General features: G+C 66.0%; 55 protein-coding genes and 1 riboswitch (2 of these 56 only partly in view). Of the genes, 31 read left to right on the top strand and 24 right to left on the bottom strand.

The features are described 5' to 3' along the window. The 3 genes in view from AUL36_RS02495 to epmA are tightly spaced (at most 55 nt apart) and all read right to left on the bottom strand, a layout consistent with a single transcriptional unit that may run on beyond the window. Nucleotides 1-50, bottom strand: the start of a protein-coding gene (locus tag AUL36_RS02495) for an HNH endonuclease (protein WP_058601892.1). The gene continues 220 nt to the left of window position 1, outside the view; only the first 50 of its 270 coding nucleotides appear in the window; the start codon lies at nt 48-50; the stop codon falls past the left edge of the window. A 55-nt stretch (nt 51-105) separates the two neighbouring features. Beyond that, entirely contained in the window at nt 106-1,155 is a 1,050-nt protein-coding gene (locus tag AUL36_RS02490; RefSeq protein WP_062217603.1) for a lysine-2,3-aminomutase-like protein, read from the bottom strand. Beyond that, a complete protein-coding gene (gene epmA / locus AUL36_RS02485; RefSeq protein WP_062217600.1) occupies nt 1,152-2,204 on the bottom strand; it encodes an EF-P lysine aminoacylase EpmA in 1,053 nt (350 codons plus the stop codon). The genes AUL36_RS02490 and epmA overlap by 4 nt, the downstream gene beginning before the upstream one ends. A gap of 103 nt (nt 2,205-2,307) precedes the next feature. On the opposite strand from epmA, the gene efp (AUL36_RS02480) reads away from it, so the two are divergent. Both efp (AUL36_RS02480) and AUL36_RS02475 read left to right on the top strand, forming a co-directional pair. Further along, nucleotides 2,308-2,877 (top strand): elongation factor P, encoded by a 570-nt coding sequence (efp, locus tag AUL36_RS02480; RefSeq protein WP_058601846.1) that lies wholly within the window; start codon nt 2,308-2,310, stop codon nt 2,875-2,877. Between the two features lie 220 nt (nt 2,878-3,097). Continuing rightward, nucleotides 3,098-4,375: an O-antigen ligase family protein gene (locus AUL36_RS02475; RefSeq protein WP_062217597.1), complete on the top strand. Its 1,278-nt coding sequence runs from the start codon at nt 3,098-3,100 to the stop codon at nt 4,373-4,375. A 76-nt stretch (nt 4,376-4,451) separates the two neighbouring features. Here the strand turns inward: AUL36_RS02475 and AUL36_RS24500 are convergent, their stop codons facing one another. Continuing rightward, complete coding sequence (locus AUL36_RS24500; RefSeq protein WP_062217594.1) at nt 4,452-4,751, bottom strand: general stress protein; 300 nt, start codon at nt 4,749-4,751, stop codon at nt 4,452-4,454. A gap of 418 nt (nt 4,752-5,169) precedes the next feature. Here AUL36_RS24500 and AUL36_RS02465 point away from each other — a divergent pair, with 418 nt between their 5' ends. Next, nucleotides 5,170-7,137 (top strand): methyl-accepting chemotaxis protein, encoded by a 1,968-nt coding sequence (locus tag AUL36_RS02465; RefSeq protein WP_062217591.1) that lies wholly within the window; start codon nt 5,170-5,172, stop codon nt 7,135-7,137. Nucleotides 7,138-7,245: 108 nt separating this feature from the next. On the opposite strand, the gene hemH is transcribed toward AUL36_RS02465, so the two are convergent. The 4 genes from hemH to AUL36_RS02445 all read right to left on the bottom strand — a co-directional run bounded on the left by hemH (nt 7,246) and on the right by AUL36_RS02445 (nt 10,894). Further along, nucleotides 7,246-8,307 carry a ferrochelatase gene (gene hemH, locus AUL36_RS02460; RefSeq protein ID WP_058601850.1) on the bottom strand — a complete coding sequence of 354 codons (1,062 nt, stop codon included), beginning with the start codon at nt 8,305-8,307 and terminating at the stop codon, nt 7,246-7,248. 115 nt (nt 8,308-8,422) lie between these two features. Beyond that, nucleotides 8,423-8,797 carry a hypothetical protein gene (locus AUL36_RS02455; RefSeq protein ID WP_058601851.1) on the bottom strand — a complete coding sequence of 125 codons (375 nt, stop codon included), beginning with the start codon at nt 8,795-8,797 and terminating at the stop codon, nt 8,423-8,425. Between the two features lie 61 nt (nt 8,798-8,858). After that, nucleotides 8,859-9,317, bottom strand: a complete 459-nt coding sequence (locus tag AUL36_RS02450; RefSeq protein WP_062217587.1) for a nuclear transport factor 2 family protein — start codon at nt 9,315-9,317, stop codon at nt 8,859-8,861. Nucleotides 9,318-9,448: 131 nt separating this feature from the next. After that, nucleotides 9,449-10,894 carry a homospermidine synthase gene (locus AUL36_RS02445; RefSeq protein WP_058601853.1) on the bottom strand — a complete coding sequence of 482 codons (1,446 nt, stop codon included), beginning with the start codon at nt 10,892-10,894 and terminating at the stop codon, nt 9,449-9,451. Nucleotides 10,895-11,065: 171 nt separating this feature from the next. Between AUL36_RS02445 and AUL36_RS02440 the strand changes: the two genes are divergently transcribed. Beyond that, nucleotides 11,066-12,037 carry a small ribosomal subunit Rsm22 family protein gene (locus AUL36_RS02440; protein ID WP_062217586.1) on the top strand — a complete coding sequence of 324 codons (972 nt, stop codon included), beginning with the start codon at nt 11,066-11,068 and terminating at the stop codon, nt 12,035-12,037. A 4-nt stretch (nt 12,038-12,041) separates the two neighbouring features. Here AUL36_RS02440 and AUL36_RS02435 read toward each other — a convergent pair whose 3' ends face one another. Next, on the bottom strand, nt 12,042-13,883 hold the full coding sequence (locus AUL36_RS02435) for a M3 family oligoendopeptidase (RefSeq protein WP_062217583.1): 1,842 nt from the start codon (nt 13,881-13,883) through the stop codon (nt 12,042-12,044). Between the two features lie 114 nt (nt 13,884-13,997). On the opposite strand from AUL36_RS02435, the gene AUL36_RS02430 reads away from it, so the two are divergent. The 3 genes from AUL36_RS02430 (at nt 13,998) to AUL36_RS02415 (ending at nt 18,679) form a co-directional block, all read left to right on the top strand. Further along, nucleotides 13,998-15,431, top strand: a complete 1,434-nt coding sequence (locus AUL36_RS02430) for a sigma-54-dependent transcriptional regulator (RefSeq protein WP_244497007.1) — start codon at nt 13,998-14,000, stop codon at nt 15,429-15,431. A gap of 175 nt (nt 15,432-15,606) precedes the next feature. Then, on the top strand, nt 15,607-17,493 hold the full coding sequence (locus tag AUL36_RS02425; RefSeq protein ID WP_062217580.1) for a DUF882 domain-containing protein: 1,887 nt from the start codon (nt 15,607-15,609) through the stop codon (nt 17,491-17,493). Nucleotides 17,494-18,250: 757 nt separating this feature from the next. After that, nucleotides 18,251-18,679: a MucR family transcriptional regulator gene (locus tag AUL36_RS02415; RefSeq protein WP_153003853.1), complete on the top strand. Its 429-nt coding sequence runs from the start codon at nt 18,251-18,253 to the stop codon at nt 18,677-18,679. Between the two features lie 126 nt (nt 18,680-18,805). Here the strand turns inward: AUL36_RS02415 and AUL36_RS02410 are convergent, their stop codons facing one another. After that, on the bottom strand, nt 18,806-19,063 hold the full coding sequence (locus AUL36_RS02410; RefSeq protein ID WP_058601858.1) for a DUF2312 domain-containing protein: 258 nt from the start codon (nt 19,061-19,063) through the stop codon (nt 18,806-18,808). Nucleotides 19,064-19,187: 124 nt separating this feature from the next. Then, a complete protein-coding gene (locus AUL36_RS02405) occupies nt 19,188-19,505 on the bottom strand; it encodes a DUF1244 domain-containing protein (protein ID WP_058601859.1) in 318 nt (105 codons plus the stop codon). A gap of 199 nt (nt 19,506-19,704) precedes the next feature. Here AUL36_RS02405 and AUL36_RS02400 point away from each other — a divergent pair, with 199 nt between their 5' ends. Both AUL36_RS02400 and pyk read left to right on the top strand, forming a co-directional pair. After that, a complete protein-coding gene (locus AUL36_RS02400; protein WP_058601860.1) occupies nt 19,705-20,175 on the top strand; it encodes a DUF1036 domain-containing protein in 471 nt (156 codons plus the stop codon). Next, the gene (pyk, locus tag AUL36_RS02395; protein ID WP_058601861.1) at nt 20,172-21,608 is read left to right on the top strand and encodes a pyruvate kinase; all 1,437 of its coding nucleotides are present in this window, start codon (nt 20,172-20,174) and stop codon (nt 21,606-21,608) included. The genes AUL36_RS02400 and pyk overlap by 4 nt, the downstream gene beginning before the upstream one ends. An 83-nt stretch (nt 21,609-21,691) precedes the next feature. On the opposite strand, the gene AUL36_RS02390 is transcribed toward pyk, so the two are convergent. From AUL36_RS02390 to AUL36_RS02370, 5 genes are all read right to left on the bottom strand, one after another. Beyond that, a complete protein-coding gene (locus AUL36_RS02390) occupies nt 21,692-22,300 on the bottom strand; it encodes a hypothetical protein (protein WP_058635077.1) in 609 nt (202 codons plus the stop codon). A gap of 249 nt (nt 22,301-22,549) precedes the next feature. Next, the gene (gene ykgO / locus AUL36_RS02385) at nt 22,550-22,675 is read right to left on the bottom strand and encodes a type B 50S ribosomal protein L36 (protein WP_058601863.1); all 126 of its coding nucleotides are present in this window, start codon (nt 22,673-22,675) and stop codon (nt 22,550-22,552) included. 149 nt (nt 22,676-22,824) lie between these two features. After that, entirely contained in the window at nt 22,825-23,913 is a 1,089-nt protein-coding gene (locus AUL36_RS02380; RefSeq protein WP_156418237.1) for a 5-(carboxyamino)imidazole ribonucleotide synthase, read from the bottom strand. Next, nucleotides 23,910-24,404, bottom strand: coding sequence for a 5-(carboxyamino)imidazole ribonucleotide mutase (gene purE, locus AUL36_RS02375; RefSeq protein ID WP_062217733.1), 495 nt, complete (start codon nt 24,402-24,404; stop codon nt 23,910-23,912). Before purE ends, AUL36_RS02380 begins: the two co-directional genes overlap by 4 nt. A 29-nt stretch (nt 24,405-24,433) precedes the next feature. Further along, on the bottom strand, nt 24,434-24,637 hold the full coding sequence (locus AUL36_RS02370) for a YdcH family protein (protein ID WP_058601864.1): 204 nt from the start codon (nt 24,635-24,637) through the stop codon (nt 24,434-24,436). A gap of 241 nt (nt 24,638-24,878) precedes the next feature. Between AUL36_RS02370 and AUL36_RS23100 the strand changes: the two genes are divergently transcribed. The 7 genes from AUL36_RS23100 to AUL36_RS02340 all read left to right on the top strand — a co-directional run bounded on the left by AUL36_RS23100 (nt 24,879) and on the right by AUL36_RS02340 (nt 30,882). After that, nucleotides 24,879-25,052, top strand: coding sequence for a YdcH family protein (locus AUL36_RS23100; RefSeq protein WP_082640277.1), 174 nt, complete (start codon nt 24,879-24,881; stop codon nt 25,050-25,052). Nucleotides 25,053-25,223: 171 nt separating this feature from the next. Beyond that, nucleotides 25,224-25,883 (top strand): thiamine phosphate synthase, encoded by a 660-nt coding sequence (locus AUL36_RS02365; RefSeq protein ID WP_062217574.1) that lies wholly within the window; start codon nt 25,224-25,226, stop codon nt 25,881-25,883. A 2-nt stretch (nt 25,884-25,885) separates the two neighbouring features. Continuing rightward, nucleotides 25,886-27,049 (top strand): tetratricopeptide repeat protein, encoded by a 1,164-nt coding sequence (locus AUL36_RS02360; RefSeq protein WP_062217571.1) that lies wholly within the window; start codon nt 25,886-25,888, stop codon nt 27,047-27,049. Nucleotides 27,050-27,144: 95 nt separating this feature from the next. Then, a complete protein-coding gene (efp, locus tag AUL36_RS02355; protein ID WP_062217568.1) occupies nt 27,145-27,708 on the top strand; it encodes an elongation factor P in 564 nt (187 codons plus the stop codon). A 121-nt stretch (nt 27,709-27,829) separates the two neighbouring features. After that, complete coding sequence (locus tag AUL36_RS02350) at nt 27,830-28,663, top strand: inositol monophosphatase family protein (protein ID WP_062217567.1); 834 nt, start codon at nt 27,830-27,832, stop codon at nt 28,661-28,663. Between the two features lie 151 nt (nt 28,664-28,814). Then, nucleotides 28,815-29,852 carry a hypothetical protein gene (locus AUL36_RS02345; protein WP_058635082.1) on the top strand — a complete coding sequence of 346 codons (1,038 nt, stop codon included), beginning with the start codon at nt 28,815-28,817 and terminating at the stop codon, nt 29,850-29,852. 4 nt (nt 29,853-29,856) lie between these two features. Then, on the top strand, nt 29,857-30,882 hold the full coding sequence (locus AUL36_RS02340; RefSeq protein WP_058601870.1) for a peptidoglycan -binding protein: 1,026 nt from the start codon (nt 29,857-29,859) through the stop codon (nt 30,880-30,882). Between the two features lie 164 nt (nt 30,883-31,046). On the opposite strand, the gene AUL36_RS02335 is transcribed toward AUL36_RS02340, so the two are convergent. Then, nucleotides 31,047-32,858 (bottom strand): ABC transporter transmembrane domain-containing protein, encoded by a 1,812-nt coding sequence (locus tag AUL36_RS02335; RefSeq protein ID WP_062217564.1) that lies wholly within the window; start codon nt 32,856-32,858, stop codon nt 31,047-31,049. A 166-nt stretch (nt 32,859-33,024) separates the two neighbouring features. Between AUL36_RS02335 and rpmE the strand changes: the two genes are divergently transcribed. Then, nucleotides 33,025-33,246: a 50S ribosomal protein L31 gene (gene rpmE / locus AUL36_RS02330; protein WP_058601872.1), complete on the top strand. Its 222-nt coding sequence runs from the start codon at nt 33,025-33,027 to the stop codon at nt 33,244-33,246. A gap of 152 nt (nt 33,247-33,398) precedes the next feature. Here rpmE and rcdA read toward each other — a convergent pair whose 3' ends face one another. Continuing rightward, a complete protein-coding gene (gene rcdA / locus AUL36_RS02325) occupies nt 33,399-33,923 on the bottom strand; it encodes a protease adaptor protein RcdA (RefSeq protein ID WP_058635083.1) in 525 nt (174 codons plus the stop codon). A 388-nt stretch (nt 33,924-34,311) separates the two neighbouring features. Here rcdA and AUL36_RS02320 point away from each other — a divergent pair, with 388 nt between their 5' ends. Beyond that, nucleotides 34,312-35,313: an NAD(P)H-quinone oxidoreductase gene (locus tag AUL36_RS02320; RefSeq protein ID WP_062217561.1), complete on the top strand. Its 1,002-nt coding sequence runs from the start codon at nt 34,312-34,314 to the stop codon at nt 35,311-35,313. A gap of 115 nt (nt 35,314-35,428) precedes the next feature. Continuing rightward, a complete protein-coding gene (locus AUL36_RS02315; RefSeq protein WP_058601875.1) occupies nt 35,429-36,127 on the top strand; it encodes a DUF1013 domain-containing protein in 699 nt (232 codons plus the stop codon). Between the two features lie 57 nt (nt 36,128-36,184). On the opposite strand, the gene AUL36_RS02310 is transcribed toward AUL36_RS02315, so the two are convergent. Then, nucleotides 36,185-37,000, bottom strand: a complete 816-nt coding sequence (locus AUL36_RS02310; RefSeq protein ID WP_062217559.1) for an SDR family oxidoreductase — start codon at nt 36,998-37,000, stop codon at nt 36,185-36,187. Then, nucleotides 36,987-38,867: a glycoside hydrolase family 15 protein gene (locus tag AUL36_RS02305; protein ID WP_244497006.1), complete on the bottom strand. Its 1,881-nt coding sequence runs from the start codon at nt 38,865-38,867 to the stop codon at nt 36,987-36,989. Before AUL36_RS02305 ends, AUL36_RS02310 begins: the two co-directional genes overlap by 14 nt. A 247-nt stretch (nt 38,868-39,114) precedes the next feature. Here AUL36_RS02305 and AUL36_RS02300 point away from each other — a divergent pair, with 247 nt between their 5' ends. The 8 genes from AUL36_RS02300 to phoB all read left to right on the top strand — a co-directional run bounded on the left by AUL36_RS02300 (nt 39,115) and on the right by phoB (nt 47,970). Beyond that, a complete protein-coding gene (locus tag AUL36_RS02300; RefSeq protein ID WP_062217556.1) occupies nt 39,115-40,095 on the top strand; it encodes a hypothetical protein in 981 nt (326 codons plus the stop codon). Nucleotides 40,096-40,235: 140 nt separating this feature from the next. Continuing rightward, nucleotides 40,236-41,516, top strand: coding sequence for an ATP-binding protein (locus tag AUL36_RS02295; RefSeq protein WP_192843769.1), 1,281 nt, complete (start codon nt 40,236-40,238; stop codon nt 41,514-41,516). Nucleotides 41,517-41,661: 145 nt separating this feature from the next. Beyond that, on the top strand, nt 41,662-42,708 hold the full coding sequence (locus tag AUL36_RS02290) for a PstS family phosphate ABC transporter substrate-binding protein (RefSeq protein WP_058601898.1): 1,047 nt from the start codon (nt 41,662-41,664) through the stop codon (nt 42,706-42,708). 117 nt (nt 42,709-42,825) lie between these two features. Next, nucleotides 42,826-44,301, top strand: a complete 1,476-nt coding sequence (gene pstC / locus AUL36_RS02285) for a phosphate ABC transporter permease subunit PstC (RefSeq protein ID WP_062217552.1) — start codon at nt 42,826-42,828, stop codon at nt 44,299-44,301. Continuing rightward, nucleotides 44,301-45,626, top strand: a complete 1,326-nt coding sequence (pstA, locus tag AUL36_RS02280) for a phosphate ABC transporter permease PstA (RefSeq protein WP_062217550.1) — start codon at nt 44,301-44,303, stop codon at nt 45,624-45,626. The genes pstC and pstA overlap by 1 nt, the downstream gene beginning before the upstream one ends. Before the next feature lie 17 nt (nt 45,627-45,643). After that, entirely contained in the window at nt 45,644-46,453 is an 810-nt protein-coding gene (gene pstB / locus AUL36_RS02275; protein ID WP_058635088.1) for a phosphate ABC transporter ATP-binding protein PstB, read from the top strand. Between the two features lie 60 nt (nt 46,454-46,513). Then, nucleotides 46,514-47,233 carry a phosphate signaling complex protein PhoU gene (gene phoU, locus AUL36_RS02270; protein WP_058601882.1) on the top strand — a complete coding sequence of 240 codons (720 nt, stop codon included), beginning with the start codon at nt 46,514-46,516 and terminating at the stop codon, nt 47,231-47,233. Between the two features lie 5 nt (nt 47,234-47,238). Then, nucleotides 47,239-47,970 (top strand): phosphate regulon transcriptional regulator PhoB, encoded by a 732-nt coding sequence (gene phoB / locus AUL36_RS02265; RefSeq protein ID WP_058601883.1) that lies wholly within the window; start codon nt 47,239-47,241, stop codon nt 47,968-47,970. Between the two features lie 124 nt (nt 47,971-48,094). Here phoB and AUL36_RS02260 read toward each other — a convergent pair whose 3' ends face one another. Next, complete coding sequence (locus AUL36_RS02260) at nt 48,095-48,352, bottom strand: DUF3297 family protein (protein WP_062217548.1); 258 nt, start codon at nt 48,350-48,352, stop codon at nt 48,095-48,097. Between the two features lie 246 nt (nt 48,353-48,598). Next, nucleotides 48,599-49,309 (bottom strand): GcrA family cell cycle regulator, encoded by a 711-nt coding sequence (locus AUL36_RS02255; RefSeq protein WP_062217545.1) that lies wholly within the window; start codon nt 49,307-49,309, stop codon nt 48,599-48,601. Between the two features lie 384 nt (nt 49,310-49,693). Between AUL36_RS02255 and AUL36_RS02250 the strand changes: the two genes are divergently transcribed. From AUL36_RS02250 to AUL36_RS02240, 3 genes are read left to right on the top strand one after another with little or no spacing between them, the layout of a single operon-like run. Continuing rightward, a complete protein-coding gene (locus AUL36_RS02250; protein WP_062217542.1) occupies nt 49,694-50,902 on the top strand; it encodes an aspartate aminotransferase family protein in 1,209 nt (402 codons plus the stop codon). Continuing rightward, nucleotides 50,899-51,861, top strand: coding sequence for an ornithine carbamoyltransferase (gene argF, locus AUL36_RS02245; protein ID WP_062217539.1), 963 nt, complete (start codon nt 50,899-50,901; stop codon nt 51,859-51,861). The genes AUL36_RS02250 and argF overlap by 4 nt, the downstream gene beginning before the upstream one ends. Beyond that, a complete protein-coding gene (locus tag AUL36_RS02240; RefSeq protein WP_062217536.1) occupies nt 51,854-52,873 on the top strand; it encodes an Hsp33 family molecular chaperone in 1,020 nt (339 codons plus the stop codon). Before argF ends, AUL36_RS02240 begins: the two co-directional genes overlap by 8 nt. A gap of 56 nt (nt 52,874-52,929) precedes the next feature. On the opposite strand, the gene apaG is transcribed toward AUL36_RS02240, so the two are convergent. Both apaG and AUL36_RS02230 read right to left on the bottom strand, forming a co-directional pair. After that, nucleotides 52,930-53,322, bottom strand: coding sequence for a Co2+/Mg2+ efflux protein ApaG (gene apaG, locus AUL36_RS02235; RefSeq protein WP_058601889.1), 393 nt, complete (start codon nt 53,320-53,322; stop codon nt 52,930-52,932). 107 nt (nt 53,323-53,429) lie between these two features. Next, a complete protein-coding gene (locus AUL36_RS02230) occupies nt 53,430-54,623 on the bottom strand; it encodes an O-succinylhomoserine sulfhydrylase (RefSeq protein WP_062217727.1) in 1,194 nt (397 codons plus the stop codon). 56 nt (nt 54,624-54,679) lie between these two features. After that, a riboswitch (SAM riboswitch) is annotated at nt 54,680-54,757 on the bottom strand. A gap of 113 nt (nt 54,758-54,870) precedes the next feature. Between AUL36_RS02230 and AUL36_RS02225 the strand changes: the two genes are divergently transcribed. Then, nucleotides 54,871-55,545 carry the 5' portion of a 2'-deoxycytidine 5'-triphosphate deaminase gene (locus tag AUL36_RS02225; RefSeq protein ID WP_062217724.1) on the top strand. 408 nt of this gene lie beyond the right edge of the window, so 675 of the gene's 1,083 nt are visible here — the first part of the coding sequence; its start codon is at nt 54,871-54,873; the stop codon falls past the right edge of the window.

Here is a 55,545-nt window from a genome sequence, read left to right as displayed (position 1 = left end):
CGGCCGAGCGGGCGGCGGCAGAGCCAGCATTCGGATGGAAGAGCGCTCATCGCTAGGAGATGAGGCCTCGCCGCCCCGCCTCGCAAGAGCCTGCGGCCAAAGGGATCAGTCGTCGCCCTCGGCTGAGGGAGGATAGGCATGGCGCGCGCCCGAGGGATCTGCCACCTGCCAGCCGTCGCCGTCCCCTTCCAGATAGGACGGTCCCACCGGAACCTTGCCGTAGCCGCCGGGAATGTCGAGCACATAGGTCGGCTGGCACAGGCCCGAGACGCGGCCGCGCAAGGCGCGCATCAACGCTTGGCCTTCATGAAGGCTGGTGCGCAGATGGCCGGTGCCCGGCGCGAAATCGCCCTGATGGAGATAATAGGGCTTGATCCGGTTCTCCACGAAGCGGCGCATCAACTGCCCGAGCGTTTCCGCATCGTCGTTGACGCCGCGCAGGAGCACGCTCTGGCTCACCATCGGAATGCCCGCATCGACCAGCCGCGCGATGGCAGCCTCGGCCTCGGGCGTGAATTCACGGGAGTGGTTGGCATGAAGCGCGATGAAGACCGCGCCGGAAAAGCGCTTCAGCGCTGCGACCAACTCGGCTGAAACGCGGGACGGCTCCACCACGGGCACGCGCGTGTGAAAGCGCAGAACCTTGACGTGCGGGATCGCGCCGAGCCGGTCGCCCAGATGGGCCAGCCGGCGCGGCGACAGGGCGAAGGGATCGCCGCCTGTCACCACGACTTCCCAGATTTCGGGATGGGCCGCGATATAGGCGAAGGCGGCGTCGAGTTCGGCGTCGGACAAGGTGCCGAGGCCTTCCGGGCCAACCATCTCGCGCCGGAAGCAGAAGCGGCAATAAACGGGGCAGACATGTAGCGGCTTCAGAAGCACGCGGTCGGGATAGCGATGAACGATGCCGGTGAGGGGCGAATGCGCGTCGTCGCCGATCGGATCGGCCTCGTCTTCCGGTGCGTGGATCAGTTCCCTGATATCAGGCACGAATTGCAGGCCGATCGGATCGTCCGGCGTCTCGATCAGCGCCGCCATCTCGGCCGTGATCGACACGGCATAGCGGGAGGCGACCGCCGACAGGGCCTCCAGCCTCTCCGCCGGGGCAAGGCCCGCCTCCACCAGCGCCGCCGCGCTGCGAACCGGCCGGCTCACGGCGCGAACTCCGCAACCGGCGTCCAGATCACATCGTCCACCCGGCTTGCACCCAGCGCCAGCATGACGAGACGATCGAAGCCGAGCGCAATGCCGCTCGCCTCCGGCATGACGGCGAGGGCTTCGAGGAAATCCTCGTCCAGCGGATAGCGCTCGCCATAGACACGCTCCTTCTCGTCCATCTCGGCCAGAAGCCGGCGGCGCTGCTCGGCCGCGTCCGTCAGCTCGCCGAAAGCGTTGGCAAGCTCGACGCCACAGGCATAAAGTTCGAAACGCTCCGACACGCGCGGGTCGCGCGCCGAGCGGCGGGCGAGCGCGGCTTCGGCGGCCGGGTATTCGTCGAGGATCGTCGCGCGGCCGTTGCCGATCATCGGCTCCACGCGCTCCACCAGCGCGCGGCTGAAAAGATCGGCCCAGGTATCGTCGAGTGTGGCGCGCAGCCCCGCGCCGCGCATGGCCTCGGCCAGCGCATCCCGATCCGTGCCGCCCGCCTCGTCCACGCTGTCCAGAATGTCGAAGCCGACGAAGCGGCGGAACGCCTCGGATACGCTCACCCGCTCGGGCTCGGCGAACGGGTCCGCCTCGCGGCCTCGAAAGCGGAAGCGCCCGATATCGGCCACCTCTGCGGCAAGGCGCAGGAGCGCCGCGCTGTCCTCCATCAACCTGTCATAGGTCTCGCCGGCGCGATACCATTCGAGCATGGTGAATTCGGGCGAGTGCAGTGCGCCCCGCTCGCGGTTGCGATAGACCGGGGCGAAGGTGAAGAGCCTCTTCTCGCCGGCGGCCAGCAGTTTCTTGCAGGCAAATTCCGGTGAGGTGTGGAGATAAAGCGGCTGGCGCTCGCCGTCGATGCGCAGCATTTCGGTGGCGAAGGCAGCAAGATGCGCCTCGTTTCCGGGCGAGACCTGAAGCGCCGCCGTCTCGACTTCCACGTAGTCCTGCGCCTCGAAAGCCGCGCGGAAGGCGGCCTTGATCCGCCCCCGAGCCAGAAGGCGCAGGCGGCGGTCGGCATGGACATGAGGGGTCCACCAGGGGGATCGGTCTGTCATATCGGCTGAAACTCGGAAAGTCCGTGGCGGCTGGCGGATGGGCCGAAGATGGGTTAGGCCGCTCCCCAGCCATATCCAAGGCCATTCATAAGGAACAAGACCCGTGAAGGTGATCGCCAGCTCGCTCCGCAAGGGGAACGTCGTCGAACGCGAAGACGGCAAGCTCTATGTCATTCTCTTTGCCGAGAACATCCATCCTGGCAAGGGCACGCCCGTCACCCAGCTCGACATGCGCCGCATTTCGGACGGCACCAAAGTGTCGGAGCGCTACCGCACGACCGAACAGGTGGAGCGCGCCTTCGTGGAAGAGCGCGACCACACCTTCCTCTACACGGACGGCGAAGGCTTCCACTTCATGAACCCGGAAAGCTTCGAGCAGCTGGCCGTGCCGGAATCGGTGATCGGCGATGCCGCACCCTATCTTCAGGAAGGCATGACGGTTCAGCTCTCGGTCTATGACAACAGCGCCATCGCGATCGAGCTGCCGCAGCGCGCGATCTACGAAGTGGTCGAGACCGAGCCCACCACCAAGGGTCAGACGGCCTCCTCGTCCTACAAGCCTGCCGTCCTGTCGAACGGCGTGCGCACGCTCGTTCCCCCGCATATCGCGACCGGCACCCGCATCGTCGTCATGACGGCGGACGGCTCCTATGTCGAGCGCGCCAAGGACTGATATCGAAGGCGGCGGGTCGCGATGGCCTGGCGCCCTGCTTTCCCCTCGCATCCAGCGCCGCCCGGTGAGGCGGCGTTAACCCTCCTGCGCGACAGTCGTCCCAGTGCCGAAGACGGGTCTTCGGCGGGCGTCGTCGCGCGAGGGAATTCGTGGATATGTCTTCGTTCGCAGCTTGGGGCGGGGGATCGCGGCCCGCCAGGCCCAAGGGGCTGAGCGCGCGATGAGCGATTTCGCCCTGGCCTCGCCTTCGCAAACGGCGTCCGCCGAAGCGGTCTATGCCCTGCGCACGGTGCTGGCGACACTGATCCTTACGGTCGGCTTCGTCAGCCTCACGCCCTATGCCTCGATCTATACGGGCGATGCGGGCGGCAATATCCTGAATCAGCTCGGCTACGGGCTGCTGGCGCTCATCTCGCTCGTCGGCCATCTTGTCTTCACCGAGCGGCGCGTGGCGCGCGCGCTCCTGCGCCCGAGCTGGGTGCTTCTTCTGGGATGGTTCGCGCTCTCCTCCCTCCAGACGGCGGACCCGGCCGACACGTTTCGCGGCGTCGTGTTTGCCGGCATCTCCATGCTCGCCGTCACCGGGGCGCTCTGCCTGCCGCCGGACGGGCGCTCCCTGCGCATCGCGCTTGGGTTCGCGGTCATGACGGCGCTGGTCATGTCCTATGCCGGCGTCTTCATCTGGCCGAGCCTCGGCCGGCATGTCGGCGATGTCCATGCCGGGCTCTGGCGTGGCATCTACAGCCACAAGAACGTCGCGGGCGCGGCCATGGCGGTGTTCTTCTTCGCGGGTGTCTATCTCTTCCGCATGAAGAGCCACATGATCGGGCTCCTGATCATGCTTCTGTCGGCCGTCTTCATCCTGCGAACGGGGTCGAAGACCTCGCTCGGCCTTACCATCATCGTCTTCGTCGTGGTCATGTCCGCCCATGTTTCGAAGGTGCGGGCCGCGCCGGTGATCGTGGCGCTGCTGGCGCTTCTGGGCGCGGCTTATTTCACCATCGGCACCGTCCTGTTTTCCTTTTCCCGCGAGATCGTGCAGGCCATCGCGCCCGGCACGAGCTTCACCGGGCGTCTCGAGCTTTGGCGCATGGCGCTCGGCGCGATGGAAGGGCATGGCTGGACGGGCTATGGGCACGGCGCCTTCTGGACGCTCGCCAATCTGATCCATCAGGAGATCCCGATGGAATTCTCTTGGGATCCGCGCGGCGCCGTGAACGCGCATGAAGGCTATCTCGACATTGCCCTGTCGGTCGGCTGGCCGGGGCTGATCCTGGCGCTCTGGGTGCTCGTCGGCGCGCCGCTGAAATCCTATCTCCATGTGGGGCTAGGGCGCGAAAGCACACGACTGGCCGATTTCTTCCTGATGTCGCTTCTGTTTCTGCTTTTGAACGCCATGCTGGAAAGCTTCTTCTTCGAACGCGCCAACTCGCTCTGGGTCATGACCTTCTTCGTCGTGGCCGGGCTCAATCTCCTCGGGCGCTTCCGCACGGACTGAGCCCCGCGACCTCAAGCAAAAGGCGCCGAGCCCGCGCGGGCCCGACGCCTTTTTTGTTTTTGCCGTCGCAGATCGTTCAGCGATGCCCGCCGGAGGCCTCGCCGCCCTTGCGCCCGGCCTCAGCCGCGCGTTCGGGGTCGTTCTTGAAATTGCCACCCGAGGCTTCACCGCCCTTGCGCCCGGCCTCGGCCGCGCGTTCGGGGTCGTTCTTGAAATTGCCGCCCGAGGCTTCACCGCCCTTGTGCCCGGCCTCGGCCGCGCGTTCGGGATCGTTCTTGAAATTGCCGCCGGAGTTCTGTCCTCCCTTGTGGCCGGCTTCGGACGCCTTCTCACGGTCGTTGGAGAAATTTCCTGGGTTCTGATTCTGCGTTGCCATGATGGCACTCCCTGTTCGTGTGGCTGAAAAACGGGAGATACTCGTCGCGCGTTCCGAATGAACTGTTTTCGTATGACGTATTGAGTCGGGTATATTGTCTTCTTAAGTTGCTTCGATGGCTATATAGAATTCTGCAAGTTTTAATCGTTCAAAGCCCTGTGTCGCATCTTCCGTAAGGTCATTGGCGCGCGACAGACTTACGGGCGAAATTTCATCGTGAAGTTTTCATAACGCTGGCGTGCCGCGCAAGCCACGGTTTCCGCTGATGTCTTTCCCAAGAGGTGTTTTTCGCAAGCGCTGCTCGAGAGAAAACTGCGCGCAATTTTCAGGATGGGATTGAGCCTCTGATAAGAACGGCCGCCCCAATTGTCCGCCGAAAGCCCTCCAGAAGGCCGTTCGGGCGAACGGACATACTCGCATGAAACTGACCATCCGTACCAAACTCGCAGCCACGTTCGGTGCCGTCCTGCTTCTGACCGGCGGGGTCGGCTTTTGCAGCCTCCTCGCGCTGGAGGCCGGTCGCCAAACCATGGACGAGTTCACGCATCGGCCCTTCCAGATGGTGCAGGCGACCATCGGACTTTCGGGTGATCTGGAGCGCATCCATCGCATCGTGCGCGCGGCCTATTCCACCGTGAAGCCGGCCGATCTCAGCGCCGATTATGCCCAGGCCTGGCGGGCGCTGGACGAGCACATGACGCGCTACGAGGCCGCGCGCTCGCAAGGGGCAACAGGGCAGGGAACCGACCTTGCCGAACTCGTACGCGCCCTGCGGCCGGTCTCCGACCAGGCCTTCGCCCATGCCTCGAAAGCCGATCTCTGGGCCGTGGCCGGCGCGCGCAGCGCACTCGCTCCCATCGAAAAGGATCTGACGGGCAAGTTGCGCATGGTGCGTAGCCAATTGGCCGGCAAGGGCGATACGGGTTTCGCCGCGCGCCAGACGCTTTCGGATATCGAGACCAATATGATCGAGGCCCGCCTGTCGCTGGTGGACCTTCTCGCCACCGCCGATCCGACAGCACGGCAGGCCGCGTTCGAGCGGTTCGAGGCGCTGAAGAAACTGGTGGGTCGCAAATTCGGCGATCTCAATGCCATGGCGCCGATCGGAACGGAGCGCATGATCGGACAGCTGCTGGACACCTGGAACCACGCCTATGACGAAATGGTGCCGCTGGTGCAGGAAGGGATGAAGGCGCGTGCGACCGAGGCGACGCACTATCTCGAAACCGTGCAGCGGCCTGCCGCCGAGCGGGTTCAGGCGCGGCTGGACGAGTTGACCGGTGAGGCGCAGGAGGCCGCGCGGGGCTTTGCCGCACAGGCCGAACAAAGCTACGAACACACGCGCAACACGCTTCTGGCGCTGATCGGCGCGGCCCTCCTTTTGGGCGTCGGCATGATGCTGTGGCTCACCCATTCGATCGCGGTTCGCCTGCGCCGCACGCTGCGCTGCGTATCCGCCATCGGCGGGGGAGACCTCACGCAGCGGCTGGAGGCCGCCGGCTCGGACGAGATCGCCGATCTGCAACGTGCCATGGCGGAGATGACGGAGAACCTGTCGCGAATCGTCTCGAACGTGCGCGCCTCGTCGGATCTGGTGGCCGCTGGGTCGGTGCGCTCGGCGCGAACATCCGGCACGCTCTCAGCGGGCTCCAGCGAGCAGGCCTCGGCGAGCGAACAGGCGTCCAGCGCCATCGAGGAGATGAGCGCCAACATCCGCCAGACGGCGGAGAATGCGGCGCACACCGAAACCATCGCCCGTCTCGTGCGCGAGTACGCGGCGTCGACCCAAGAGGCCGTATTGCAATCCGTCGAAGCCATGAAGACGATCGCGCAGTCGGTCGGCGCGATCGGCGAGATCGCGCGCCAGACCGATCTTCTGGCCCTCAACGCCGCGATCGAGGCCGCGCGCGCCGGCTCGTCCGGCAGGGGCTTCGCCGTGGTGGCGGCCGAGGTTCGCAAGCTGGCGGAGCGCTCGCAGATGGCGGCCCGGCAGGCCGCCAGCGTGTCCGCCGATACGCTCGGCATCGCCGAAGGGGCCGGGGCGCGTCTGGCCCGGTTGATGCCCGAGATCAGCCGAACCAGCGAGCTTGTGTCGGAAATCTCGGCGGCCTGCCGCGAGCAGGCGATCGGCACGCAGCAGATCGCCGAGGCCATCCAGCTTCTGGATCAGGTGACCCAGGCCAATGCCGCCGCCGCCGGCGACATGTCCCACACCGCCGCCAACCTGTCGGACGAGGCGGGCCGGCTGGCCCACACGATGGAGTTCTTCCGCATCGGCTCCGAGAGCGAACAAGGGAAGCCGGCGTCGCCCGACGCTTCGCCCGCCCCACTCGAAGGGACCGGCGAGGAGGACGCTTTCGACCCTCGGCTGCGCCACGCGGCCTGACAGGCCCCGCAGCAGAGGTTTTCGGCGCGGCACCCGCTCATCCGCTCAGCGCGTGTTCGGTCTTCCGCTTGCAGCGAGCCCAAGCGTCTGCGCTTGGGCACCCGGCCTTCAGCCGACCCAGCCGCGCAACTCGCGCCGCACCATATGCTCGATCACGTCCATTCCCGGCCCGGAATCGTTGAGGCAGGGGATATGGGCGAAATGCGTGCCGCCGTTCTCGTGGAAGATTTCGCCGGCTTCCCCAGCGATTTCTTCCAGCGTTTCCAGGCAGTCGGACACGAAGCCGGGGTTGAGCACGGCGATCTTCTTGATCCCCTGCTTGGCCAGCGCTTCCACCGTCTTGTCGGTATAGGGCTGGAGCCATTCTTCCGGCCCGAAGCGGGACTGGAAGGTCGTCATGAGCCGCCCCTTGGCCCAGCCGAGGCGCTCTTCCAGGAGGCGCGAGGTCTTCTGGCAATGGCAGTGATACGGATCGCCCTTGCGAAAATAGCTCTGCGGAATGCCATGATAGGAGGTGATGACGCGCTCGGGCTCGAAGTCGAGTGTGGCGAGATGCGTCTCGATCGAGCGCGCCAGGGCGTCGATGTAGATCGGCTCGTCGTGATAGGCGGGCACCGTGCGCGAAGCCGGCATCCAGCGCTTCGACATGAGGTGCTCGAAGAACTTGTCGTTCACCGTCGCCGTGGTGGAAGCCGAATATTGCGGGTAGAGCGGAAAGCAGAGAATACGCTCGCAGCCCTGTGCCATCAGCGCGTCCACCCGCTCGGCGATGGAGGGATTGCCGTAGCGCATCGCCCAGTCCACCACGATGGTGGCCTCGCCCGACAGGCGCTCGGCGAGCTTCTCGCCCTGCGCGCGGGTGAAGGTGCGCAGCGGGCTTTCGTTGCGCTCCTTGTTCCAGATCTGCTCATAGGCATGGCCGGATTTCTTCGGCCGGGTGTTGAGGACGATGCCGTAGAGGATCGGATACCAGGCGGCGCGCGGCCATTCGATCACGCGCTTGTCCGACAGGAACTCCTTGAGATAACGCCGCATCGGCTTGAAATCGGTGCCATCGGGCGTGCCCAGATTGACGAGAAGCACGCCGACCTTCTTCGCCTTGACCGGAGGATGGCCGACAGGAAGCGGGCCGATGGCAGTGCTGGCGAGCGTGGGGGCGTGAGCGTTCATGACAGGTCCGGGACGAGAGCGATGCGAGGGCCGACGAAAGCAAAGCGGCGGCGCCCTCTCGCGAGGGCGCCGCCGGGCATATGGGAGCCGAATCGGCAGCCGGCAATGGAGGCAGTCAGGCGCGCCGGGTCAGTTCGAAGCGCGCGCCGGCCGAATTGACGCAAGCCATGCGATCGGCGGCCATGAGGTTGCAGTTCACCGACTCGCGCGTGTTGCGCGTGGTGGAGGTGAAGATGATGCTCACCTGCGTCGGGTTGGTCTTGGTGTAGGACCCATCGGCCAGAACCCGCGCGCCATCGGCGGTCTTGGACGTGAAGCGGCCGGCCGAGAAGTTGGAGACATAGGCGACCGGGCCGCCGACCGAATTCCACTGACCCTCGATCGTCGCCGGCTTGGGCGCGACGGCGATCTGTCTCTGTGGTTCGAGCTGGCAGCCCGAAAGCGCGGTGGCGGCGCCAAGAAGGCTGGCAAGGGCGAGGGCGGGGCGCATGGTGGGAAGCTCCGTCGAGAAGAATGTCAGAGAAAAGAAGGCGGCATTTGCTCACCCAACGTCAAGTGACCGAGGCGTCGTTGCGCCGCGCCGAAATGACGGAGTGAATGGAAGCTATGGTTTCGATGGAGCGGATGCGCCCGTCGCTGGTGAAGCCGAACCAGTACATGGTCGTTCCCGTGACAAGAGAGCCGCTGTCGTCCTGCCGCGTCCAGTCGCAGCGGCTGGCGGCTTCGTCGTCTTCCACCACCGTCCCACGCGCCTTGTAGGAAATGTAGCTGGCGCGGCGCAGCAGTTCGTTCAGGAAGGACTTGGCCTCATCTTCCCCGGTCAGCTTGTATTCGCCCTCCATCCGGTCGAACCAGGGAGCGTCGATCACGCCGGCATTGTTTTTGTTGGAGAAGATGGCGCCGGGCGCAAAATGTTGGGCAACGGACCCTGCGGCGCCGGACATGACGGCGTCCATGATTTCCTTGACGACCATACGCTTGCGCTGGGCATCGTCCGAAGTCTCGCCCACTTACCAACTCCCAAGCGCTATCAAGCAGTTAACAGGCTCTAGGTTAGCGCACGCGAAACGTTTGACCAGCAACCAACGAAAAAGCCGCGGGATTTCCGCGGCTTTTTCACTGTTTTTTTCGTTTGCCGGGATCAGCGAACGAGAATGTTGCGGAACTGCCAGGGATCCTTCTCGTCCAGGTCCTCCGGGAAGAGGCCGGGGCGATCGGTCAGCGGCGTCCAGTCGGTGTAGTAACCCTTTACCGGGCCGAGATACGGGCGCTGCACTTCGAGGCAGCGGCGATAGTCCATCTCGTCGGCTTCCACGATGCCGGCTTCCGGATTCTCCAGCGCCCAGACCATGCCCGCGAGCACGGCCGAGGTCACCTGAAGGCCCGTCGCGTTCTGGTAGGGAGCGATACGGCGCGTCTCTTCCAGCGAAAGCTGCGAGCCGTACCAGTAGGCATTCTTCTCGTGGCCGTAGAGCAGGACGCCCAGTTCGTCGATGCCTTCCACCAGCTCGTTCTCGTCCAGAACGTGGTGCTCGGGCTGGATCTTGCCGGCCGCGCCGAACAGTTCGTGCAGCGAGAGCACGGCGTCGTTGGCCGGATGGTACGCATAGTGGCAGGTCGGACGGAAGGTGACTTCGTCCTCCTTGTTGCGATGCGTGTAGTAGTCGGCGATCGAGATGGACTCGTTATGCGTCACCAGGAAGCCGTACTGCGCGCCGGGCGTCGGGCACCATGTGCGAACGCGCGTGTTGGCGCCCGGCTGGTCCAGATAGATCGCGGCCTTGCAGCCCTTCTCGTGGTCCTTGGCGTTCTTGGGACGCCACTTCTCATGCGTGCCCCAACCGAGTTCGGCCGGCTGCATCCCTTCCGACAGGAAGCCCTCGACCGACCACGTGTTCCAGAACACGTTGCGGGGCTTGGGCTTGGCGGCGACCTGCGTGTCGCGCTCGGCGATGTGAATGCCCTTGACGCCGACCTTCTTCATCAGCTTGGCCCAGCCCTCGCGGTCGTTCGGACCGGGCTCGGAGAAGTCGAGATTGGTGTCGCGCGCGATGTCCACCAGCGCCTGCTTCACGAACCAGGACACCATGCCGGGATTCGCGCCGCAGGTCGAAACGGCCGTGGTGCCGCCGGGGTTCTTGCGCTTCTCCTTGCGCAGGGTCTCGCGCAGCGCGTAGTTCGTGCGGTCGGAATTGGAGAGCTTGTCGTCGAAATAGAAGCCGAGCCAGGGCTCGATCACCGTGTCGATATAGAGAACGCCGAGTTCGCGGCACAGGCGCATGAGATCGACCGAGCCGGTATCGACCGAAAGATTGACGCAGAAGCCCTGGCCGCCGCCTTCCGTCAGGAGGGGGGTGAGCAGGTCGCGGTAGTTCGACTTGGTGACGGCTTCCTGGCGGAAGCGGATGCCGCGCTCGTCGAGCAGGTGCCGATGCGTGTCGCGCGGGTCGATGACCGTGAAGCGCGACTTGTCATAGTTGAAGTGACGTTCGATGAGCGGAAGCGTGCCACGCCCGATGGAGCCGAAGCCGATCATCACGATCGGGCCAGTAATCTCGGCATGGATCGGGTGGTTCTCGTTCGTCATTCGACGGTCCTTTCGATCTGGACTGATTTCTAGTCGCCGGGCTAGAGCAGATTGCTGTCAAATAAAAGGGGCTGACGGCCGGCTGGCAGCGATGCAGGCCGGCAAGGGCTTCGTTTTCTGCGCAGCGGCCTCTTTTACCGCCCCTCCGCCGTCTCCCGAAAGGACATCTGGATGGAACTGCCGCGCCCCTTGCGCGCCGCGATCGACGCCGAGTTGGACGGCGTGCCGGGTGAGGCGCTGCGCAAGGCCTCCGATAGCCTGTCGGGTCGCTACCGCGCCGAGACCCGCGACGGGCGGCTGCATCTCTCCGATGATCTTTTCGCCAAGGCCTATGTCGCAGCACGGATGCCGGCGACCTTCGCCGCGCTCGCGAGCGCGCTGGGCGAAGCCGCCGAAGCGCTGCCCGAGTTCTCGCCGCGCACGCTTCTCGATGTGGGGGCGGGACCGGGAACCGCGCTTTGGGCCGCCACCGAGCGCTTCGACACGCTGGAGGGCGCGACGCTTCTGGAAGCCAGCAAGCCGATCCGCGCGATGGGCGAACGGCTAAGCAAAGGGGCCTTCGCCTTTCGGCCGGACTGGCGCGAGGGCCAGGTCGAGCGGGACATGGACGCCGCGCCGTCCGCCGATCTCGTGACGCTCTCCTATGTCCTGGACGAGTTGCCGCCCGCGCGCCTGCGCCCCCTCGTGGAAGCGCTCTGGGCGCGCACGCAAGGCCTGCTTCTGATCGTGGAGCCCGGCACGCCGGCCGGCTACGGGCGCATTCTGGACGCGCGCCGCGCCTTGATCGAAAGTGGCGCCGCGCTCGCCGCGCCCTGTCCGCATGAAGCGGCCTGCCCTTTGGAGGCACCGGACTGGTGCCATTTCGCGCGCCGCGTGGCGCGCTCGCGCGTCCACTTGCGCACCAAATCGGCCGAAGTGCCTTGGGAGGACGAGAAGTTCAGCTATGTCGCGGCGACGCGGCTCGCCCCCGCCATGCGCGCGGCTCGCATCCTGGCGCCGCCGGAAGCCGGCAGCGGCAAGGTGCATCTGAAGCTCTGCGAAGGCGACGGACAGATGCGCCGCCGCCTCCTGACCAAGCGGGACGGCGAAGCCTTCCGCCGCGCCCGCCGGGCCGATTGGGGCGAGGCCATCGACCTCGCCTGAGCGCTCAGTTCGTGGCTCGGTCCATCGCCTCCAGCTCGTCGATAAAGCCGGAGATCATCGACAGGCCGCGCTGCCAGAAAGCCGGGTCCGAGGCGTCGAGGCCGAAGGGCTTCAACAATTCGGAATGATGCTTCGTGCCGCCCGCGCGCAGCATGGCGAAATATTTCTCCTGAAAACCCTGATCGGCCTGCTCGTAGACCGAATAAAGCGAGTTCACGAGGCAGTCGCCGAAGGCATAGGCATAGACATAGAAGGGCGAGTGGATGAAGTGCGGGACATAGGTCCAGAAACTTTCATAGCCCGGCCCCAGCCGCACGGCGGGCCCGAGCGAGCGCGCCTGCACCTCGACCCAGATCTGGCCGATCCGCTCGGCCGTCAGCTCGCCCTTGCGCCGCTCGGTGTGGATTTCGCGCTCGAACAGATAGAAGGCGATCTGGCGGATCACCGTGTTGATCATGTCCTCCACCTTGGAGGCGAGCAGCGTGCGCCGCTCGGCCTTGTCACTGGCCTTCTCCAGAAGCGAGCGGAAGGTCAGCATCTCGCCGAAGACCGAGGCCGTCTCGGCGAGCGTCAGCGGCGTCGAGGCCATGAGCGCGCCTTGCGGCCCGGCCAGAACCTGATGCACGCCGTGGCCCAGCTCGTGCGCGAGGGTCATCACGTCGCGCGGCTTGCCGAGATAGTTCATCAGGACGTAGGGATGCGCGGAGGGCACCGTCGGGTGCGAGAAGGCGCCCGGCGCCTTGCCCGGCCGCACGCCCGCGTCGATCCAGCGATGCTCGAAGAAGCGGCCGGCGATCTCGGCCATTTCCGGGTCGAAGCCGCGATAGGCCGAGAGCACGGTTTCCCGCGCTTCCGTCCAGGGGATGGTGCGGCGCGAGGCGCCCGGCAGCGGCGCGTTGCGGTCGTAGAATTCCAAGGCATCCAGCCCCAGCCACTTGGCCTTCAGGCTGTAATAGCGATGCGAGATCGAGCCGTAGCTGTCGGACACGGCCTTTGCCAGCGCATCGACCACGTCGCGCTCGACGCGGTTGGCGAGGTGGCGGGAATCGGCGACATCCTCGAAGCCGCGCCAGCGGTCGGAGATTTCCTTGTCCTTGGCGAGCGTGTTGGTGATCAGCGCGAAGGTGCGCACGTTCTCGCCGAAGACCTTTGCCAGCGCTTCCGCGCCCTTGCGTCTGATATCGCGGTCGGCATCCTGCAGGAGGTTCAGCGTTTCTTCGAGCGCCAGCGTCTCCCCGTCCACCTCGAAGCGCAGCGAGGTCATGGTCTCGTCGAACAGGCGGTTCCACGCGCCATGGCCGGTGACGGATTTCTCGTGGAAGAGTTCCTCCACGCGGTCTTCCAGCTGGTAGGGCTTGTCCTGCCTGAGATCCACGATCCAGGGCCGGTAGCGACCGAGCGCCGGATTGGCATCCATGGCGTGGTCCATCGCCGCGTCGTCCACGCGGTTCAGCTCCAGCCCGAAGAACAGAAGCGCGGAGGAAATATCGGTCACCTCGCCCTGGATGTCGCCGTAGAACTTGGCGTTCGCGGGGTCGGACGTGTCGCCGGAATAAACGAGCCCGGCATAGGAGACGAGGCGACCGAGAATTTCCTCGATCTCTTCGAACTCCACGATGGCGGCCGCCAACTCGCCGCCGCCGGGCTTCTGCGCCTCTTCGGCCAAGCGGCCGCGCCAGCGCTCGTTGAAGGCCTTGGCGCGCGAGCGCGAGCGCTCGATATCGGTCGCGATCTGCGGGCTGTCGATCGAGGCGTAGAGATCGGCCAGATTCCAGCGGGGCAGGGCGCCCAGATCCTCCTCTCCGGCCCGTGCGGAGGATGTGGGGGAAACGGACGAACGGATCATGGACACCTCGCAAATCGGGAAAGGAGCGGCCCGACGCGCCGCCCCGCTCGTGTGGCAGAAAACTCTTCATCCCTGCCGTGTCAAATAGGGGCGATGAGCGCGAAAAGCGAACCCATGACAAGCGAACCCATGGCCGAGCCGCCCTTCCACGTCCTGATCGTGGATGACGACGGCGTGCAATGCCGCCTGAGCGAGGCGCATGTGGCGCGGGCCGGCGGGCGGGCCGAGATCGCGGGGACGCTCGCCGCCGCGCGCACCATGCTGGCGGCGGCCCCGGAGCGCTTCGCGGCGCTCTTGCTCGACCTCGGCCTTCCCGATGGAAGCGGGCTGGAGCTACTGCGCGAGCTGCGCGCAAGGGGCCATTCCGTTCCCGTCATCGTGCAGACGGGGGAGGGGCGGCTCGACCGCGCCGTGGAGGCCATGCGCGCCGGCGCGACGGACTTCCTCGTCAAACCCGTCTCGCTCACTCGTGTTCGCGCCGCCCTGGAGGCCGCCATCCGGCAGGGGGACGACGAGGACAGCAAAGGGATACGTCCGGGCCTGTCGGCCAGCCAGGACGAAGACGACCCCAGCCCCGCCATGCGCCCGGTTCTGAATGCGGCCACGCGCGTGGCCCGTTCCATGGTGCCGGTGCTGCTGCTCGGCGAAACGGGTACCGGCAAGGAATGGCTGGCACGGCGCATCGTGGCCTCCGGCGCGCGAGCCGCCCGGCCTTTCGTTCCCATCAATTGCGGGGCGCTGCCGCGCGATCTCACCGAGAGCATCCTGTTCGGCTTCGAGCGTGGGGCCTTCACGGGAGCCGAGCGCCGCAGCCTCGGCAAGTTCGGCGAAGCCGATGGCGGCACGCTGTTTCTGGACGAGGTGGGCGAACTGGCCCCCGAGGCGCAGGTCAAGCTTCTGCGCGCGCTTCAGGAGGGCGAGATCGATCCGATCGGCGCGGCGCGGCCCGTGCGCGTGGACATCCGCATCATTGCCGCCACGCATCGCGACCTTCGGGCCGATGTCGAGGCCGGACGGTTTCGCGAAGACCTGTTCTATCGGCTTCATGTCGTGCCGATCGAGTTGCCGCCGCTGCGCGAGCGCCGCGAGGACATTCCGAGCCTCGCCCGCGCCTTTGCCGCGCGAAACGTGCCGGGCCGCGCGCTCCTGTCGGGTGCGCTGGCGCGCCTGCAAGCGCATCGTTGGCCCGGCAATATTCGTGAACTGGAAAACGCGATCCGGCGCGCCTGCGTCATGGCCGATGGTGAGGGCCTGCGCGCGGAGGATTTCCAGCTTGCCGACGCGTGGCAGCCGATACCGAGGACGCAAGTAATTGAGCCGAGACGCGAGCCTGCCGCCGCAGCGATGGGGGTGCCGCCAGCCTCGGCCGCGTTCCCCACCCTCGCGCAAGTCGAGCGTGAGCATATCCTGCGTGCGCTGCAAGAATGCGGCGGGCAGCCGACCAAGGCGGCCAAGCTTCTGGGGATCGGTCGTACGACCCTTTATCGCAAGCTCAAGGAATACGGGCTTTCCGCGCCTGATTCGGCCGCAGAGACGCCCAAGGTTTAATCCTTAGTCCGAATTTTCACTGGTCGTTAACCATTTTCGCGTGTAGTGCCAAAGAAATTGGAGCTGTGTCATTTTCGTGCCGCACTCTCCTGTGATTGGATCCCTCTGTTGGGGGACTGGTCGCACGAGCCGTTGGCACGGGCGTCGACACGACACACCGGGGGAATGGTTCCGCATGTTCGGATGGACCGAATGCGTATCGCGCGCGGCCTTGAGGCGCGCTGCGGTCTTCCTGGCAGGCTTCGTGGTGATGAGTTCCGTGGGGGCCGCCGCGGCTCGCGCCGAAACCCGAACCCTCAAGCTCTACCACGTCCATCTCAACGAGAAGACGGAAATCACCTACAAGAAGGACGGCAAGTTCCTTCCCGAGGGCCTCAAGAAGGCCAATTGGGCCCTGCGCGACTGGCGCGAGAACAAGCCCACGAACATGGACCCGAACCTTCTCGACGTGCTCTGGGAAGCCTATCGTCAGTCGGGTTCGCGCAGCTACATCCACATTATCGGCGGCTATCGCTCGTCCGGCACCAATGCGATGCTGCGCTCGCGCTCGTCGGGCGTCGCCGGCAACAGTCTCCACATGGCCGGCAAGGCCGTGGACTGGTATCTGCCCGACGTTCCGCTGAAGAAGCTGCGCGACATCGGCCTCCGGATGCAGATCGGCGGCGTCGGCTATTATCCGCGCTCGGGCTCGCCCTTCGTGCATTACGACACGGGCAAGGGCCGCTATTGGCCGCGCATGAGCCGCAGCGAACTCGCGGCCGTGTTCCCCAAGGGCAACACGATCCACCTGCCGGCCGACGGCAAGCCTCTGCCGGGCTACGAGACCGCGCTGGCCTCCTATAACAAGCGCAAGGGCTCCAACGACATCCAGATCGCCTCGTCGCGCTCCAGCGGTGGCCGCTCGCTTCTGGCCATGCTGTTTGGCGGCGGCAACGAGGAGGCCGAGGACGAGGCCGAGGCGTCCGCCGCCCCGGTCGGCAAGCCGAGCCGCGCTCCGGCGCCTGCTCGCGCCGCGCCCAAGCCCGAGCCGGAGGTTCAGGTCGCGAGCGCCTTGCCCACGCGCCCCGCGCCGCCGCCGGCCTTGCCCGCTGGCGTGCCCATGGCCGAGCGTGACGTGTTCGACAGTTCCGCTCCCCGCCGATCCGCGCCGCCCGCCGCCATTCCCGCCGCGCCGCCGCCGCGCCGTGAGGAGGAGGAAGAAACGGAAGTCGCAGCCCTTGCGCCGTCCCGCGTCCCGCTGCCCTCCAGCGCGCCCGATCGTCCGTCCGTTCAGGCGCTGGATCAGACTCTCGTCGCCGCCCTCGAAGAGGCGGAGCCGCCACCCGCAGCGCCGGCCCAACTGGCCTATGCCGTGCCCATGCCCCGCGAGCGCCCACCGTTCGAGGCCGTTCTGCGCGGCGATCAGGCCGCGCTGCCGACCCAGAAGCCCGAGTTGGCCGAGGAGGAGGGCCTGACGCCCGAGGCCATCATCGCCGCCGCCATGCCCGAGGTGCCGCCCGCCGCCGCCGCACAGGCCGCCGCGACCACCCCAACGCCCGCTGTTGCTTTGGCCGGTGCCGCGCCACATGTCGCAACGCCCTCCGCCCGCCCGCAATCGGCCATTGCCGCCGCAATGACGCGGCCGTCCGAAACGCCGGACGCGAAGCCGGGAGCAGCCGTGCAGGTCGCCTCGCTCGGCAACGAGCCGACGCCGGCCCGCTCCGCCGTCGCTGCTGCGCCCGTCCCGGCCAAGGGGGTGTCCAAGACCGCTGCTACCAAGGCTCCGGCAAAACTCGCCAAGGGCGGCCGAGTGGTCGGCGACGCGCCAGCGGCCAGCAAGGCGGCGCGCAAGGTCAGCCCGGATGCGATCGAACAGCGAATCGCCATCGCTTCGCTGATCACCAGCCCGGAGCGCCGCGCCATCGAAAGCAAGCTCGCGCGTCCGGTGGCCGATAATCTGATCGGGCAGATGCCGAGCGCGGTGTTCGCCCGTGGCTTCTCCCGCAAGGGCTCGTCGCCCGCGGCTGCGCAACATTTCGAGGGAACGGCGGTGAATTTCCTGCCGGTTCACAAGCTGGACTGAAACATTCGGCGGATCGGCAAAGCCGCACACGCTTCGATTGAGGAAAGGGCGCCTTCGAGCGCCCTTTTTCGTGAAGCTGATCCAATAGTTCGTGTCCACGATCGCCCCGCTGATGATCGAGGGTTCGATCACGTTGAAAGTGTAAAGGTGCCCCAACGTCATCGGCGAATATTTTGGATGCACTTCATGCTGCGTTGCGGCATAATGCCTCGCGATTGAACCTGCCTGCGTCGAAGCGATTTGTGCTTTGATCCTCAACACATGGCTCCCATCGCAGACGTCTGGGATTGAACTTCCGTATCGGAAATAGAAAGCTGATAAAGCCAAACGTTCGAAGGCCGAGCGGGCCTAAAGATTGGGTGAAAGACGCGTTTGGCGAGCCCTGTCGCTTGGTGAGTGCGCTTCGCAGACGAGCAAATTCTGCCAAGCCTACACCGATAGGTTCACTCTTACCCGCTTGGGCTGAGTTTCCTCCTGTTCAACCACGTGGGTTGCAAGCTAGTCTTCTCAAGAGCGTTCGGGAAGTTCTTGCAGCAGCTCCTGCGACGTGTTGACAAGGAGGTGTTTTTCCCAGAATACGACTGGAGTGTTTCGAAGGTTGAGTGCCGCACCGAGATGTTTTCTGCCATGCGGGGCTCGTCAAACTGGAACAACTGGGTAATTCTTTATCGGGTCTTTCAGTTCGGCACCGCGAACGATCAGCAGTAAACGCACGCCGTGCCCGGCGTGATTGTTTGTCTCAAGCCAGGTTGGAACGATGAGCGAGATCGACGAGGTCGACAACTCGGATATGCTGATGGAATTGACGGCCGAAGTGGTCGCCGCCTATGTCAGCAAGAATTCTTTGCCGGTCGGCGACCTGCCCGGTCTGATCCACGATGTCCACAATGCCCTGAGCCAGGCCGGCGCCGCAGCCCCGCCGGTGCAGGTGGAAAAGCCCAAGCCCGCGATTTCCGTGAAGCGCTCGGTGACGGACGATTACATCGTGTGTCTGGAAGACGGCAAGAAGTTCAAGTCGTTGAAGCGTCACCTGATGACGCATTACAATATGTCCCCCGAAGAATACCGCGAGAAGTGGGATCTTCCGGCGGATTATCCGATGGTGGCACCGAACTACGCCGCCGCGCGCTCGCGCCTCGCCAAGCAGATGGGCCTAGGTTACACGCGCCGCCGCGCGCGAGGCTGAGCCCCGCCAACCTCCGGCGCGAGGCATAGAACGCCATCGACCTCCGTATAAAAAAAGGGGCGCCCGATACGGGCCGCCCCTTTTTCTACGCCGTCCGCCTGCCGGGGAGGGGGGCGGCGCATCGGATCAAAGGCTGGCGGCCATGCCCAGCGCCTGAAGATAGAGGTCCAGAATGGCCTCCTGCTCCTGCCGCTCCTGCGCGTCCTGCTTGCGAAGCGAAATGACCTTGCGCAAGACCTTGGTGTCGAAGCCATTGCCCTTGGCTTCGGCGTAGACATCCTTGATGTCGTCCGAAATCGTCTTCTTTTCTTCTTCCAGGCGTTCGATCCGCTCCACGAAGGAGCGGAGCTGGTCCTGTGCGACCTCGTCGGTGGCGTTCGACATGGGAGCCTCTTCTCAAGCAGGGCCAAGGCGCCGGTCAGGCCGGACGCGTTTATGAACTCTTCGATGACGCGGAATGGTTACTCAAGCGTTACCGAGAGGCCGCGACAGGGTTTTGCGCTTCATCTCAGCGCGGTTCACTCTCGTCTTTCGGGCGGTTCTGCTCGAAGGCGGCAAGCTTGTCGTCGCCCGCTTCCTTCTGGTGCAGGGCGCGCCATTCGTCATAGGGCATACCGTAGACGATCTCGCGCGACGCTTCCTTGCTCATCGTCTCGCCGCTGGCCTCGGCCGCGTCGCGATACCAGTTGGACAGGCAGTTGCGGCAGAAACCGGCCAGATTCATCAGGTCGATATTCTGCACGTCGCCGCGCGCGCGCAAATGATCGCGCAGGCGCCGGAAGACGGCGGCTTCGATCTCGATTTCCTGTTCGCGGCTGAGGCTCATGGGACACCTTGGAAACGGGCGGCGAGGCGACCGGGCCTCGCGCGGGAAGGATAGCACTGGATATTGCGCGCCCGCTCCCGCGTCGCAAGGCCGGCGAAGCTTGCGCGAGACCGGTCCTGCGCGGGCGGCCCTTGCTTTGCCGGCTTGTTCGCTTATGCCAGAACGGAACCGCTCGAACCCTTCCCCTCAAGGATCGCCCATGCCGTTCCGTTCGATCAGGGGGCCGCGTGCTCCGGCCGTGGCCTTTTGTCTGGCCCTCGGCGCCTCCACTCTTGGCGCACCGGCGCTGTCTCGCCCCGCCCATGCCGATTTTCGCGTTTGCAACGGAACCCAGACCCTGGTCGGCGTCGCCGTGGGCCAGCGCACGCCCGAGGGCTGGGTCAGCGAGGGCTGGTGGCGCATTCCGGCGACCACCTGTCGCTCCGTCGTGGAGGGCGAGCTGCACTCGCGCTACTATTATCTCTATGCCGAAGACGCCGAGGGGCTGGGCCGCTGGGCCGGCAAGGTCGATATGTGCATCGCCGAAAACGAATTCCGTATCGTCGGTGTGAAGGATTGCTTCGCTCGCGGGTTCCAGAAGATGGGGTTCCGGGAGTATGACACCGGCGGACAAGGAAGCTGGATGGTTCAGCTCACCGAATCGCCTCGTGGGGAGACTCCCAAGCCATGAAACGCAACCGTCGAGTCAAGATTCTCGCCACCCTCGGGCCGGCCTCGTCCGACGAGGCCATGATCCGCAAGCTGTTCGATGCGGGCGCGGACGTGTTCCGCATCAACATGAGCCATACCGAACATGACGCGATGCGCGAGCTGGTGCGCCGCATTCGCAATGTCGAGGCCAGTGTCGGCCGCCCGATCGGCATTCTGGCCGACTTGCAGGGGCCGAAGCTGCGCGTCGGCAAGTTCAAGGACGGCAAGGTCGATCTCGCCCCCGGCGACATCATCACGCTGGACGACAACCCGGAGCCGGGCGACGCGACGCGCGTCTATCTGCCCCATCCCGATATTCTCGAATCGGTGCGCCCCGGCCATCGCCTCCTGATCGATGACGGCCGCCTCCATCTCGTGGCGCTGGAATGCGACGGGCGCTCGATCCGCTGCATGGTCGTCGCCGGCACGCGCATTTCCGACAAGAAGGGCGTCAGCCTGCCCGACACGCTGCTGACCTCCGGCGCGCTGACCGACAAGGACCGGCGCGACCTCGACGCGGTTCTGGCCGAGAATGTCGACTGGCTGGCGCTGAGCTTCATTCAGCGGCCCGAAGACCTGGCCGAGGCGCGCAAGCTTTCGCGTGGCCGCGTCGGCCTCCTTTCCAAGATCGAGAAGCCGCAGGCCGTCGAGCGGTTGGACGAGATCATCGAGATGTCGGACGCCATCATGGTGGCGCGCGGCGATCTCGGCGTCGAGATGCCGCTGGAGCAGGTGCCGGGCATTCAGAAGCGCATCACGCGCGCCGCGCGCCGCGCCGGCAAGCCCGTCGTGGTCGCAACTCAGATGCTGGAATCGATGATCACCGCGCCGGTGCCGACGCGCGCCGAAGTGTCCGACGTGTCGATCGCCGTGTTCGAAGGTGCGGACGCCGTCATGCTGTCAGCCGAATCGGCGGCCGGCCAGTATCCGGTCGAGGCCGTCGCCACCATGGATCGCATCGCGGTCGAGGTGGAGAAGGACCCGCTTTATTCCGGCATCATCTTCGCCCAGCGCCCGACCGCCGAGCCGACGGGCGCTGACGCCGTGTCGCTCGCCGCGCGCCAGATCGCCGAAACGCTCAAAGTGGCGGCGATCGTCACCTATACGGGTTCGGGCGCTTCGGGCCTGCGCATGTCGCGCGAGCGCCCGCAGATTCCGATTCTGCCGCTGTCACCGATCGAGAGCACCGTGCGCCGCCTCAGCCTCGGCTGGGGTCTCCATTGCATCATTTCCGAAGATGCGAAGGACATGGAAGACATGGTCGACAAGGCCTGCCGCCTCGCCGTCGAGCACGGCTTCGCCCAGCCGGGCGAGCGCATCATTGTCACCGCAGGCGTGCCGCTCGGCACACCGGGCGCGACCAATATGATCCGCATCGCCTATGTCGGTTCCGACGGCGCGCACGCGGCCTGACCGGCCCTATCCCTCAGAATTAAAAAAGGCCGCGTTTGTCGCGGCCTTTTTTGTGGGTGGTGTCGGCGGGCGCGGGATGCGTGTCAGGCGCGTTCGCCGGCGAGAGCGTCGGAGAGCTTAAGCGCGGCGTCCTGGGCGTCCTTGAGCGCAGGGTAGATGTCGAGAACCCGCAGATAGGTTTGCAGGGCTTGGCGATCCCGGCCCATTTCCTCCTGCATGGCGGCCAGCCCCATGAGTGACGCGAAATGCCGCGGCTCGCGCCTGAGTGTTTCCTCCACATCCGCCGTCGCCAGCCCGTAGCGATCCTGCGCGTAATGGACGGTCGCGCGGCGGTTCCAGGCTTCGGGGAAGGTCGGCTGGAGCACGATGGCCTGATCCAGAAGATCGAGCGCGGCTGCCATGTTCTTGGCAGCGACGGCGCTGGCGGCGCGCTGCATCAGGAGATCGGTCGTCGCGCTGCCGCTGGCCTGCCATTCGGCCTGGATCTGGTTCGCCAGCGTCTCGGCGCGCGCTGAGTCCTGTTCGCGTTTCAGCCGCGCGAACAGCGCGTCCAGCCGGCCCGCATGGTCGCTGGGAAGTGCCTCGGCCGCCGGCTGGGGCGCGGGCGGGGCTGGCGGCGTCGCCTCGCCTTGCGCCCAGGCGGGCAGGGCGGCGAGGCAGAGAAGGGCGAGAGGATAAGCAAATGCGCGCATGGGGAGAGCTTAGTCTTCGCCTGCGCGCCGTCAATCGTCCCCGAGCGGGATCAAGGCCTGCGCCCGTCGCGCGGATCGGACGTCTGGGGATGTGGAGCGCGCCGAGGCATGTCGCAAGGCGCTTGACCCTCGAGCGTCGGGCGGGTGGGGAGGTGGGAATCGGCCTTCCCCGAAGAGCGCGATCGGCCGCACTTTGCCGGAAACAGCCACAAACGAAAAAGGCCGGCTTGAAAGCCGGCCTTAATCTCGTCAGCCCTGACGCGCCTTGAAGCGCGGAGCCTGCTTGTTGATGATGTAGATGCGGCCCTTGCGACGAACCAGGCGGTTGGCGCGGTGGCGGCCCTTGAGCGACTTCAGCGAGTTCTTGATCTTCATGGGTTTGACCGTCGGTGTGGATGGCGACGATCGGATGGTCCGCTCTGCCGCACAATGAAAAACGCGCCCAAGGGGCGCGTCTGCCTGGGTGGTTCGATAGCGTCCGCGGCGGTTTCTGTCAACCATGTGACCGTCGCGGACCCTTCATGTCAGGGCGCGGATCGCGGAGAAACCCGCGTGAAATGGCCCATTTTGCGCCCCGGACGGGCTTCCGCCTTGCCATAGAGCGTCAGCATCACGTCAGCTTCGCGCAGCAGCGGCAAGGCGCGCTCGACATCCTGACCGATGAGATTCTCCATCACGCAGTCGCTGTGGCGCTTGGGGTCGCCGAGCGGCAGGCCGGCCACGGCGCGGATATGCTGCTCGAACTGCGAGACCGTGCAGGCCGCTTCCGTCCAGTGGCCGGAATTGTGAACGCGCGGTGCGATCTCGTTGACCAGAAGCTCGCCGTCCCTGCCGACGAAGAACTCGACGCCGATGACGCCGACATAGTTCAACTTGTCGAGAATCGCACGGGCGATCGCGCGGGCGGCCTGCGCCTGCTCCGGGCGCACGCTCGCGGGCACGGTGGAGCTTTTGAGAATGCCGAGGCCATGAACGTTCTCGGCCGGATCGTAGGCGGCGAAGCTGCCGTCCTGGCCGCGCGCGGCGATCACGGAAATCTCGCGCTCAAAGGCGATCTTCTTTTCGAGAATCGAGGGAACGCCGCCCAGACTGTCGAACGCCTCGCCATGCGTGCCGTTCTCGCGCAGCACCGCCTGACCCTTGCCGTCATAGCCGAGGCGGCGGGTCTTCAGGATGCAGTCGCCGCCGAGATCCAGAAAGGCGTGGTCGAGTTCAGGCGCGTCGTCCACCGCCCGCCAGGGTGCGGTGCGAATGCCCGTGCCGTTCAGGAAGGCCTTTTCGACCACGCGGTCCTGCGCGACTTCCAGCGCTTCCGGCGGCGGAAAGACGGGCACGATATGGCTGAGCGCGCGCACGGGCGCGACGGGCACGTTCTCGAACTCGTAGGTGACGACCGCGACGCTGGCGGCCAGACGCTCCAGCGCCTCCCGGTCGTCATAGGCGGCTGTTATCGTCTCGTTCGCCAGTTGAGCGGCCGGGCAGGCGGCATCGGGATCGAGCACGATCGTGCGATAGCCGAGGCGGGCTGCGGCCGACACCATCATGCGGCCGAGCTGGCCGCCGCCGATCATGCCGATCGTGGCGCCGGGCGAAAGCGGAAAGGACGTCTTCAATGGCTGGCTCCCGCTTTCGGCTCTGCCGCGGGCTCGTCGCTCGGACGCTCTGCCACGGCGTCGGTCTGACGCTGGCGCCACTGGTCGAGCCGCTCGGCAAGACCGGCGTCGTGCAGCGCCAGGACGCTGGCGGCCAGAAGCGCGGCGTTCACCGCGCCGGCGCGGCCGATGGCGAGCGTGCCGACGGGAATGCCGGCGGGCATCTGGACGATCGACAGGAGGCTGTCCTCGCCCGACAGGGCGCGGCTTTCCACCGGCACGCCGAACACGGGGAGCGGGGTCATGGAGGCTGTCATGCCGGGCAGATGCGCCGCGCCGCCCGCGCCCGCGATCACGACCTGAAAGCCGGCCGCCTTCGCGCCCTTGGCAAACGCCACGAGCCGGTCGGGCGTGCGATGGGCGGACACGATGCGCGCGTCATAGGCGATGCCGAGCGCGTCCAGCGTGTCGGCGGCATGTTTCATGGTCGCCCAGTCGGACTGGCTGCCCATGATGATGGCGACGGGGGAAGGGGCTGACGTCACGCGGTCAGATCCGGGATGACCTGATCTTCGATGTCCTGAAGCCGGTCCTTGATGACGAGCTTCTTCTTCTTCATGCGCTGCACGGCGAGCCGGTCGCAGCCTGTCGCTTCCATCGCGTTGATGGCCAGGTCGAAATCCATATGCTCCTGCCGGAGCCGCGCCAATTGCAGTCTGAGTTCGGCCTGTTCCTGATCCGCCACTCCGGTCCCCTCGAACGCTTCCCACGGCCGCTCGCCCGGCCGGAGCCGGGCACGCGGACAGCGCCCGGTTCAGGCCGGGCATATCCTATTCACGAAATCTCGTACCAGTCTCGCTCAAAAATCGAAACCCGGCACTTGATCCTCATTCGACAGTGCAAAGCTTATGTGACACTTTCCTATCGTCCACAGCGGTTCCCTTCGGGTGCCGGTGGGAGGAAAGCAGTCAGAAGGAGCCTCAGGAATGCCTTTGGATGCCCATCTTGCGACTTTGCAGCAGCGCCACTCGGCGCTTGAGCAGGAACTGGCGGCCGCTAAGACCAAGCCCGCTATCAGTGACAACGAGTTGCAGGACCTCAAGCGGCGCAAGCTGCTTCTGAAGGATGAGATGGAGCGCCTGCGCGCCTCCGCTCACTGACGTGACCCCCTTGTTTGGCTAGGTGGAAGGGCGTGGCCATGGCTGCGCCCTTTCTCTTGAAAGCGCCCAGGCAAGGGCCGCAGGGCGGGCAAATCTCTTGTAGTGTTGCCGCAATGCGTATTTACAGAACTCGAAACCGGGCCACACCGCTCGGGCCACCATGAGTTCGACATGACCGACGACGCGCCGATCCGCCCCCGACTGGTTCTCGCCACGACCCTTTTGCCCGATGGCCCCGAGGGGCTGGAGCGCCTGCGCGAGGCCTTGTCCGCCGGAGATGTCGCCTCCGTGTTTCTCGACCCGGCAGGCCGGGCCGACGCGGCGTTTCAGGATTTCTGCGAAGCCGCAGTTCCGATCGTGCAGGACGCGGGTGCCGCCGCCATCGTCGCCGAGGACACGCGCTGCGCCGGCCGCGTGAAGGCCGACGGGTTCCACACATCGGGTGGCTCGATCGAGGCTTTGGGCGAGGCCATGGCCCGCTTCTCGCCGCGCCTCATAGTCGGCGCCTCGGGCTTCAACACGCGACACGACGCGCTGGAAGCGGGCGAGCGGATGCCCGACTACGTGCTTTTCGGCAAGCTCGGCGCCGATGGCGACGCCGAGCCGCATCGCCGCAACGTCGAACTGGGCGGCTGGTGGTCCTCGATCGTCGAGATCCCCTGCATCGTGCAGGGCGGCGGCGATCTGGCGACGCTTCCCCAAGCCATCGCCACGGGTGCCGAGTTCATTCTCTTGTCGCGCGCCATTTTCGGCGAAGCCGAGGGCGTCGCCGCCCGCGTCACGGAGGCCAACCGCCTGTTCGACGAGGCGGCGGTGGTGGAGGCCGCCTGATCATGCACGCGCGGCCCTCTGCCCTGTGCCTCCTTTCGGTTTTCGTCCTGCTGGCAAGCCCGGCCCTGGCGCAGGAGAGCGCCGGTGGGGGCGTTCCGGGCGTGGCCGTTCCGCCCAGCACGCTTCTGCCCCTCCAGGCCGCGCCGACGCCCTTCGAACTGCCGGGCGAGGCCGAGGCGCTGCAAGGCCCGCTCGACGTGCCACCCGCCGCCGCAGCGCTCGCCCCACCACGTTTTCTGCCAACGCCGCTCGGCCCCGCGCCGGGGGAGGGCAAGGCGCTCGCCGGCGTGTCCCTGTCGGATGCGCCCGCCGTGCCCGGCGACATGGAGCCCGCGTCGCCCACGGCCGAGGCCTATGGTGCGTTCCAGCGCGGCTATTATCTTTCGGCCATGCGCCTGGCCGAGCCGCTCGCCAATCTCGGCGATCCGGCGGCGCAGACGCTGCTGGGCGAAATCTACGCGCGCGGCCTCGGCGTGCCGCGCGACGAAAAGGAATCGGCGCGCTGGTACGCGATCGCCGCCAAGGCGGGCGTCGCAGAAGCGCAGTTCCGCTATGCGCTGATCCTGCTCGAGGGCAAGGCGGCCGAGCGGGACGACGCGACAGCGCGCGACCTGATGAAGGCGGCGGCCGACTCGGGCAATCCGCTGGCGGCCTTCAATTATGGCCAGATGCTGATCCAGTCCGCGCCGACGGGCGGCTTCGGCGATGCGATCACCTATTTCCGCATGGCCGCCGACAAGGGCGTGCCGGACGCCGAATATGCGCTGTCGCAGCTCTATGCCTATGGCAAGGGCGTCGAGAAAAAGGACGACGCGCAGGCGCGCCACTGGTTGCAGGAAGCGGCCCGCTCGGGCCACGACCTCGCGCAGATCGAACTGGGCATCTGGCTCATCAACGGGCGCGGCGGCCCGTCCGACCCGGCTGAGGGCTTTCTTTGGCTGAAAGGCGCGGCCGAGCGCGGCAATCCGATCGCGGTCAACCGCATCGCCCATCTCTACAAGGACGGGGTGGGCACGCCGCGCGACCGTGTCCAGGCCGCCAAATGGGTGGTGCTCGCCCGCCGCGCGTCGAATTCCGACTCTGGCCTCGACATCTGGTTCCGGGGCCTGCCCGAGGCCGAGCAGAAGTCCGCGCTGGAGGCGGCGAACCGTTTTCGCGCGGGATGACGGCTTTGAAGCTTGTGCGGACTTGAACAAATCGGGCTTTTGTGGTTCCAAGCCCGCTTGCATCCCCTGACAATTTCCGAAAGCCGTCCCGTTTCATGAAGATCAACGGAAGCGAAATCCGTCCCGGCTATGTCATCGAACATGCCGGTGGCCTCTGGGCCGCCGTGAAGACGGCTCATGTGAAGCCGGGCAAGGGCGGCGCGTTCAACCAGGTCGAGCTGAAGAACCTGATCGACGGCACCAAGCTGAACGAGCGCTTCCGCGCTTCCGAGTCGGTCGAGCGCATCCATCTCGATCTCAACGACTATCAGTTCCTCTATGCCGAGGGCGAGAACCTCGTCTTCATGGACAATGAGAGCTACGAGCAGCTTGAACTCCAGAAGGATTTCGTGGGCGACCGCGCCGCCTTTCTGCAGGACGGCATGAAGGTGACGGTGCAGAGCCACGAGGGCCGCCCCATCGGCATTTCGCTGCCCGATCAGGTCGTGCTCGCGGTGACGGAAGCCGATCCCGTCGTGCGCGGGCAGACGGCCGCGTCCTCCTACAAACCGGCCATCACGGAAAACGGGTTGCGTGTGATGGTGCCGCCCTTCGTGGAAGCGGGCGAGCGCATCGTGGTCGACACCAACGAGATCACCTACGTCCGCCGCGCGGACTGACCGAACCCGTTCAACCGGGCGGGCCGCCTTGAAAGGCCCGGCCGGTTTCGCATCTCCGCAGCGTGCCCTTTGGTGCGCGCCGCGTGTTCTTTGTCACGATTGAAGAAAGTTGTCCCAAGCCATGGCCCGTTCGGCATTGATGAACGTCATGACGCAGGCCGCCATGAAGGCTGGCCGCTCGCTGACCCGCGATTTCGGCGAAGTCCAGAACCTTCAGGTGTCCATGAAGGGCCCGGCGGACTTCGTGTCCAATGCCGACCGCAAGGCCGAAGAGATCGTTTTCCAGGAACTCTCGCGCGCCCGCCCCGAATGGGGTTTCCTTATGGAAGAGCGCGGCACCGTCGAAGGGCGCGACCCGCAGCACCGCTGGATCGTCGATCCCTTGGACGGCACGACCAACTTTCTTCATGGCATTCCGATGTTCGCCATCTCGATTGCGCTGGAGCGCGATGGGCAGATCGTGGCGGGCGTCATCTTCAACCCGGCGCTGGACGAGCTTTACACGGCGGAGAAGGGCGGCGGCGCTTTCCTGAACGATCGCCGTCTGCGCGTCGCCGCCCGTGCCAAGCTGCCCGAATGCGTGATCGCGACGGGCATGCCCTTCCTCGGCCATGGCGATCATGCGCGCTTCCTGTTCGAGTCGCGCCAGATCATGGCGGAGACGGCCGGCATCCGTCGCATGGGCGCGGCTTCGCTCGATCTCGGCTATGTCGCGGCCGGGCGCTTCGACGGCTTCTGGGAGCATGAACTGAAGCCTTGGGACATCGCGGCCGGTTCGCTTCTGGTGCGCGAGGCCGGCGGCTTCGTCACCGACACGGAGGGTGCGAAGTTCGACGTCATGCAGGGCGATATCTGCTGCGGCAACGAACTGATCCACCGCCAGCTTCTCTCCGAACTCAAGAAGGCCAACACGGCCCATCGCGGCGGCGGCGAGCCGGTGGCCGCCAAGGCTTGAGCCCAAGGCGTGTCGGCAAGCTCCGATTCACCAAGTGCTTGACAACACGCGACATTGGCTGGCGCTGGCCGGCGCGGCGGGTTAGAAGAACATTCCACCGTTCCGGCCCGGCCGCGCGGCGTCCAGCTGTCGGCGATGCGGATGAGGCGTCATGCAGGTCTTTTCTCCCACGCCCGAAGCGCCGCCCCCTGCGGCTCCCGCCCCGGCGGAGCCGCTGAGCAGCCCGCTCGTGTATCTCGGCGTGATGCTGGTGTTTCTGGCGCTCGCGGGTTTCGTAGCGCTGATTCTCGGCCGGCAGGTCCAACAGGCCTTCTTCACCAATCCCGGCCTCAACGGCTTGATCCTCGGTGTTCTGGCCATCGGCATTCTTCTGTCGCTCGGGCAGATCCTCAAGCTCTCGCGCGAGGTGCGCTGGGTCAACGGCCTGCGCGAGGGCGATGCGACGGCGCGGGGCGGGCGCACGCGCCATCCCGTTCTCTTGTCGCCCATGGAAGCGATGATGCAGGGCCGGCGCGGCCGGCCACGCCTGCCGCTGGCCGCCGGACGCTCGCTTCTGGACTCGGTCGCCACGCGGCTGGACGAGGCGCGCGATACCTCCCGCTATCTGATCGGCCTCCTCGTCTTCTTGGGCCTTCTCGGCACGTTCTGGGGCCTTCTCACCACGATCGGCTCGATCTCGGCGACCATCCAGTCGCTCGATCCCACAGCCGGCGATGCCGCGACGGTCTTGGATTCCGTCAAGAACGGCCTGTCCGCGCCTTTGTCCGGCATGGGTACGGCCTTCTCCTCTTCGCTCTTCGGTCTCAGCGGCTCGATGGTGCTGGGCTTTCTCGATCTTCAGGTCGGCCGTGCGCAGAACCGCTTCTACACCGAGCTGGAAGACCTCCTGTCCTTCGAGGCCGAGACGCCCTCGCTTCTGCCGCTGATCCCCAATGTGCCGAACGGCGCCGAAGAGTTCCGCGTTCTGGCCGACCGGATCAACCGGCTGGTTCTGGAGCAGAGCAACGCGCCGCGCACCAGCGCCGCCATGGCGAGTCTGGCCGAAAGCATTCAAGGCCTCGTTCAGCACATGCGCGGTGAGCAGCAGCTTTTGCGAGACTTCGTGGAAGCGCAGGCGGGCGAGCAGCGCGAGATGCGCCGGGCGCTGGAGCGGCTGAACAATTCCCTCTCCGAGATCGAGCGGAACTGAGTCGATGGCCCTTTCGCGCCGCCGCCAGCGCCGGGACATCGATTACTGGCCGGGCTTCGTCGACGCGCTGTCGACGCTGCTTCTGGCCATCATGTTTCTTCTGTCGGTCTTCGTGATCGCGCAGTTTCTCTTGAGTCGCGATCTCTCGGGCCGTGACACCGTGCTCGGCCGCCTCAATGCGCAGATCGCCGAACTGACCCAGCTTCTGGCGCTGGAGCGCTCCAACTCGGGCGAGTTTCAGGATCAGATCGCGGCGCTCCAGGCCTCGCTTGCCGGCGCGGAAGGCGAGCGCAGCCGGCTTCAGGCCGCGCTGGATGCCGGCCGCACGAGCGCGCCCGCGCCCGGCGCGACGGTCGGCGATCTCCAGGCGCGGGTGGAAAGCGAGCAGCGTGTGTCCGCGCAGGCGCGCGCTCAGATCGATCTCCTGAACCAGCAGCTTTCGGCGCTCCGCCAGCAGATCGCGGCGCTGGAGGACACGCTCGGGGCTTCCGAGCAGCGCGACCGCGAATCGCAGACCCAGATCGCCGATCTTGGCCGCCGGCTGAACGTGGCGCTGGCGCAGCGTGTGCAGGAACTGGCGCGCTATCGCTCGGACTTCTTCGGCCGGCTGCGCGAGATTCTCGCCGATCGCGACAATATCCGCATCGTCGGCGACCGGTTCGTCTTCCAGTCGGAAGTCCTCTTCCCCTCCGGCTCGGACGTGCTCCAGCCGCAAGGGCAGGACGAGATGCGCAAGCTCGCCGACGCCATCATCCAGCTCAACCGCGAGATTCCCTCGGATATCAATTGGATCATCCGCGTGGACGGGCACACGGACAATGTGCCGGTGAGCAGCGGCCGCTTTGCCGACAATTGGCAATTGTCCACCGCGCGCGCGGCGGCCGTGGTACGCTTTCTCGTGGCGGCCGGCGTTCCGGCGCAGCGCCTCGCGGCCACCGGCTTCGGCGAGTTCCAGCCGCTGACGCCCGGCGACGATGCCGCATCCCGCGCCCGCAACCGCCGCATCGAGCTGAAGCTGACAGAGCGCTGAGGCGCGGTTGCTGCGGGGGTGATGACGGGCGCGGACCGGACGTAGGCCAGCGCGCCTGTTATTTTTTCAGCTGACGGTGCCGCCGAGCCCTTCCGGGGAATGATCGCTACACAGACACCCGTAAGGCGTCCCACCGGGACGCCTTACGGGCTTCCGTTTGTGCCTTACTCCGCCGCCGTCGAAGCCAGAGCCTCGCGGCCGGCGTCGAACTGAAGGCGCGCGAGGCGCGAATACAGCCCGCCGCGTGCGATGAGCGCGGCATGGGTGCCTTCTTCCACGATGCGTCCCCCATCCATGACCAGGATGCGGTCGGCCTTCAGGATCGTCGCCAGACGGTGCGCGATGACGAGCGTCGTGCGCTGGCCCATCAGCCCTTCCAGCGCGCGCTGCACCAGCACCTCGCTTTCGGCATCCAGCGCCGAGGTCGCCTCGTCCAGAAGTAGGACCGGCGCGTCGCGCAAGATGGCGCGGGCGATCGCGATGCGCTGGCGTTGGCCGCCCGAGAGCGTGACGCCGCGCTCGCCGATCACCGTGTCGTAGCCCTCCGGCAGGGCTTGGACGAAGCCGTCCGCCTGTGCGGCGCGGGCCGCCGCGATGATCGCTTCGCGCGGCGCGTCGTCGGCCCCGAAGGCGATGTTGTCGGCGACGCTCCCGGCGAAGATGCTGGCATCCTGCGGCACGAAGGCGATGCGAGCCCGAAGCTCGCGCAGATCGGTCTCCCGGATGTCCACGCCATCCAGCAGCACGCGGCCTTCGCTCGGGTCGTAGAACCGCTCGATCAGCGCGAAGACGGTGGACTTGCCCGCGCCCGACGAGCCGACCAGCGCGACGGTCTCGCCGGGGCGAATATCGAAATCGACCTCGCTGAGCGTTGGCCGCTCCGGCGCGCCCGGATAGCGGAAGGACACGGCGTCGAACTGCAGGCGCCCCCGCGCGGGGGAGGGGAGGGGCGTCGGGACCGCCGGGGAGGCGATGGCGGGTTCCTCTTCCAAAAGCTCGGACAGCCGCTCCGTCGCGCCCGAGGCCGCCGTCAACTCGCCCCAGACCTCGGAGAGTTGCCCGAGGCTGGAAGCGGCGAAGACGGCGTAGAGCAGGAACTGGCCGAGCGTGCCGGCCGTCATCGCGCCCGCGACGACACGATGCGCGCCGATCCAGAGCACGATGATGATCGAGACCGTGATGAGGAAAATGGCGAAGGCAGTGAGAAAGGCGCGCGCCGTCACCGAACGGCGGGCGGCCTCGAAGGCTTCGTCCACCGCCTGGCCGAAGCGGCGGCGGGCGGCGGGCTCGGCGGTGAAGGCTTGCACGGCGCGCACCGCACCGATGGCCTCGCCCGCATAGGCGCTGGCGCTCGCCAGCCGATCCTGCGCGGCGCGCGAACGGCGGCGCACGGAGCGCCCGAAGGCCACCAGCGGCAGGACGATCAGGGGGATGGCCGATATCACCACCAGCGACAGGCTGGGGCTCGTATAGGCCATCATGGCGATGGCCCCGAGAAACAGGATGATGTTGCGCAGCGCCAGCGAGGCCGTGGCCCCGACGGCGGATTTGATCTGCACCGTGTCGGCCGTCAGCCGCGAGACGATCTCGCCCGAAAGATTGCGGTCGTAGAAGCCCGGCGACAGGCGCATGACATGCGAGAACACGTCCTTGCGCAGCTCCGCCACGATGCGCTCGCCGATCGTGATCACGAAATAGTAGCGCCCGGCGCTGGCCAGCGCGAGCACAAGGCTGAGCACGGCGAGGGTGGCGAAATACGTGTCCACGAAGCCCGTGTCGCCCGACATGAAACCGTGATCCACCACGCGGCGCACCGCGAGCGGGAAGGACAAGGTCGTGACGGAGGCGAGTGTCAGAAAGAACAAGGCGCCGGCCACCAGCTTTCGGTGGCGTCTGACATAGGGCCAAAGACGGGCGAGGGGCTTTAGCGTGCGGGGCCTTTTTTCGCCCCCGCTCTTCTCGTCGGATCGTGCCAAGATGGGATCGCCTTTGCGGCCTTGTGCGCTAACCCCCCCTCATGTATAGGCTCGCCCTTGAATTTGAAAGCGATCGCGCTCCTCATTCCAGTTCGCCTGGCCCGATTCCCTCGGGGCGGCCAGACGGGCTTGGTGAGTGCGAGCGCGTATAGGCTGTGAGGGCATCATGAAGCAGAACATTCACCCCGACTACCACAACATCACCGTCGTCATGACGAACGGCACCGAGTACCAGACGCGCTCGACCTACGGCGCGGCTGGCGACAAGCTGAACCTCGACATCGACCCGACCAGCCACCCGGCCTGGACCGGCGGCAACCAGCAGATGCTGGATCGCGGTGGCCGCGTGTCGCGCTTCAAGAAGCGCTACGAAGGCCTCGGCATCTAATCTGCCGACCCTTATGTTTCGAAAAAGCCCGGCCATCGCGCCGGGTTTTTTTGTGCCTGCGCGCTTCTCTCACCAGTCCGGCGCATACGAAAACGCCGCCGAACCCGAAGGCGCGGCGGCGTGAAACTGGCCAGCTTTGAGGCGTGACGGAGTTACATGGCGAAGGCGGTGCGCAGCAGATCAATCTGCTGGCCGACCGGATTGTGAACCACGTCCGGTTCCGGCGCGGGCGAGCCGTAGATTTCGCGATCGAGCATGGCGATGCGCCGCTCCAGAAGCAGGGCGCGCTCGACGAGACCACGAAAGGAGACCGGCAACTCGTCATAGAACGGCGAATCCACACCCTCCGCTTCGCTGTCGAGCCGCACCTTGCCTTTTTCGGCCTCGACCTGCGAGCGCGACATGTCGCCTTGGTTGGCGGCGCGCTGGAGCAGCAGCCAGGAGGCGACCTGCATGAGGCGCGTGGTCAGGCGCATGGACTCGGCGGCGTAGAGGGTCGCGGCACCCCTCGAGAGGGATTTGGCGTCCCGGCGCCCATCTCCGTCGAGATAGGCCGCAGTCTCATCGACCAGATTCATGCCCGTATCGAAGATCGGCTGGAACGACGCCGAAAAGGCGAGGCGCTCCGCGATGCGAACGGTCTGAAATGAGGTCTGATCGGACGGCTTTTGTGTCATCAGGGGAAAACCAGCCTCGGGAGGAATCGTTGCATGGTTCGTGCGGCCATCTGCCGGACGAACTCGTTACGCAAAACCCTCTACCCAAGCTCCCTCAGGCGCAACCCCATTCGCTGCGAATTGGTTAACGGCCGAGCTGACGCACAGGTCCCGTCACCTGGAAAAAAGAGAGCCGCACGAAGCGGCTCTATCAAGTTTCAACAGGGAGACGTCGACAACCATCAGGGTCGCCATCCAACGAATTGGACAATCACAGCTTTATCCAGACAGGGTAAATGCTTGGTTAGCGCGGCTCGCGATTCTCGACACAAACCCTATCTTTCCTGCTCACCACGTTGGGCAGCGCAACCGCGCCGCCCATTCATGCCCTTTGAAAGGCACCGAGCCCATGACCCTGCCGCGCACCATGACGATCGTCGCCCTCGATGGCCACGGAGAGCCCGAGGTTCTGGTGCCGCGCGAAGTCGACGTGCCCCGTCCGGGCGCGGGGCAAATCCTGATCGAGGTTCATGCAAGCGGCGTGAACCGGCCCGACATTCTCCAGCGCAAGGGCTATTATCCCGCGCCAGAAGGCGCACCGGACTGGCCGGGGCTGGAGGTCGCCGGTCGCGTGGCCGCCGTCGGGCCGGGCGTCTCCAATTTTCGCGAGGGCGACACGGCCATGGCGCTTCTGCCGGGCGGGGGCTATGCCGAATTCGCACTGGCGGATGCGGGCAGCGCGCTGCCGATCCCCGGCGCTTTGAGCTTCAGCGAAGCCGCGGCCATTCCCGAAACCTTCCTGACCGTCTGGCACAACGTGTTCCAGCGCGGGCGGCTGGTGGCGGGCGAGACGTTTCTCGTACATGGCGGAACATCCGGTATCGGCACCACGGCGATCCAACTGGCCCACGCCTTCGGCGCGCATGTGGCGACGACGGTGGGCAGCCCGGAAAAGGCCGAAGCCGCGCGCGCGCTGGGCGCCGATCTCGCGGTCGACTATCGCCGTGAGGATTTCGTGGCGGCGCTGAAGAGCTGGCGGGATGGGCATGGCGTCGATCTGACGCTCGACATGGTGGGCGGCGACTATACGAACCGCAATCTCCAGGCGGCGGCCCCTGATGGGCGCATCGTGCAGATCGCCTTTCTGCAAGGAGCGAAGGTGGAGATCGATCTGAACCTCGTCATGCAGAAGCGCCTCGTGCTCACCGGCTCGACCCTGCGGGCGCGCGACCATGCCTTCAAGGCGGCTCTCGCGGCGGATCTGCGCGAGAAGGTCTGGCCGCATCTCGAATCGGGCCGCGTGCGCCCGTTGATCGAGGCGACCTATCCGCTGGTGGAGGCCGCCGAAGCGCATCGGCACATGGAGCGCGACCATATCGGCAAGATCGTGCTCGTGACGGGCCGGCAATAGATCGCCGGACTTCCTTGCGATTGCGGCTGGCACCCCCTATAGTTCGCGTTAATTCCCGCATTCGTGGCATGACCACAGCCCGCCTTCCCGGGGGGCCACTAGGAGACTATTACCCATGGCTCAGCAGCTCCTGATGCCGAAGGCCACGGCCGTCTGGCTGGTGGACAACACCTCGCTGTCCTTCGAGCAGATCGCCGAATTCTGCACCCTGCACCCGCTCGAGGTGAAGGCGATCGCGGATGGCGAAGCGGCGCAGGGCATCAAGGGCATGGACCCCATCATCACGGGGCAGCTGACGCGCGACGAGATCGTGCGCGCGGAAAAGGACCCGCGCCACAGGCTCAAGATCGCGCCGCCCAAGGTTCGCGTGCCCGAGGCCAAGCGCAAGGGGCCGCGCTACACGCCCGTCTCCAAGCGTCAGGACCGTCCGAACGCGATCCTCTGGCTGGTGCGCAACCATCCCGAGCTGAAGGACAACGCGATCTCGCGCCTCGTCGGCACGACCAAGCACACGATCGAGCAGATCCGCGAGCGCACGCACTGGAACTCGGCCAATCTCCAGCCGATGGACCCGGTGACGCTCGGCCTGTGCTCGCAGATCGACCTCGATCTGGAAGTCGAGAAGGCCTCGCGCGGCATGCCCCGCCCGGAGGAACTCGCCGAGGAAGAGCGTCTCCTGTCGGCCGCACAGACGCAGAACTACCGTCCCGCCCCGCGCGAGGACGACGGAGAGCTGGACGCGGCCGCCGTCTTCGCCAAGCTCTCCTCCATGCGTCGCACCGAGCCCGAGGAAAGCGAAGACGAAGCCTATTGAGGCGCGTCGGCATCGCGGAATGAAAAAAAGGCGGCCTCCGGGGCCGCCTTTCTCGTTTCAGCCGTTGCCGCGAAACTCGGGATAGAGCGTCATGCCGCCGTCGGTGAACAGCGTCTGGCCGGTGATGTAGTCGGCCGCGTCCGACACGAGAAAGGCCGCGACGCGTCCGATATCGGCGGGCTCGCCGATGCGCCCATAAGGAATGAGCTTGAGCATGGCCTCCAAGCCGCCCGGTTTTTCCCGCTCGGACTGATTGATGGCGGTCGCGATCGCGCCGGGGGCGACGGCGTTGACGCGGATTTTCTCGTGCGCGACCTCCTGCGCCAGCGATTCCATCAGAAGCCGCAAGCCTCCCTTGGAGGCTGCGTAATTGACGCGGAAAGCCCAGGGAATGCGCTGGTGCACAGAATTGTCGAAGAGGAGCTTGCCGAGCGAGCGGCTGACATCCTCGCGCAGTCCCTTCTTGCGAAAGCGCCGGATCGCCTCGCGCCCGACCAGAAAGCCGCCCGTGAGATTGGTGGAGATCACCGTGTTCCAGTCGTCCAGCGACATGTCGGCGATGGCTGAGTCCCGCTGCAAGCCGGCATTCGACACGACGATATCGAGCGGCCCCAGCGCCGCTTCCGCCTGGTCGAACATGGCGATGACATCGGCCTCGACCGAAACGTCGGCCTGCACCGCGACGGCGCGCCGGCCCAGCGCCTCGACACTGTCCACCGTGCCCTTCGCGCTGTCGGCCGAGCCGCGATAGTTCACGATGATATCCGCGCCAGCGCGTGCGAGTTCCACCGCGATCGCCTCGCCGATGCCGGAGGAGGAGCCGGTCACGAGCGCGGTCTGGCCGTGAAGGGAATGAAGATCAGTAGATGCCATCGGGGTCCTCGATCATCTGATGGGAGGCGTTCACGGGGTCGTCGGAATGCGACGACAGCGCCCGGTCGAGCCAGATCGCGGCCGAGATCAGCGACAGGTGCGTCAGCCCCTGCGGGAAATTGCCGAGATGGTCGCCGGATGTGGAGAGTTCCTCGGAATAAAGACCGAGGTGATTGGCGTAGGAGTGCAGCTTCTCGAACAGAAGTCGGGCCTCCGCCACGAAGCCGGAGCGCGCCAGGGCCTCGACATACCAGAAGGAGCAGATGGTGAAGAAGCCTTCCTCGCCCTCCAGCCCGTCATGGTTCTCGTCGGTGTTGATGTAGCGCCGGACGAGGCAGTCATGGACGAGATTGGCCTGCACGGCCTTCAGCGTCGAGGTCCACATCTGGTCACGTGGGTTGATGAACTTCACGAGCGGCATCAGGAGAACCACGGCGTCGAGCGTTGAGGAGCCCTTGAACTGGGTGAAGGCGCCCAGGTCCTTGTTCCAGAACTCCTCCAGAATGCTGCGTTGGATCGCGTCGCGCTCGGAGCGCCAGCGCAGGATGTCGGCCGGCAGGGATTCCTGTTCGGCGATCTTCATGCCGCGATCGAGCGCCACCCAGCACATGAGGCGTGAGGACAGATATTCGCGGTCCTCGCCCCGGCTTTCCCAGATGCCCTTGTCGGGCAGGTGCCAGTGGTCGCAAAGCCAGTCCAACAGCCGCGACAGCTTGGCCCAGACCGCATAGGCCGGCTTCCCGCGCGCCTTGGTCGCGATATAGACCGCGTCCATGAACTCGCCGAAAATATCCATCTGCCGCTGGCGATAGGCGGCGTTGCCGACCCGCACCGGGCGCGAGCCGAGATAGCCGCTCAAATGGTCGAGCGCGACTTCGGGCAGCTTCTCCGCGCCGTCCATCGCGTACATGATCTGGAGGCCGGACTCGACATCCTCATGCGGCTCGACGATGCGCTCCATCAGGAAATGGATGAAGGCTTCCGCCTCGTCGAAATAGTTCAGCCGCGACAGGGCGTAGAGCGTAAAGGCGCTGTCGCGCACCCAGCAGAAGCGATAGTCCCAGTTGCGCTCGCCGCCTACGACCTCCGGTAGGCCGAACGTCGCGGCGGCCGCGATTGAGCCATGGCGCGCCGAGGTGAGAAGCTTGAGCGTCAGCGCCGAGCGCACCACCAGCTCGCGCCAGAAGGTGGGATAGCGCCCTTGTTTCACCCAGCGGTGCCAGAATTCGCGCGTCTGCCCGAAGGCGGCGCGCGCGTATCCGGGCTCGATCTTCGGTGCGTCCTTCCGGCCGGGGCAGAAGATCACATAGACCGACTCGTCCTCCTTCAGGTCCACCTCGCCGGAGATCGTGCCGTTGTCGGCCTGCAAGGGGATCGAGGAATAGAAGAAGACTTCTTCGCGCCCGCCATCCGACGCGCGGTCCCAGGATACGGCGAAGCCGCCTGGAATGGCCCGAAAGTCCGGGTGGATCGAGCCGTATTCGGGGCGCGGGCGAATCTGTACGCGAAAGCGCACCGGGCCCATGATCGCCTTGCCCCGGCGCACGATGCGCCCCGAGCCATCGATCGGCATGAAATCGGTGATCTCGCCGATCCCGTTCGCGCCCAGAAAGCGTGTGAGGAGAATATTGGTGTCGGGCAGATAGATTTGCCGACAGGTCAGCGCGTCACCTTCGGCCCAGAGCCGGAACTCGCCGCCCTTGTCGGTGTCGAGCAGCCCGGCGAACAGACTGGGTGAGTCGACATTGGGATGACAGAAGAAATCGATCCGCCCGTCCTGCGCCACGAGGGCGATGGTATTCATGTCGCCGATCACGCCATGGGCGGAAATCGGGTTCGGCAGCGCGGGGGCGGAAACGGACTGCATCACAAAAACCTGTTGGTCGGGCAGGCGTGACACATTGGTCGTTTGGCCGGGAAGTAAAGTCAGTTCGGGGGTCTCGCGCGGCGGAAGGCCCGTGGGGAAAGCGGCTGACCTTTTACGTAAAAACGCAAGGCGAATGGGATGCGCGCCTTTCAATTGCTCCATCCGCCTGCTTTCAGTATCCACGACGTTCGAAGCAGCGGAGGTAAGCGCACCTTACCCCCGCTGGCTGACGCAGTTCGGAGTGACTATGAGCGCCATGGAAGACAGCCTGCGACGAGCCCTCGAAGGCGGCGACGCGCGCGATCCCGCCTTTCGGGAGAGCATCTATGCCGCCTCCGAACGGGCCTTGGAGCGGATGCTGGAGGCGCGCGGCGCGGAGGAGGGGGTCGCCCACGAGCAGCGCTCGCGCCTGGCCGAAACGATCAACCGCGTCGAGGCCGACTTCGCGCCGCAAAGCTTTGCGCCGCAGAGCTATTCCGCCGAACCCCATCCCGATGAACACGAGCCGGAGCCCTATGAGGAACGGCTGACGGATGAAGCTCATACGCACGCCGCGCCGGACGGTGACGTGCGGGACGAGCGGGGCGAGGATGGCGGCTGGACGCCGGGCCGGCCGCGCGCATCCGACGAAAAGACCCGCGCTTTGGCAAGCTGGAAGGTGCCTGCCTTGGCCGCTCTTCTGGCGCTCGGGCTGGGGCTTCTCGCCTATGCCGTCACGGGCGCGCTGCGCGGCCGCGAAACCCCGGAGGTCACGGGCTCCACGGAAGCGGTCGATACGCTTCCCAAACTCGCCTGGATCGACGTGTTCGACGGCAACGACCTCGAACGTCTCTCGACTCCCGCGGGCGGGCGCATCGAGGCGGTGAAAAAGGACAGTGCGCGCGAGGCCGTGCGCATTTCGGCGCCGGCCGGCAGCCCGAACGAGGCGCTTCTGGCGGTCGGGCCGGGGACGCTGCATCAGATCGCCGGGCGAAACGTGCGCATCGAAATCGTCGCCGGTTCGCCCGATGGCACGCCGCGCGAATTCTCCGTTCGCTGCCTCGTCGGCAGCCGAAGCTTCTGCGACAGCCAGCGCTTCACCACCGACATGCCGGAAGAGGCCTTCGTCTTCGATGTCACCGTTCCGGCCGTGGCCAGCAACGATACCAGCATCGCCATTGCGCCGGGCGTCGCGGGGCAGACCAACGATGTGGACATCTATTCCCTGCGGCTGCGCCAGCTCGGCTGAGCTGCCGCGACGCCGCTGAAACTTGCTCTCGATTTTTCGTGAGAAATGACCGCTTCGTGTCATCTGATTGACGAGCGAACATGCGAATCGTGTCGCTCGTTCGATCGGGATGCGCAAGCGGAGCGATGATGTCCATTGGCATGACCGAGACAGGCTTACCCGGCGGCGGTGCGCGTCGTGGCAGTTTTATCTCGCTTTCCACGCTGGTTCTGGTCGGGGCGCTCGTCTGGGCGGCTTGGGTGATTCCGCAGTTGCGCCCCGTCGTCGCCGGGGTTCTGGTGCTGAGCGCCTTGGTCGAGCTGATCCAGCGCAGCGCGCGCGCCTCGCTTCGAGCCAAGGCCGGCAAGGTCGGCGAGGTCGCGCCGCTCTGGCCCAATGCCAGCGTCAAGAGCGTGGTGAACGCGATGCGCGAGCCGGCCTTCGTTCTGGACCGCGACCTCGCGCTCCGCTTCTCCAACGCCGTTGGCATCCAGACCTTCGGCAACATGGTGCTGGGCGATCCGATCGCCATGCGCTTTCGCGCGCCCGAATTCATCGCCGCCATGGCCGAGGCGATCGAGGCGGACGAGCCGCAACTGACCGAGTATGCCGAGCGCGCGCCCTCCGACCGCGCCTGGGCCGTTGATATCCTTCCGATGCCCATGCCCGGCGAAGCGCAGACGCATTTCTTCCTGGCGCTGTTTCGCGACCGCACGCAGATGCGCCGGATCGAGAAGATCCGCACGGATTTCGTCGCCAATGCCAGCCACGAATTGCGCACGCCCCTGGCCTCGCTTTCGGGCTTCATCGAAACGCTGAAAGGCCCGGCGCGAGACGACCCCAAGGCACGCGCGCAGTTTCTCGACATCATGCAGGATCAGGCCCGGCGCATGTCGCGCCTGATCGACGATCTCCTGTCGTTGTCGCGTATCGAGATGCGCCGCCGGCTGGAGCCGGGCGAGCGGGCCGACATCGCTTCCGTGTTGCGCGTGGTGGCGCAGCAATCGGCGCCGACCGCAGCGGAGAAGGAGCTGGCGCTGGAACTCGTCGGGTTGGACGAGGGCGAAGCGCTGGTCAATGGCGACCATGACGAACTGGTTCAGGTCTTCGGCAATCTCGCCGAAAACGCCGTGAAATATGGCGACGGGGGCGGGCGCATCCAGATCGGCCTGACGCGCGGCCCCGATACGGTCGAGGCCTTCGTGCGCGATTTCGGCCGGGGCATCGCGCCCGAACACGTGCCGCGTCTGACCGAGCGCTTCTACCGGGTGGAGGACGGAAGCGCGCGGGCGCGGGGCACGGGCCTCGGCCTCAGCATCGTGCGAAACGTGTTGATACGCCACAACACACGGCTATCGATCGCCTCGATTCCCGGTCAAGGCTCCACCTTTTCGGTGCGCTTCCGGTTGGCTTCTGTGAGGTCGTCCGGCAAGGCTGCGTGAAATCAACAGCTTAGACTGTCATAAATCGGATATGGCTTTGTCATAGACAGGTTGCGTCGGCCGGCTAGACCGGCATCGAACAACGCCGCGTCCTTTGATCTTGTCCGGCGGTTCGCATTCGAAACGTTTCGATGGAGAAACGCCTGTGATCAAGTCCCTCTTCGCCACGCTCGCTCTCGGCGCGGCCGTCATGACGACCGGCGCGGCTTTCGCGCAGAGCACGCAGCCGGTTCATGCGGCCGGTTCCTCGACCGTTCTGCCCTACGCGCAGATCGTGGCGCAGAATTTCGGCGAAATCTTCCCGGACTTCCCGACCCCGGTCGTCGAGTCGGGCGGCACGTCGGGCGGCTTCCGCCAGTTCTGCGCGGGCGTCGGCCCGGAGACGGTCGACATCGCCAATGCCTCGCGCCCGATCTCGGACTCCGAGAAGAAGGCTTGCAAGGATTCCGGCGTGACCGAAATTCAGCAGGTTCGCTTCGGCTATGACGGCATCGTCTTCGCCTCCTCGGCGTCCGGCCCGAGCTTCGTCCTGACGCCGGAGACGATCTTCAAGGCGCTGGCCGCCAAGGTCGTCAAGGACGGCAAGGTCGTGGACAACGCGGCCGCCAAGTGGTCGGATGTCGACGCCTCGCTGCCCAACCAGGACATCATCGCCTTCATCCCGGCCGAGAACCACGGCACGCGCGAAGTCTTCGAAGAGAAGACGGTCGTCGCCGGCTGCAAGTCCTCCGGCGCGCTCGAAGCCTTCAAGAAGTCCGGCATGGACGACAAGGCCGCCGAGAAGCAGTGCCACCAGATCCGCAACGACGGCAAGGCCGTGGATGTTGCCGGCGACTACACCGAGACCCTGGCGCGCATCGCCGCCAACCCGCAGGGCGTCGGCGTCTTCGGCCTGGCCTTCTACGACCAGAACCAGGACAAGCTGAAGGTCGCCACCGTTTCGGGCGTCACGCCTTCGGTCGAGACCGTCGCTTCCGGCCAGTATCCGGTGTCGCGTCCGCTGTTCTTCTACGTCAAGAAGGCGCATCTCGGCGTCGTTCCGGGCCTCAAGGAATTCGTGACCTTCTGGCTCGACGATCAGATGATCGGCCCCGACGGCCCGCTCGCCCAGTACGGCCTCGTGCCGGCCCCTGAGGCGCAGCGCGAAGAAGCCCGCAAGGCTTTCGAAGCCGGCACCACGATCGCCGAATAATCCATCTTCTTCGATGGGAGGCCGGCCCAAGGGTCGGCCTCTTCACTTTCACCGCCAGCCGGCCGCGACCTGAGAGGGGAAGCGCGAGGCTGATGATCCTTCGGGGGACGGCGAACGGTGTCCGTATTTGCTCTCATTCTGATTGTTCTGGCGATTGGCCTTGTGGGCTTCGTGCTGGGACGCCGCAAAGGCGCGGCGCTGCCCGACGCGCCCGGCGCCAAAATCCATTCCCGCCCGGTCTATCACGGGTCCTATGTCTTCTCCTGGGTCGTGGTCCCGGCCTTTCTGCTGATGGCCGCCTGGCTCGCGATTTCGCCCATTGTCGTCTTCTCCACCGTCGAGCGCCGCATCGAAGCCGATACGCAGAGCGCCTCCGCTTCGCTCGGCCGCAGCCTCGTGCGCTCGCTGGGCCAAGGCATTCGCGCGCTTCCCGCCGATGAGCAGGTGGGCCTCGAGGCAGCCGGCATCGCCCAGATCAAGCCCTTGTTCGAGCGTCGCGGCATTCCGCTGCCGGGCGGCGCGACGGACGCGATGGTTCCGATCGCCGTCGAGAAGAACCACATGGAGGACGTGAGCCGTCTGGCCATGACGGGCGCCGTTCTGGTGGTTGCGGTCGCCGGGCTCTTCCTGTCCCTATCCCGCATCGCGGTTCGTCTGCGCGCGCGCAACAAGGTCGAGAGGATCGTCAAGGTCTTCCTGATCCTCTGCTCCTCGATCGCCATTCTGACGACGGTCGGCATCGTCTGCTCGATGCTGTTCGAGAGCATCGATTTCTTCAGCCGTATCTCGCCCTCGAGCTTCTTCTTCGGAACGGTGTGGGAGCCGCGCTTTGCCGCCGCCGGGTCGCAGGCGGCCGGGCAGTTCGGCATCATCCCGCTTCTGGCCGGCACGCTCTATATCGCCTTCGTCGCCATGCTCTTCGCCGTGCCGGTCGGCCTCTTCGCCGCCATCTACATGGCCGAATATGCGTCCAGCCGGGTGCGCTCCATCGTCAAGCCGCTGCTCGAAGTGCTGGCCGGCATTCCGACGATCGTCTACGGCTTCTTCGCGCTGATCACGGTCGGCCCCTTCCTTCGCGACATCTCGGCCGACATCAACGGGTTGCTGACGGGCAATTTCACCGGCTTCATCCAGGCGCAGTCGATCCTGACCGCCGGCCTGGTGATGGGCATCATGCTGATCCCCTTCGTGTCGTCGCTGTCGGACGACATCATCACCGCCGTGCCGCGCTCGCTGCGTGACGGTTCGATGGGGCTGGGCGCGACGCCCTCCGAAACGGTGAAGAAGGTGGTTCTGCCGGCGGCGCTGCCTGGCATCGTCTCGGCGCTGCTGCTCACCGCCTCGCGCGCCATCGGCGAGACCATGATCGTGGTTCTGGCGGCCGGCATCGCGGCCAACATCACACTTAACCCGTTCGAGGCCATGACCACCGTGACGGTCAAGATCGTCTCGCAGCTGACGGGCGATCTCGACTTCACCTCGCCGCAGAGCCTCGTGGCCTTCGCGCTCGGCATCACGCTCTTCGTGATGACGCTGATCCTCAACATCATCGCCCTTGCCATCGTGCGCAAGTACCGGGAGCAGTACGACTGATGAGCGATACGACGATTTCCCGCTCGGACGCCGTTCCGACCTCCGCGCGCCCCGCGCGGCGCGACATCGGCCTGCGCCGTCGCTATGCCGCCGAACGTCGCTTCCGCTTCTATGGTCAGGGTGCGATCGCTATCGGCATGATCTTCCTCGCCATCCTTCTTTGGACGGTGATTGGGCAGGGCTACACGGCCTTCTTCCAGACCCAGATCCGCCTGCCGATCACCTTCTCCAAGAGCATCATCGATCCGAACGACAAGGCCAAGGCCGATCCGACGATCCTGCGCACGGTGAATTACCCGCGCCTCGTGCAGGACGCGCTGATGAAGGAACTCGGCATCGACCCGAACAACCGGGCCGCCGTCGCCTCGGCCATGCAGCTCGTGTCGCAGGGCGTGCGCGCCCAGCTCGCCAACATGGTGCTGGACGATCTCTCCATCATCGGCACGACGCAGGATGTCTGGGTCTATGCCAATTCCACGGTCGACTCGGCCGTGAAGGGGCAGTTCGACCTGTCGATCCCGGAAGCGCGCCGTCCGATCAAGGACCAGCAGCTCACCTGGATTCACGATCTCGAAGCCAAGGGCGCGATGGAGCAGCGCTTCAACACCGGGCTCTTCACCTTCGGCGCCTCCGCCCGCGCCGAGACGGCGGGCGTCGGCGTCGCCCTGATCGGCTCGCTCTACATGATGGGCATCGTTCTGGTGCTGGCTCTGCCGATCGGCGTCGCGGCGTCGATCTATCTGGAAGAGTTCGCGCCTAAGAACCGCTTCACCGACCTGATCGAGGTCAATATCAACAATCTCGCGGCTGTGCCTTCGATCGTCTACGGCCTCTTGGGTCTCGCCGTCTTCATCAACTGGATGGGCCTGCCGCGCTCGGCCTCGCTGGTCGGCGGCCTCGTCCTGACGCTGATGACGCTGCCCACGATCATCATCGCGACCCGCGCCGCGTTGAAGGCCGTGCCGCCCTCGATCCGCGCCGCCGCCCTGGGGCTCGGCGCGTCCAAGATGCAGACCGTGTTCCAGCATGTGCTGCCGCTGGCCATGCCCGGCATTCTGACGGGCACGATCATCGGTCTCGCCCATGCGCTGGGCGAAACCGCGCCGCTCCTCCTGATCGGCATGGTGGCCTTCGTCGCCAACTATCCCGCAACGCCCATGGACCCCGCGACCGCTCTTCCGGTGCAGATCTACATGTGGGCCAACGAGGCCGAGCGCGCCTTCGTGGAGCGCACCTCGGGCGCCATCATCGTGCTTCTTCTCTTCCTGGCGGTCATGAACGTCACCGCCATTCTGCTTCGTCGTCGCTTCGAGCGTCGCTGGTAGGAACGATCGGATTTTATATGATGGAAAATCTTCATTTGACCGCCGCCCCGAAGACCAGCACGCCCGCCTTCGCCAGCAAGATGAAGGGCGAGAGTGTCTCGGTCTTCTACGGCGCGAAACAGGCGCTGTTCGAGGTCAATCTCGACGTCTACGAACGGCAGGTGACGGCGCTGATCGGCCCTTCGGGCTGCGGCAAGTCCACCTTCCTGCGCTCGCTCAACCGCATGAACGACACGGTCGAGGGCGCCAAGGTCAAGGGCCTGATCACGCTGGACGGCGAGGACATCTACAACCCGCAGATCGACGTGGTGGAACTGCGCGCCCGCGTCGGCATGGTGTTCCAAAAGCCCAACCCGTTCCCGAAGTCGATCTTCGAGAACGTCGCCTATGGGCCGAAAATCCACGGTCTCGCCAAGTCGAAGACCGATCTGGAAGAGATCGTGGTCACCTCGTTGCGCAAGGCCGGCCTGTTTCAGGAGGTGAAGGACCGCCTTCATGACGCCGGCACGGGCCTGTCGGGCGGCCAGCAGCAGCGCCTGTGCATCGCGCGCGCCATCGCCGTGTCGCCCGAGGTGATCCTGATGGACGAGCCCTGCTCGGCGCTCGACCCGATCGCGACCGCCACGGTCGAGGAACTGATCGACGAGCTGAAGCAGAACTTCACGATCGTGATCGTGACGCACTCCATGCAGCAGGCGGCCCGCGTGTCGCAGCGCACGGCCATGTTCCATCTGGGCAAGATCGTCGAGGTCGGACCGACCGAGAAGATGTTCCAGAACCCGGACGACAAGCGCACGCAGGACTACATCACCGGCCGCTTCGGCTAACCTCGCGCCCGGCCGCGCCGCCGCGCGCGGCCGACCCCGCCAGAACAGGGAGTTCGCATCATGGAACACATCGTTTCCTCCTATGATGACGAGTTGAAATTCATTCTGCGCCGCATCTCCGAAATGGGTGGCCAAGCCGAGCGCATGGTGGAACAGGCCGTGTCGGCGCTGATCCGCTCCGACTGGGGCCTCGCGCAGTCCGTCGTCGCCGACGACATCTTGCTCGATACGCTCCAGCGCGAGGTGGACGAGCGCGCCGTGATGACGATCGGCAAGCGCCAGCCCATGGCGCAGGATCTGCGCGAGATCGTCGGCGCGATCCGCATCTCCAGCGATCTGGAGCGGATCGGCGATCTGGGCAAGAACATCGCCAAGCGCGTCATCGCGGTGAACGATCACAAGCAGCCGGTTCAGCTGGTGCGCGGGATCGAGCACATGTCGGAGCTGGCGCTGGAGCAGCTGAAGAACGTTCTCGACGTCTACGCCACGCGCGACGCCGTGCGTGCGCTCGAAATCCGTGCCCACGACGCCGAGATCGACGCGCTCTACACCTCGCTGTTCCGCGAACTCCTGACCTACATGATGGAAGATCCGCGCAACATCACGGCCTGCACGCATCTTCTCTTCTCGGCCAAGAATATCGAGCGGATCGGCGACCACGCGACCAACATCGCCGAGACGGTCTACTACATCAAGACCGGCACGCAGATGGAGGCCGAGCGTCCCAAGAGCGACTCGACGCCCTCGATCGCCGCGCCCATGCCCGGCGCGAACGGGTAAGCGCCATGGGGCCGAGGATAACGGTCGTCGAGGACGAGGACGCTCTGGGCGTTCTTCTGCGCTACAATCTGGAGGCCGAGGGCTACGAGGTCGATGTGATCGCCCGCGGCGACGAGGCGGATCTGCGGCTCAAGGAAGCCGTGCCGGACCTGCTCCTGCTCGACTGGATGCTGCCGGGCCTTTCGGGCGTCGAGCTGTGCCGGCGTCTTCGCACGCGGCCGGAGACCGAGCGCCTGCCGATCATCATGCTGACGGCGCGCGGCGAGGAGTCGGAGCGGGTGCGCGGCCTGTCGGTCGGCGCGGACGATTACGTCGTGAAGCCGTTCTCGACGCCCGAGCTGATGGCCCGCGTGCGCGCCATGCTGCGGCGCGTGAAGCCGGAACGCATTTCCAGCCAACTCGTCGCCGGGGATCTGGATCTCGACCGCGAAACGCACCGCGTTCGCCGGGCCGGGCGGGAGGTCAAGCTCGGACCCACCGAGTTCCGCCTTCTGGAATTCCTGATGCAGTCGCCCGGCCGCGTCTTCTCGCGCGAGCAATTGCTCGACGGCGTCTGGGGGCGGGACATCTATGTCGACGAGCGCACGGTGGATGTGCATGTCGGCCGTTTGCGCAAGGCGATCAATCGCGGGCGCCAGCGCGACCCGATACGCACCGTTCGCGGGGCGGGCTATTCGTTGGACGAGAATTTCACGAGCCCGCGTCCGGCCTCGGCGCAGCGCGCGGAAGCCAGCTGACGGCTTTCCCGCAAGCGGGTTCGAAACGAAAACGGCGCGGCAAGCAGGAGCTTGTCGCGCCGTTGTTGTTTCAGGAGTGAGAAGCGCCCTCGGGCACCGATCCCGCCCGCTCGACCGCTTGGGCTCAGCCCTCGGCTGCGTCGTCCTTGATATAGGGCTCGACCGTGCCTTTCAGCTTCATCAGAAGCGGCTTGCCCTGGCGGTCCTTCGCTTTGCCGGCGGCCACGCGCACCCAGCCTTCGCTGACGCAATATTCCTCGACATTGGTCTTTTCCGCGCCGTTGAAGCGGATGCCGATGCCGCGCGCCAGAAGCGCCTCGTCGTAATGCGGGCTGTCCGGGTCGATCGCGAGGCGGTCGGGCAAGGTCGGTGTATCGGTCATGGCATGGCCTTCTGACGTGGGGACAAGGGATGCGAAACGGCTCTGGGCTGCACGCCCTCGCGCGCCGGGCCATCGCCCTCCGATGTGCATCCGGTGCCCCTCCATAGAGCATGACGGCACGCAGCGGGAGACGGTTTCTCGGTGGCGAGGAGATGGGCGCGGCGCTCGCGAGCGAGGAGCAAAAAGAAACCCGGCCGCTGGCGCTGCCGGGTCTCACATCAGGGTCTGAGAAAGCCCACCGTTGAGTTAGCGAACGCGGCGGCGCTCCGAGACGGGCTGGAAGGCGATGCGCGCGTGGTGCTTGCAGTAGGGCGAGGAGTCCTGCGAGTGGTTGCCGCAAAAGCGGAAATCCGGGCTCAGCGGATCACCGAGCGGCCATTTGCAGGTGCGCTCCGACAGCTGCACCAGCGTCAGATTGCGCGACATCGGCACCACTTCGCCGCCTTCGGAATGGCCGAAGATCTGCGCGTCCTCGAACGCTTCCGTCTCCGGCGACATCTTCAGCGCGGTCGCGCCGATGGAATGCACCATCGGCTGGCGCTGCGGCATGGGTGCGCGCAACGGCGGCGTCGAAGGCAAGGTCGGCGTCAGGATGCGCGGTGCGGCCGGGGCAGGCGCGGCCGCTGGCGCGATGGATGGGGCCGGCGTTGGCCTCTGGGGCACGGGGGCGGCCTCCGGCTCCGGGCCCGGCGCGGGGGCCTGCGCCACGACGACGACGGGCTCGGGCACCGGGGCCGGCGAGGGTGCGGCGACGGCCACCGGAATGGCGGCGGGGGTGATCTCGGCGACGCTCTCGTCCGATCCGCCCTTGGGGCGGTTGTCCAGCTTCAGCCGGTGAACCTTGCCGATGACTGCGTTGCGGGTGACACCGCCCAGTTCCGCCGCGATCTGGCTGGCGCTGCGGCCTTCGCCCCAAAGACGCGTGAGCAGCTCGATGCGCTCCTCGGTCCAACTCATGAACAGACTCCTCGTACTCAAGTCGCTGCGGGCGGGCGGCGCGGTCGCCAACATCCAAGGCACCCATCGATCCCTTGCGGATCGGCGGGGCTTCCCACACGAAATCTGGTGTCCGAGACGTTTCTAGAACGCAAGCGCGAAGGGCGGCAAGAGACCTTGCCGTCGCCCGAATCATTTCATCCGCTTTTCAACAGCTTATGGCGGAAGAATGACGCGCGCGGAAGTCCTTGCAGGCCCCACGTGCCGAAACTTCGGCTTTCGTTGACAATTCGCGCCGTCCCCATGGTATAGGCTGGCCCTTGCGAGGCACTTCGATTTCGCCCGCTCCGGCCGCCTGTCGGGCCGCCGTCATCGCCAATGTCCATGCCAACGAGAAGTATCGCCATGGCCGAGTTCCACGATAATCCGCTGTTTGCCACATTCGCGCGCGCGGACATTCGCGTGGAGCGAGGAGAGGGCGTCTGGCTGCACACGAGCGACGGGCGGACCTTCCTCGACTTCACCGGCGGCATCGCCGTGAACTCGCTCGGCCATGCCCATCCCCATCTCGTGGCGGCCCTCACCGAGCAGGCCGGCAAACTCTGGCACACGTCCAACCTGTTCCACGTGCCGGGGCAGGAGACGCTGGGTCAGCGGCTGGTCGAGGCGTCCTTCGCCGACAAGGTGTTCTTCACCAATTCGGGTGCGGAAGCGCTGGAATGCGCCATCAAGACGGCGCGGCGCTATCAGTACGTATCGGGCCATCCCGAGCGGTTCCGTATCGTGACCTTCGAGGGCGCGTTCCACGGGCGCACGCTGGCGACCATCGCCGCCGGCGGTCAGGCCAAATATCTGGAAGGCTTCGGCCCCAAGGTCGAGGGCTTCGATCAGGTGCCCTTCGGTGACGAGGCGGCGCTGCGCGCGGCCATCGGCCCGGAGACGGCCGCGATCCTGATCGAGCCGATCCAGGGCGAGGGCGGTATTCGCACCGTCGAGACGGGCTTCCTGAAGCTCCTGCGCCAGCTCTGCGACGAGCATGGCCTGCTTCTCGTTTATGACGAGGTGCAAACCGGCGTTGGCCGCACCGGGCGTTTCTATGCCTATGAGAATTCCGGCGTCGCGCCCGACATCCTGGCCTCGGCCAAGGGCATTGGTGGCGGCTTCCCGCTCGGCGCGTGCCTTGCCACGGCCGAGGCCGCCAAGGGCATGACGCCGGGCACCCATGGTACGACCTTCGGCGGCAATCCGCTCGCCATGGCCGTCGGCAATGCCGTGCTCGACGTGGTTCTGGCCGATGGCTTCCTGGAAGAGGTTCGCCGCAACGCGCTTCTCTTCAAGCAGAGCCTCGCCTCGCTGGCGGATCGCTATCCCGATGTCGTCGCCGAAGTGCGCGGCGAGGGGCTTCTGATCGGTCTCAAGATGGTGGTGCCGAACACGCAGCTGATCGAGGCGCTGCGCAGCCACGCCATGCTCGCTGCGCCTGCCGGCGACAATGTCGTGCGCTTCCTGCCGCCGCTCAATGTCAACGAAGCCGAAATCCGCGAGGCGATGGGCCGGCTGGAAGCCGCCGTCGCCGATCTGTCCCAGTCCCAGTCCGAAAGCAGCGCGGCATGAGTTCCCTTTCCGCGGCCATCGCATCGCCCGCCGACGCCTCGTCGGTGCGGCACTTCATCGACCTCTCCTGCACCACGCCGGGCGATCTGCGCGCCATCCTCAAGGATGCGCGCGAGCGCAAGGCGCTGGGCCGCAAGGGCGCGCGTCCGCTCGAAGGGCGGATGCTCGCCATGATCTTCGAGAAGCCCTCGACGCGCACCCGCGTTTCCTTCGACGTCGCCATGCGCCAGCTCGGCGGCGAGACGCTGTTCCTGTCGGGCTCGGAGATGCAACTCGGCCGCGCCGAGACGATCGCCGACACGGCGCGCGTCCTGTCGCGCTATGTCGACGCGATCATGATCCGCACAACCGAGCATTCGCGCCTTCTCGAAATGGCCGAGGCGGCGACCGTGCCTGTCATCAACGCGCTGACCGATGACACGCATCCCTGCCAGATCATGGCCGATCTCCTCACCTTCGAAGAGCATCGCGGGCCGGTGCAGGGCAAGACCTTCGCCTGGTCGGGCGACGGCAACAACGTCCTGAACTCGCTGATCGAGGCGGCCGGCCGCTTCGATTTCTCGCTTCGCATTGCCACGCCCGAAGGCTCCGAGCCCGATCCGCGCTATGTCGCGGCGGCCCGCGAGGCCGGCACCCGGCTGCATCTGACGCATGATCCGGTGGAGGCCGTGTCGGGCGCCGATTGCGTCGTCACCGACACCTGGGTATCCATGGGGCGCGAGGATCAGGCGCGCGGACACAATGTGTTCCTGCCCTATCAGGTGAACGAGCGGCTCATGTCGCACGCCAACCCGCAAGCGCTCTTCATGCATTGCCTCCCCGCCCATCGCGGCGAGGAAGTGACGGATGCGGTGATCGACGGGCCGCAATCGGTGGTCTTCGACGAGGCCGAGAACCGGCTTCATGCCCAGAAGTCGATCCTCGCCTGGGTCTTCGGGGATGTCGCATCGCATGGCTGATTCCTCGCTCGAGCTTGGCGACATCGGCTTTGCCGGCGACGACGCGGTGGTTCCCTTCGCGGTCGAGGCTTTGGACGCGCGCGGTCGCGCCGTCCAACTCGGCGCGATGGTGGATCAGATTCTGGCGCGGCACGACTATCCCGCGCCGGTCTCGCAGCTTCTGGCCGAGATGATCGTGCTCACCGTTCTGCTCGGCACCTCGCTGAAGTTCGACGGCAAGTTCATCGCGCAGACGCAGACCGATGGTCCGGTGGACCTTCTCGTCGTGGATTACAGCGCGCCCTCCAGCGTGCGCGCCTATGCCCGCTTCGATGCCGAGCGGCTGGCCGAGGCCGTGGCCGAGCATCGCGCCGATCCGCCTTCGCTTCTGGGCGTCGGCATTCTGGCGCTGACGATCGACCAGGGCCCGCATACGCAGCGCTACCAAGGCATCGTGGAACTGAACGGCGTGTCGCTGGAAGCGGTGGCGGAAAACTACTTCCGCCAGTCCGAGCAGATCCCGACCACCGTGCGCCTGGCGGTTGCCAAGATCGCGCGGCGCGCCGAAACCGGCGGCTTCAAGGAAAGCTGGCGCGCGGGCGGGCTGATCGCACAGTTCCTGCCGAACGCGCCGGAGCGGATGCGGATGCCCGATCTGCCGGGCGGCGACGCGCCGGAAGGCGCCGAGGAGCATGTGTTCGAGGAAGACGATGCCTGGACGGAAGTCCAGGCGCTGGTGGGCACAATCGAGGCCTCGGAACTGGCCGATCCGGAAGTCGGCGTGGAGCGGCTTCTGTTTCGCCTCTTCCACGAGCGGGGCGTGCGCGTTTTTCCGCCGACGCCGGTGCGCGACAATTGCTCCTGTACCCGCGAGAAGATCAAGGGCGTTCTCGAAAACTTCTCGCAAGAGGACATTGCCGAGAGCGTCGAGGACGGCAAGATCAACGTGACCTGCGAGTTCTGCGGCGAAGCCTACAGCTTCTCGCCCGACGAATTCACGCATGATCACGGCGACGAGACGCCGCAGAGCTGACGAGGCTTCAGAAGCGGCGAGAGGCTTTCCTTTTCGCCGCTTCCCTAAAGTCCGCTTCAGTTCAGGACGCGAAGGGTCTCCGGCGCGTCCAGCGAGAAGGCCGGCACTTCGATGTCGAAACCGCGTCCATCGGCGGTTTCCATGCGGAACGAGCCGCGCATGATGCCGGACGGCGTGCCGAGCGGGCAGCCGGACGTATAGGTGAAACTGTCGCCGGGCGAGAGGATCGGTTCCTCGCCGACGACGCCGGGACCGCGCACTTCCTCGACCTGACCCCTGCCATTGGTAATGTGCCAATAGCGCGAGCGCAGCTGAACCGTCTCGCGCGAGCCGTTCTCGATTTCGATGCGATAGGCGAAGACCCAGCGCCCTTCCGCCGGGTCGGATTGCTCGGGAAGGAAGCTCGGGCTTACCGATACGGTGATATGCCGGGTCGTCGCCTTGTACATGACGGGTCGGGCCTGATGCAGGGTGGGCCACACGGGCGGCCCACCGTTGGAACTCATACCTTGTGTGCCCGCCGGTGAGGGCGGGCGCAAGGCGGTAGCGCCTGAGGTCAGGCTGTGGCGAGCGCCCGCTCGACATCCTCCACCAGATCCTCGACATCCTCGATGCCGACCGACAGGCGCAGAAGGCCGGGGCCGATGCCGAGTTCGGCGCGGGCCTCGTCGGTCAGGCTCTTGTGCGTTGTCGTCGCCGGATGGGTGATGAGGCTCTTGGCGTCGCCCAGATTGTTCGAGATCTTGACGATCTGAAGGGCGTTGGAGAAGCGGAAGGCCGCCTCCTTGCCGCCCGCCAGATCGATCGCGAGAAGGGTCGAGCCGCCGCTCATCTGCCGCTTGACGAGTTCCGCCTGCGGATGGTCGGCCCGGCCGGGATAGATGACGCTGGCGACCTTGGGCGAGGCCGCGAACACATCGGCCAGCCGCGCGGCGTTGGCGGTCTGCTGCGCGACGCGCAGCGGCAGGGTCTCTAAGCCCTTGAGCAACGTCCAAGCATTGAAGGGCGAAAGCGAGGGGCCGGTATGGCGGAAGAAGTCCTGAACGTTCTTCTCGATCCACTCCTTGGAGGAGAGGATCACGCCGCCGAGGCACCGGCCCTGGCCGTCGATATGCTTGGTGGCCGAATAGACGACGACGTCGGCGCCGAGCTCCAGTGGCTTCTGCTGCAGGGGCGTGGCGAAGACATTGTCCACCACCAGCACGGCGCCCGCCGCATGGGCGATGTCCGCGACGGCGCGGATGTCCACCAGTTCCAGCGTCGGGTTGGTGGGGCTCTCCAGAAAGAAGAGCTTGGTTTCCGGGCGGACGGCGGCGCGCCACTGGTCGAGATCGCGCCCGTCCACCAGCGTACAGGCGACGCCCGCGCGGCCGAGCACGGTCTCGATGATGTAGCGGCACGAGCCGAACAGGGCGCGCGCAGCGACCACATGATCGCCCGCCTTCACGGCGCATTGCAGCGCGGTCGAGATCGCGGCCATGCCGGAGGCGGTGGCGCGTGCGTCCTCGGCGCCTTCCAGCGCCATCATCCGCTCTTCGAACATGCGCGTCGTCGGGTTGGCGTAGCGCGAATAGACATAGCCGGGCTCTTCGCCCTTGAACCGCGCTTCGGCGGCCTCGGCCGTCGGGTAGACGAAGCCCTGCGTCAGAAAGAGCGCCTCGGATGTCTCGCCGAAGCCGGAGCGCATCGTGCCCCCGTGCACCATCTGCGTGGCGGGCCGAAGGCGCGAGGTCTCGTCAGGCTTGGACATGAGGATCACTCCGAGGGGCCGGCTTGGAAGAAGCACCGCCTTCGGGACCGCTCGGGAGAACTCGAGAAACGGCCCTTTAGCGAGTTGTTTAACGTGGCTGCAAGCCGGCCGGCAAAATCACCACGGCCTCACGCATAATCCGCCGCTTACGACAAATCAATCGGGCGAGAGCGCCGATTTTTACGATGCTGGACGGTTGATGGCGGCCGAGATGGCTTTTTGGCCCATATCGCTGTATGGCCCGCTCATGAGCGGCGGTATTCTTCCTGATCGAGACATTGCGGGGCTTTTCGAGGCGGGCGGCATTCGCGCCGAGCGCGCCTTCGACGCCGACCAGATCCAGCCGGCCAGCCTCGACCTCCGTCTGGGATCGCGGGCCTACCGGGTGCGCGCGAGCTTCCTGCCGGGGCGCGGCGTCAGCGTCGCCGACAAGCTCGCGCGGTTCTCGATGCACGAGATCGACCTGACGGGCGGGGCGGTTCTGGAAACCGGCTGCGTCTATGTCGTGCCGCTTCAGGAAGCGCTGGCCCTGCCGGCCGAGATCCGCGCCGCCGCCAATCCGAAATCCTCCACCGGCCGTCTGGATATCTTCACCCGCGTCCTCGTCGATGGCGCGCAGGAGTTCGACAAGGTGCCGGCCGGCTATCACGGCCCGCTCTTCATCGAGATCAGCCCGCGCACCTTCCCGATCGTGGTGCGCCCCGGCTCGCGCCTCAGCCAGATCCGCTTCCGCACCGGCGACGCGCTGCTCGGCGAAGCGGAGCTCGCCGTGCTTCATGCCGAAGCGCGTCTCACCAGCGCGCCGGACGCCAATATTTCGGGTGGCGGCATCGCGCTATCGATCGATCTCAAGGGCGATGCCGGCGGGCTCGTCGGCTATCGGGGCAAGCGCCACACGGGCGTCGTCGATGTCGACAAGCGC

It is taken from the genome of Aureimonas sp. D3 (assembly GCF_001463805.1).
GTDB classification, from domain to species: domain Bacteria; phylum Pseudomonadota; class Alphaproteobacteria; order Rhizobiales; family Rhizobiaceae; genus Aureimonas; species Aureimonas ureilytica_A.
Note: the sequence above shows the minus strand (reverse complement) of the source record. Positions and strands in the feature narration are given on the sequence as shown.

Bases quoted from the DNA above. Each gene is read 5' to 3' on its own strand.
- epmA (WP_062217600.1), bottom strand. From the start codon at position 2,204: ATGACAGACCGATCCCCCTGGTGGACCCCTCATGTCCATGCCGACCGC.
- AUL36_RS02475 (WP_062217597.1), top strand. From the start codon at position 3,098: ATGAGCGATTTCGCCCTGGCCTCGCCTTCGCAAACGGCGTCCGCCGAA.
- AUL36_RS24500 (WP_062217594.1), bottom strand. From the start codon at position 4,751: ATGGCAACGCAGAATCAGAACCCAGGAAATTTCTCCAACGACCGTGAG.
- AUL36_RS02465 (WP_062217591.1), top strand. From the start codon at position 5,170: ATGAAACTGACCATCCGTACCAAACTCGCAGCCACGTTCGGTGCCGTC.
- hemH (WP_058601850.1), bottom strand. From the start codon at position 8,307: ATGAACGCTCACGCCCCCACGCTCGCCAGCACTGCCATCGGCCCGCTT.
- AUL36_RS02455 (WP_058601851.1), bottom strand. From the start codon at position 8,797: ATGCGCCCCGCCCTCGCCCTTGCCAGCCTTCTTGGCGCCGCCACCGCG.
- AUL36_RS02445 (WP_058601853.1), bottom strand. From the start codon at position 10,894: ATGACGAACGAGAACCACCCGATCCATGCCGAGATTACTGGCCCGATC.
- AUL36_RS02440 (WP_062217586.1), top strand. From the start codon at position 11,066: ATGGAACTGCCGCGCCCCTTGCGCGCCGCGATCGACGCCGAGTTGGAC.
- AUL36_RS02435 (WP_062217583.1), bottom strand. From the start codon at position 13,883: ATGATCCGTTCGTCCGTTTCCCCCACATCCTCCGCACGGGCCGGAGAG.
- AUL36_RS02430 (WP_244497007.1), top strand. From the start codon at position 13,998: ATGACAAGCGAACCCATGGCCGAGCCGCCCTTCCACGTCCTGATCGTG.
- AUL36_RS02425 (WP_062217580.1), top strand. From the start codon at position 15,607: ATGTTCGGATGGACCGAATGCGTATCGCGCGCGGCCTTGAGGCGCGCT.
- AUL36_RS02415 (WP_153003853.1), top strand. From the start codon at position 18,251: ATGAGCGAGATCGACGAGGTCGACAACTCGGATATGCTGATGGAATTG.
- AUL36_RS02410 (WP_058601858.1), bottom strand. From the start codon at position 19,063: ATGTCGAACGCCACCGACGAGGTCGCACAGGACCAGCTCCGCTCCTTC.
- AUL36_RS02405 (WP_058601859.1), bottom strand. From the start codon at position 19,505: ATGAGCCTCAGCCGCGAACAGGAAATCGAGATCGAAGCCGCCGTCTTC.
- AUL36_RS02400 (WP_058601860.1), top strand. From the start codon at position 19,705: ATGCCGTTCCGTTCGATCAGGGGGCCGCGTGCTCCGGCCGTGGCCTTT.
- pyk (WP_058601861.1), top strand. From the start codon at position 20,172: ATGAAACGCAACCGTCGAGTCAAGATTCTCGCCACCCTCGGGCCGGCC.
- AUL36_RS02390 (WP_058635077.1), bottom strand. From the start codon at position 22,300: ATGCGCGCATTTGCTTATCCTCTCGCCCTTCTCTGCCTCGCCGCCCTG.
- ykgO (WP_058601863.1), bottom strand. From the start codon at position 22,675: ATGAAGATCAAGAACTCGCTGAAGTCGCTCAAGGGCCGCCACCGCGCC.
- purE (WP_062217733.1), bottom strand. From the start codon at position 24,404: ATGGGCAGCCAGTCCGACTGGGCGACCATGAAACATGCCGCCGACACG.
- AUL36_RS23100 (WP_082640277.1), top strand. From the start codon at position 24,879: ATGCCTTTGGATGCCCATCTTGCGACTTTGCAGCAGCGCCACTCGGCG.
- AUL36_RS02365 (WP_062217574.1), top strand. From the start codon at position 25,224: ATGACCGACGACGCGCCGATCCGCCCCCGACTGGTTCTCGCCACGACC.
- AUL36_RS02360 (WP_062217571.1), top strand. From the start codon at position 25,886: ATGCACGCGCGGCCCTCTGCCCTGTGCCTCCTTTCGGTTTTCGTCCTG.
- efp (WP_062217568.1), top strand. From the start codon at position 27,145: ATGAAGATCAACGGAAGCGAAATCCGTCCCGGCTATGTCATCGAACAT.
- AUL36_RS02350 (WP_062217567.1), top strand. From the start codon at position 27,830: ATGGCCCGTTCGGCATTGATGAACGTCATGACGCAGGCCGCCATGAAG.
- AUL36_RS02345 (WP_058635082.1), top strand. From the start codon at position 28,815: ATGCAGGTCTTTTCTCCCACGCCCGAAGCGCCGCCCCCTGCGGCTCCC.
- AUL36_RS02340 (WP_058601870.1), top strand. From the start codon at position 29,857: ATGGCCCTTTCGCGCCGCCGCCAGCGCCGGGACATCGATTACTGGCCG.
- rpmE (WP_058601872.1), top strand. From the start codon at position 33,025: ATGAAGCAGAACATTCACCCCGACTACCACAACATCACCGTCGTCATG.
- rcdA (WP_058635083.1), bottom strand. From the start codon at position 33,923: ATGACACAAAAGCCGTCCGATCAGACCTCATTTCAGACCGTTCGCATC.
- AUL36_RS02320 (WP_062217561.1), top strand. From the start codon at position 34,312: ATGACCCTGCCGCGCACCATGACGATCGTCGCCCTCGATGGCCACGGA.
- AUL36_RS02315 (WP_058601875.1), top strand. From the start codon at position 35,429: ATGGCTCAGCAGCTCCTGATGCCGAAGGCCACGGCCGTCTGGCTGGTG.
- AUL36_RS02310 (WP_062217559.1), bottom strand. From the start codon at position 37,000: ATGGCATCTACTGATCTTCATTCCCTTCACGGCCAGACCGCGCTCGTG.
- AUL36_RS02305 (WP_244497006.1), bottom strand. From the start codon at position 38,867: ATGCAGTCCGTTTCCGCCCCCGCGCTGCCGAACCCGATTTCCGCCCAT.
- AUL36_RS02300 (WP_062217556.1), top strand. From the start codon at position 39,115: ATGAGCGCCATGGAAGACAGCCTGCGACGAGCCCTCGAAGGCGGCGAC.
- AUL36_RS02295 (WP_192843769.1), top strand. From the start codon at position 40,236: ATGACCGAGACAGGCTTACCCGGCGGCGGTGCGCGTCGTGGCAGTTTT.
- pstA (WP_062217550.1), top strand. From the start codon at position 44,301: ATGAGCGATACGACGATTTCCCGCTCGGACGCCGTTCCGACCTCCGCG.
- pstB (WP_058635088.1), top strand. From the start codon at position 45,644: ATGATGGAAAATCTTCATTTGACCGCCGCCCCGAAGACCAGCACGCCC.
- phoU (WP_058601882.1), top strand. From the start codon at position 46,514: ATGGAACACATCGTTTCCTCCTATGATGACGAGTTGAAATTCATTCTG.
- phoB (WP_058601883.1), top strand. From the start codon at position 47,239: ATGGGGCCGAGGATAACGGTCGTCGAGGACGAGGACGCTCTGGGCGTT.
- AUL36_RS02260 (WP_062217548.1), bottom strand. From the start codon at position 48,352: ATGACCGATACACCGACCTTGCCCGACCGCCTCGCGATCGACCCGGAC.
- AUL36_RS02255 (WP_062217545.1), bottom strand. From the start codon at position 49,309: ATGAGTTGGACCGAGGAGCGCATCGAGCTGCTCACGCGTCTTTGGGGC.
- AUL36_RS02250 (WP_062217542.1), top strand. From the start codon at position 49,694: ATGGCCGAGTTCCACGATAATCCGCTGTTTGCCACATTCGCGCGCGCG.
- argF (WP_062217539.1), top strand. From the start codon at position 50,899: ATGAGTTCCCTTTCCGCGGCCATCGCATCGCCCGCCGACGCCTCGTCG.
- AUL36_RS02240 (WP_062217536.1), top strand. From the start codon at position 51,854: ATGGCTGATTCCTCGCTCGAGCTTGGCGACATCGGCTTTGCCGGCGAC.
- apaG (WP_058601889.1), bottom strand. From the start codon at position 53,322: ATGTACAAGGCGACGACCCGGCATATCACCGTATCGGTAAGCCCGAGC.
- AUL36_RS02230 (WP_062217727.1), bottom strand. From the start codon at position 54,623: ATGTCCAAGCCTGACGAGACCTCGCGCCTTCGGCCCGCCACGCAGATG.